Annotated in this window: 46 protein-coding genes; 27 read left to right on the top strand and 19 right to left on the bottom strand. The window is 53.5% G+C overall.

Going from position 1 to position 56,297, the window contains the following annotated elements:
- The 4 genes from CSE01S_RS21375 to CSE01S_RS21360 all read right to left on the bottom strand — a co-directional run.
- The coding region (locus tag CSE01S_RS21375; RefSeq protein WP_042292972.1) for an Ig-like domain-containing protein at positions 1-2,915 on the bottom strand (2,915 nt) is incomplete at its 3' end.
- An 82-nt stretch (positions 2,916-2,997) separates the two neighbouring features.
- A complete protein-coding gene (locus CSE01S_RS21370) occupies positions 2,998-4,302 on the bottom strand; it encodes a TolC family outer membrane protein (protein WP_042292970.1) in 1,305 nt (434 codons plus the stop codon).
- A 655-nt stretch (positions 4,303-4,957) separates the two neighbouring features.
- Entirely contained in the window at positions 4,958-5,449 is a 492-nt protein-coding gene (locus CSE01S_RS21365) for a hypothetical protein (RefSeq protein ID WP_042292967.1), read from the bottom strand.
- A gap of 267 nt (positions 5,450-5,716) precedes the next feature.
- Positions 5,717-6,484 (bottom strand): siderophore-interacting protein, encoded by a 768-nt coding sequence (locus CSE01S_RS21360; protein WP_042292965.1) that lies wholly within the window; start codon positions 6,482-6,484, stop codon positions 5,717-5,719.
- Positions 6,485-6,710: 226 nt separating this feature from the next.
- Between CSE01S_RS21360 and CSE01S_RS21355 the strand changes: the two genes are divergently transcribed.
- Complete coding sequence (locus CSE01S_RS21355) at positions 6,711-7,418, top strand: PadR family transcriptional regulator (RefSeq protein WP_042292963.1); 708 nt, start codon at positions 6,711-6,713, stop codon at positions 7,416-7,418.
- On the opposite strand, the gene CSE01S_RS21350 is transcribed toward CSE01S_RS21355, so the two are convergent.
- Together CSE01S_RS21350 and CSE01S_RS21345 are read right to left on the bottom strand one after the other, a co-directional pair.
- Complete coding sequence (locus CSE01S_RS21350) at positions 7,415-8,980, bottom strand: methyl-accepting chemotaxis protein (RefSeq protein ID WP_042292960.1); 1,566 nt, start codon at positions 8,978-8,980, stop codon at positions 7,415-7,417. The genes CSE01S_RS21355 and CSE01S_RS21350 overlap by 4 nt on opposite strands.
- 332 nt (positions 8,981-9,312) lie before the next feature.
- Positions 9,313-10,833: a methyl-accepting chemotaxis protein gene (locus CSE01S_RS21345; protein ID WP_042292957.1), complete on the bottom strand. Its 1,521-nt coding sequence runs from the start codon at positions 10,831-10,833 to the stop codon at positions 9,313-9,315.
- Positions 10,834-11,263: 430 nt separating this feature from the next.
- Here CSE01S_RS21345 and ygjG point away from each other — a divergent pair, with 430 nt between their 5' ends.
- Positions 11,264-12,643 (top strand): putrescine aminotransferase, encoded by a 1,380-nt coding sequence (ygjG, locus tag CSE01S_RS21340; protein WP_167333872.1) that lies wholly within the window; start codon positions 11,264-11,266, stop codon positions 12,641-12,643.
- Positions 12,644-12,750: 107 nt separating this feature from the next.
- Here ygjG and CSE01S_RS21335 read toward each other — a convergent pair whose 3' ends face one another.
- A complete protein-coding gene (locus tag CSE01S_RS21335) occupies positions 12,751-13,083 on the bottom strand; it encodes a tRNA-binding protein (RefSeq protein ID WP_042292950.1) in 333 nt (110 codons plus the stop codon).
- Positions 13,084-13,303: 220 nt separating this feature from the next.
- Between CSE01S_RS21335 and ebgR the strand changes: the two genes are divergently transcribed.
- The 7 genes from ebgR to CSE01S_RS21300 all read left to right on the top strand — a co-directional run bounded on the left by ebgR (position 13,304) and on the right by CSE01S_RS21300 (position 25,186).
- Entirely contained in the window at positions 13,304-14,287 is a 984-nt protein-coding gene (gene ebgR / locus CSE01S_RS21330; RefSeq protein ID WP_042292945.1) for a transcriptional regulator EbgR, read from the top strand.
- A gap of 196 nt (positions 14,288-14,483) precedes the next feature.
- Positions 14,484-17,573 carry a beta-galactosidase subunit alpha gene (ebgA, locus tag CSE01S_RS21325; protein ID WP_042292943.1) on the top strand — a complete coding sequence of 1,030 codons (3,090 nt, stop codon included), beginning with the start codon at positions 14,484-14,486 and terminating at the stop codon, positions 17,571-17,573.
- Positions 17,573-18,022 carry a beta-galactosidase subunit beta gene (locus CSE01S_RS21320; RefSeq protein ID WP_042292942.1) on the top strand — a complete coding sequence of 150 codons (450 nt, stop codon included), beginning with the start codon at positions 17,573-17,575 and terminating at the stop codon, positions 18,020-18,022. Before ebgA ends, CSE01S_RS21320 begins: the two co-directional genes overlap by 1 nt.
- A gap of 59 nt (positions 18,023-18,081) precedes the next feature.
- The gene (locus CSE01S_RS21315; protein WP_042292938.1) at positions 18,082-19,515 is read left to right on the top strand and encodes an amino acid permease; all 1,434 of its coding nucleotides are present in this window, start codon (positions 18,082-18,084) and stop codon (positions 19,513-19,515) included.
- Between the two features lie 48 nt (positions 19,516-19,563).
- On the top strand, positions 19,564-20,625 hold the full coding sequence (ygjJ, locus tag CSE01S_RS21310; RefSeq protein ID WP_042292937.1) for a protein YgjJ: 1,062 nt from the start codon (positions 19,564-19,566) through the stop codon (positions 20,623-20,625).
- 16 nt (positions 20,626-20,641) lie between these two features.
- The gene (gene ygjK, locus CSE01S_RS21305; RefSeq protein WP_042292934.1) at positions 20,642-22,993 is read left to right on the top strand and encodes an alpha-glucosidase; all 2,352 of its coding nucleotides are present in this window, start codon (positions 20,642-20,644) and stop codon (positions 22,991-22,993) included.
- 174 nt (positions 22,994-23,167) lie between these two features.
- Positions 23,168-25,186: an oxidoreductase gene (locus CSE01S_RS21300; protein WP_042292931.1), complete on the top strand. Its 2,019-nt coding sequence runs from the start codon at positions 23,168-23,170 to the stop codon at positions 25,184-25,186.
- 78 nt (positions 25,187-25,264) lie between these two features.
- Here CSE01S_RS21300 and rlmG read toward each other — a convergent pair whose 3' ends face one another.
- Positions 25,265-26,401 carry a 23S rRNA (guanine(1835)-N(2))-methyltransferase RlmG gene (gene rlmG / locus CSE01S_RS21295; RefSeq protein WP_042292930.1) on the bottom strand — a complete coding sequence of 379 codons (1,137 nt, stop codon included), beginning with the start codon at positions 26,399-26,401 and terminating at the stop codon, positions 25,265-25,267.
- Positions 26,402-26,487: 86 nt separating this feature from the next.
- Here rlmG and CSE01S_RS21290 point away from each other — a divergent pair, with 86 nt between their 5' ends.
- The 4 genes from CSE01S_RS21290 to sstT all read left to right on the top strand — a co-directional run bounded on the left by CSE01S_RS21290 (position 26,488) and on the right by sstT (position 30,782).
- Positions 26,488-26,991 carry a M48 metallopeptidase family protein gene (locus tag CSE01S_RS21290; protein ID WP_042292980.1) on the top strand — a complete coding sequence of 168 codons (504 nt, stop codon included), beginning with the start codon at positions 26,488-26,490 and terminating at the stop codon, positions 26,989-26,991.
- A 69-nt stretch (positions 26,992-27,060) separates the two neighbouring features.
- Entirely contained in the window at positions 27,061-28,059 is a 999-nt protein-coding gene (locus CSE01S_RS21285) for a Gfo/Idh/MocA family protein (RefSeq protein WP_042292927.1), read from the top strand.
- A 273-nt stretch (positions 28,060-28,332) separates the two neighbouring features.
- Positions 28,333-29,298 carry a TerC family protein gene (locus CSE01S_RS21280; RefSeq protein ID WP_042292924.1) on the top strand — a complete coding sequence of 322 codons (966 nt, stop codon included), beginning with the start codon at positions 28,333-28,335 and terminating at the stop codon, positions 29,296-29,298.
- Between the two features lie 239 nt (positions 29,299-29,537).
- A complete protein-coding gene (sstT, locus tag CSE01S_RS21275) occupies positions 29,538-30,782 on the top strand; it encodes a serine/threonine transporter SstT (protein WP_042292921.1) in 1,245 nt (414 codons plus the stop codon).
- Between the two features lie 74 nt (positions 30,783-30,856).
- On the opposite strand, the gene CSE01S_RS21270 is transcribed toward sstT, so the two are convergent.
- Together CSE01S_RS21270 and uxaC are read right to left on the bottom strand one after the other, a co-directional pair.
- Positions 30,857-32,344 carry a UxaA family hydrolase gene (locus tag CSE01S_RS21270; RefSeq protein ID WP_042292919.1) on the bottom strand — a complete coding sequence of 496 codons (1,488 nt, stop codon included), beginning with the start codon at positions 32,342-32,344 and terminating at the stop codon, positions 30,857-30,859.
- A 14-nt stretch (positions 32,345-32,358) separates the two neighbouring features.
- A complete protein-coding gene (gene uxaC / locus CSE01S_RS21265; protein ID WP_042292917.1) occupies positions 32,359-33,771 on the bottom strand; it encodes a glucuronate isomerase in 1,413 nt (470 codons plus the stop codon).
- 476 nt (positions 33,772-34,247) lie between these two features.
- Here uxaC and exuT point away from each other — a divergent pair, with 476 nt between their 5' ends.
- The 12 genes from exuT to CSE01S_RS21205 all read left to right on the top strand — a co-directional run bounded on the left by exuT (position 34,248) and on the right by CSE01S_RS21205 (position 42,300).
- Positions 34,248-35,549 carry a hexuronate transporter ExuT gene (exuT, locus tag CSE01S_RS21260; protein WP_042292977.1) on the top strand — a complete coding sequence of 434 codons (1,302 nt, stop codon included), beginning with the start codon at positions 34,248-34,250 and terminating at the stop codon, positions 35,547-35,549.
- Positions 35,550-35,700: 151 nt separating this feature from the next.
- A complete protein-coding gene (exuR, locus tag CSE01S_RS21255; RefSeq protein WP_042292915.1) occupies positions 35,701-36,477 on the top strand; it encodes a transcriptional regulator ExuR in 777 nt (258 codons plus the stop codon).
- 349 nt (positions 36,478-36,826) lie between these two features.
- Positions 36,827-37,489: a DedA family general envelope maintenance protein YqjA gene (gene yqjA / locus CSE01S_RS21250; RefSeq protein ID WP_042292913.1), complete on the top strand. Its 663-nt coding sequence runs from the start codon at positions 36,827-36,829 to the stop codon at positions 37,487-37,489.
- A 3-nt stretch (positions 37,490-37,492) separates the two neighbouring features.
- The gene (gene mzrA, locus CSE01S_RS21245) at positions 37,493-37,876 is read left to right on the top strand and encodes an EnvZ/OmpR regulon moderator MzrA (RefSeq protein ID WP_042292912.1); all 384 of its coding nucleotides are present in this window, start codon (positions 37,493-37,495) and stop codon (positions 37,874-37,876) included.
- 150 nt (positions 37,877-38,026) lie between these two features.
- Positions 38,027-38,395: a DUF1090 domain-containing protein gene (locus CSE01S_RS21240; protein WP_042292909.1), complete on the top strand. Its 369-nt coding sequence runs from the start codon at positions 38,027-38,029 to the stop codon at positions 38,393-38,395.
- 35 nt (positions 38,396-38,430) lie between these two features.
- Positions 38,431-38,736: an ElaB/YgaM/YqjD family protein gene (locus CSE01S_RS21235; protein ID WP_042292907.1), complete on the top strand. Its 306-nt coding sequence runs from the start codon at positions 38,431-38,433 to the stop codon at positions 38,734-38,736.
- A gap of 2 nt (positions 38,737-38,738) precedes the next feature.
- Entirely contained in the window at positions 38,739-39,143 is a 405-nt protein-coding gene (locus CSE01S_RS21230) for a phage holin family protein (RefSeq protein WP_042292904.1), read from the top strand.
- Positions 39,133-39,417, top strand: a complete 285-nt coding sequence (locus tag CSE01S_RS21225; protein ID WP_042292902.1) for a YqjK-like family protein — start codon at positions 39,133-39,135, stop codon at positions 39,415-39,417. The genes CSE01S_RS21230 and CSE01S_RS21225 overlap by 11 nt, the downstream gene beginning before the upstream one ends.
- Before the next feature lie 280 nt (positions 39,418-39,697).
- Positions 39,698-40,090: a DoxX family protein gene (locus CSE01S_RS21220; RefSeq protein WP_003024847.1), complete on the top strand. Its 393-nt coding sequence runs from the start codon at positions 39,698-39,700 to the stop codon at positions 40,088-40,090.
- Positions 40,091-40,210: 120 nt separating this feature from the next.
- Entirely contained in the window at positions 40,211-41,197 is a 987-nt protein-coding gene (locus tag CSE01S_RS21215) for a glutathione S-transferase family protein (RefSeq protein ID WP_042292899.1), read from the top strand.
- Between the two features lie 152 nt (positions 41,198-41,349).
- On the top strand, positions 41,350-41,715 hold the full coding sequence (locus tag CSE01S_RS21210; RefSeq protein ID WP_042292897.1) for a DUF805 domain-containing protein: 366 nt from the start codon (positions 41,350-41,352) through the stop codon (positions 41,713-41,715).
- 225 nt (positions 41,716-41,940) lie between these two features.
- A complete protein-coding gene (locus tag CSE01S_RS21205; RefSeq protein WP_042292895.1) occupies positions 41,941-42,300 on the top strand; it encodes a DUF805 domain-containing protein in 360 nt (119 codons plus the stop codon).
- A 50-nt stretch (positions 42,301-42,350) separates the two neighbouring features.
- Here the strand turns inward: CSE01S_RS21205 and yhaJ are convergent, their stop codons facing one another.
- A complete protein-coding gene (yhaJ, locus tag CSE01S_RS21200; protein ID WP_042292892.1) occupies positions 42,351-43,247 on the bottom strand; it encodes a DNA-binding transcriptional regulator YhaJ in 897 nt (298 codons plus the stop codon).
- Between the two features lie 104 nt (positions 43,248-43,351).
- On the opposite strand from yhaJ, the gene CSE01S_RS21195 reads away from it, so the two are divergent.
- The gene (locus CSE01S_RS21195) at positions 43,352-44,053 is read left to right on the top strand and encodes a pirin family protein (protein WP_042292890.1); all 702 of its coding nucleotides are present in this window, start codon (positions 43,352-43,354) and stop codon (positions 44,051-44,053) included.
- A 19-nt stretch (positions 44,054-44,072) separates the two neighbouring features.
- Positions 44,073-44,234: a protein YhaL gene (locus CSE01S_RS23285; protein ID WP_167333871.1), complete on the top strand. Its 162-nt coding sequence runs from the start codon at positions 44,073-44,075 to the stop codon at positions 44,232-44,234.
- 22 nt (positions 44,235-44,256) lie between these two features.
- On the opposite strand, the gene CSE01S_RS21190 is transcribed toward CSE01S_RS23285, so the two are convergent.
- The 8 genes from CSE01S_RS21190 to tdcA form a co-directional block, all read right to left on the bottom strand.
- Positions 44,257-45,567 carry an L-cysteine desulfidase family protein gene (locus CSE01S_RS21190; protein ID WP_042292887.1) on the bottom strand — a complete coding sequence of 437 codons (1,311 nt, stop codon included), beginning with the start codon at positions 45,565-45,567 and terminating at the stop codon, positions 44,257-44,259.
- A 21-nt stretch (positions 45,568-45,588) separates the two neighbouring features.
- On the bottom strand, positions 45,589-46,920 hold the full coding sequence (locus tag CSE01S_RS21185) for an SLC5/6 family protein (RefSeq protein ID WP_042292974.1): 1,332 nt from the start codon (positions 46,918-46,920) through the stop codon (positions 45,589-45,591).
- 277 nt (positions 46,921-47,197) lie between these two features.
- Entirely contained in the window at positions 47,198-48,562 is a 1,365-nt protein-coding gene (gene tdcG, locus CSE01S_RS21180; RefSeq protein WP_042292885.1) for an L-serine ammonia-lyase, read from the bottom strand.
- A gap of 86 nt (positions 48,563-48,648) precedes the next feature.
- Positions 48,649-50,943 carry a 2-ketobutyrate formate-lyase/pyruvate formate-lyase gene (tdcE, locus tag CSE01S_RS21175; RefSeq protein WP_042292881.1) on the bottom strand — a complete coding sequence of 765 codons (2,295 nt, stop codon included), beginning with the start codon at positions 50,941-50,943 and terminating at the stop codon, positions 48,649-48,651.
- A 32-nt stretch (positions 50,944-50,975) separates the two neighbouring features.
- The gene (gene tdcD / locus CSE01S_RS21170; RefSeq protein ID WP_042292878.1) at positions 50,976-52,184 is read right to left on the bottom strand and encodes a propionate kinase; all 1,209 of its coding nucleotides are present in this window, start codon (positions 52,182-52,184) and stop codon (positions 50,976-50,978) included.
- Positions 52,185-52,215: 31 nt separating this feature from the next.
- Entirely contained in the window at positions 52,216-53,547 is a 1,332-nt protein-coding gene (tdcC, locus tag CSE01S_RS21165) for a threonine/serine transporter TdcC (protein WP_042292876.1), read from the bottom strand.
- Positions 53,548-53,581: 34 nt separating this feature from the next.
- On the bottom strand, positions 53,582-54,571 hold the full coding sequence (tdcB, locus tag CSE01S_RS21160; protein WP_042292873.1) for a bifunctional threonine ammonia-lyase/L-serine ammonia-lyase TdcB: 990 nt from the start codon (positions 54,569-54,571) through the stop codon (positions 53,582-53,584).
- A gap of 98 nt (positions 54,572-54,669) precedes the next feature.
- Complete coding sequence (tdcA, locus tag CSE01S_RS21155) at positions 54,670-55,608, bottom strand: transcriptional regulator TdcA (RefSeq protein ID WP_042292871.1); 939 nt, start codon at positions 55,606-55,608, stop codon at positions 54,670-54,672.
- Positions 55,609-56,297: the final 689 nt, after the last annotated feature.

The raw sequence follows: 56,297 nt of genomic DNA, 5'->3' as shown, positions 1-56,297 counted from the left end.
TGGGAGTCCAGGGTGACTGTATGGCTCGCACTGGCCGTGTTGCCACTGACGTTAGTCACGCTTACGCCGATCTGTTCACGGCTGTCGGTCAGTAAATCCATCGCCGATGACGGTACAGTCACGCGCCAGGAACCGTCCGCCTGAACCTGTGCCGTAAAAGTCTGGTCAGCGAATTTCACCACCACAGTTTGACCCGCTTCCACGCCCTGAGTCTGCCCTGAAAGCAGCAGGTCTGCGCCTTTCTCCGCGGCGTTAATGAGATCGTCTGCGGCAACGGTATTGATCGTAATTGCCACCGGATCAAGATCCAGCTCAACCGGATGATCAACGGACACGGGATTGCCCCAACCATCCTGTGCGCTGGCCGTTACGGTCAGTTGCCCTGCGTTCCAGTTTTGCAAGTCGCTTGCCGGAACACCAATCTGCCAACCCCCGTTGCTGCTCACCACCGCCTGATAATTCACGTTATTGATAGACACAGTGACCAGCGTACCCGCTGCCAGATGGCTGCTGCTACCGCTCACCACCAGATCCTGATGGTGTTCGATGGCGTTAACAATGTCGTCGCCAGAAAGCGTATTTATACGCAGGCCCGGCAGCGACGCATTAATGCTGATATCGCGATCGCCGGTCCCGGTATTGCCGTGACTGTTGGTTACGGAAGCGGTAAAGGTGAGGTCGCCATCGCCAAAGTGTTGCAGGTCGTTGGCCGGAATGGTCACCTTCCAGCTCAGATCATTTTCCACGATAGCGCTGTAGCTTTTTCCGCCGACCTGAACGGTGACCGTATCGCCCGCCGCGGCATGGATGACACGACCGCTTAAAATCTGGTCGCTTTGCGTTTCCGCGTGGTTCACCAGGTTGTCGGTGGCGAAGTGATTAATGACCACCTGCGGCAGCACCGTGTCGACGAGGAAGGATGCGCTGGTCGTGCCGCTGTTACCGGTGGCGTCCGTGCCGCTTACGGTGACATGATAGAGGGTATTGGCAAGGTTCAGTACATCAGAAACCGGCACCTGAACAGACCAGACGCCACCGTTGACCGTTGCGGTATAGGCGATATTGTTGAGCATCACGGTCAGGGTGCTGCCGTCCGCGAGAGTACTGGCGCCGCTTAAGGTCAGCGGCTGCATCGACTCCTGGGCGTTAAGTACGTTGTCCTGGCTAATAGTATCGACGGTGATCCCGACGGCCAGGCTGTTGAGAGTCACATCGTGGGTGGCTGTGCTGGTATTGCCCGCCGCATCGGTCACCGTCACGGTAATGGTGTGCTGCCCGTTGCTCATGGAATTAAACAACGAGGCCGGAACGCCCACGCTCCAGCTGCCGTCTGCCTGTACCACGCCAGTAAAGGTCTGATCACCAAACTGAACGGTCACGACGTCGCCGGGCGCGGCGCCGTTCGCCATTCCTGAAATCAGTTGAGCGACATCCTGCTCATCATCATTAAGGATATTATCGCCAGCTACGGGATTGACCGTCAGGATCGGCGCGGTGGTGTCGACAGTCAGTTGATCGGAGAAATCCGCCGCGTTCCCGGCTTTATCGCTCACTGAAACCGTCAAAGAATGGTCGCCATTCGCCAGCGCCTGAACGTCTGCGGCGTCCACCGTCAGCGCCCAGGTCCCTTCGTTCGTCACAAGGGCGGTATAGGTTTGGCCGTTCAGCGTCAGTGTGACCGTCTGCCCGGCTTCGGCAGTGGTTTTTCCGCTTAATACCAGGGACGCGTTGTGCTCAACGGCATTGAGGATCTGATCAACGGCGATGCTATCCATCGACAGCAGCGGCGCCTGTGTGTCGACAGCGATCACCTGAGTGCCCGTCACCGTATTGCCCGCCGCATTCTGACCGCTAACGCTCACCGTCCAGCTCCCGTCAGCCAACGCAGCGGCATCCGCCGCCGGGACGTTGATCTGCCACTCCCCGTTCGCGTCGACGCGGGTGAGATAGCTTTTACCGTTTAGCGTGACGGTCAGTTGCGTGCCCTGCGCCAGATGACTGCTACTGCCTGACAGCGTAAACCCGGCAGACTGTTCACTGGCGTTAATCACATTATCGTTAGCCGTTGTCGCCAGCGTGAGGGTTGCCTGCGTGGTATCGACATTGACCGTAATTTTGCCCGCTGAGGTGGACTCGCCACCGTTGATTTGCACGACAGACCAGGTATGTACGCCGTCGGTCTGCGTGGGCAGCAGTACCGTCCAGACCCCATTTGCATCAACCATTGTACTGGCGATGGTGTTGCCGTTGCTGTCTTTGATTTGAATTGTCGCGCCCGGATGGCCGGTCCCGCTGAAGGTCGGCGTGTTATCGTCGGTGGTGGCATTGGCGGTCAGACCGCCCTGTTTGTCGCCCTGATTATCGGTGACCATGTAGGTTGGCGTATTTTTGGTGTTATCAACGGTTTCAGTTTCGGTCACTGTGACTGTTTTCGTTTCACCGCCGTCATCATTAGCCAGCAGCGCGCCAATCGCGCCGCCGCCCAACGCGGCACCAGCCAGCCATGCCCACGGAAAATCATTCTCTTCGCTGGCGGCTTCCGCCATCAACGGTTCGATGCTGTCGATCGGCGTCGCATGCGCCGTCAGCTCAACCGCGTCCAGGCTGGCAACATTGCCCACATCGTCAAAGGTCACGTGGGTCAGTCCCGTTTCATCATTGAAAACCAGTTCAGAGTGCAGTTTCGACTCGGGATCTTCGGTGAAATAGCCGCTGCAACGAATCACGCTGCCGTCTTTCATGTAGATCAGCAGGTCGTTGCCCTGGCGGACGTAGCGGGCCACATCCTGAGCGGAACCGAGGATTTCGATCACGGAAGCGCCGGATACTGCGACGGAAAGGTTGCCTTCGCCCGACAGGACGGTTTTTTTCGCGGTGTGACGATTGATAATGTTTGCGGTTTTTAATGTATTCATAGTCTGGCTCATAAAGGTCAGTTAATCAGTACTACGCTTGCGGGTCGCGTCCCTGAGGTCATGGTGCTGCGAGTAAAATGGATTAGAGATCGGGCAATTTTTTAGATGCCTGTTTTTCAATCCCGATAAGGGGCAACAGGTTGTCGACTGCCGTCGCGTACTGAATGGCGGCGCTCCAGCCGTCGTATTCAGCATTAATGCGTGAAGATTGCGCCTGCCAGACGTCCTGTTCGACGCTCAGCAGGTCGTTGATGCTTTTTTTGCTCAGGGTGTATTCGTTTTTGTAAACGCTGCGGGTTTGCATGGCGTTAACCAGCTGGAATTTGCCGGCATCTTCACGACCGCGTGCGCCTTTCCAGTCCGCCATTGCCGATGAGGCTTTTTGCAGAATGTCGAATCGCGCTTTTTCTTCTTCTGAAGCGGCCATCGCCTTTGCCCCCTGCGCCTGATCAACGCGCGCGGAAACCGCACCCCCCTGATACAGCGGCGCATCCACGCTGAGCTGGATTTGATCGTCCCAGTAGCCGCGATTGTCAGATTCATAACGGGTGCGTCCCGCTTTCAGGCTGAGCGTGGGCAGATGTTGGGCTTTCGCCCGATCAATGCCGTGCTGTGCGGATGTCACCATAGCGCGTGCGGACAGCACGGCAGGGATTCTGGAATAATCGATATCGTCAACGGCGACCTGTTTGGCTTCCAGGTTCTCCGGCAGACGGGCGTAACGATGGGCACTGATACCGGTCTGTACCGCCAGCACCGCTTTCGCTTTTTGCAACGCGGCGTCGTACTGCTCCAGCGTCGCTCGCATCCCGGCAATGCGGGTCTGGGTTTGCAGATCGTCAGAGGTCGAGCTAAGACCTGCGCCAGCGCGCAGTTGCGCCAGATGCTGAATTTTCTCCAGCGCGGCGATGTTCTCTCGTGCCGCATTCACTAAGGCGCTATAGCGTTTCACTTCGACATAACCCTGCGCGGCTTTTTCCGCCACTTCCGAAAGGGTGGCCATCAACTGATAGCGATAACTTTCGTATTGCGCTTCCGACTGGGCAATAGCGCTATTGGTTTTACCAAAGTCATACACTAATTGCGTAACGGTAATTCCCCAGGCTGCAGAATTATTTAACGAGCCACTGGAATCCGTTGTCTGGCTGTGACCGGTACTCGCCGTTAAGCCAATTTGCGGCATCCAGCCGCTTTTCGCCTCTTTTGTCATTGCCTGGCCGATTCCCATTTGCGCGGCCTGACGGCTAATTGCCGGGTCGCGATCTAAAGCAAATAAAATACTTTCTTTCAGATTCGTCTCTTCAACATTCGCTAATGCCGCGAAGCAAGAAACAGAAGCGCCGCAAAGTGCAAGGGTTAACGTCACCAATGAAAAAACAAAACGCATACTCACAACATATATCCTAATTAAAATGGCTTTCTTCAGGCTGACCGATGCCTCCACACTTTTCTTTTTCAGAGCGATATGGAAAATAATGAAGCCTGCTATGAGATATGCCCTTATCAATGTGTCTTCAGCGCATTCCGCTGAATTTAACGGTCAGTCTCCCCTGAGCTTAAATAATGCCCACACTGATAACGACATATACCTGTCCGTGACAAACAAAGTTGAAAAACGTCATCATCACTACGTCTGTATGACATTTTCCAGCGTCCAGAAAAGACACTTTCCCGGGTATTCAGGGTAAGCGTTACCTATCGCTGGCATCACGGGTTGAAGAATATTCTGAGGTGTCGGGGTAAACGAGGAAAGAAAAATAACCTTAATTCATCTTAAATGATTTCTGATTGTAACCATGAAGAACTAAACCCAATAAAAACAAGAACATGATATTTCAACCAAAGATCTTAAACACTCTGAAAGGCCCTTTACTTGCTGAAATTTTGAACTAAAAAGCCATGGAGTGCACAGAGATTCATCAGTATTGTTCATCCCTGACTAAAATTAAACCGGATCAGTTTTCAGGCGGATAACAAATTAGAAACAATATTATTCCAATCAGTTAGCATCCATGCCGAGGTGAGCGTGTTAATGCGGGAAATCAGGAAGGGAGTAAAACGGTGTGGTTTTTCCGCTTACAGGTGAAAAGAAAGCGGTCGTACTTTTCGATCATCATTTGCGACTTGATGCCTATTTTGTCGCGATAGTCGTTGTATTCCGAGCCTTCAGAGAGCAGGAATGCGTATATTGTATAATTAAGTTCGATGATCGAAAAAATGAATTCACGTTTCGCCAGTTCGAGCGTTTCATCATGCAGGCGATAGTCGCTATCGTTAAATTTTTCAGCCTGCTCCATGCGATGTGAGATTTGATGAATAATCGCCGGATGCAAATAGTACTGCGTACAGCCCACTGTTTCTTCATAGGGCCAAACGTGAAGAATCTCCTCAATAATACGCTGGTCACGCATTCGCTGTTCGGACAACAGATTATTCGTACTAAACGGCGACGTCAGCAAATAGCGAATTGAAAGAAAAAGAAAGGTGCCAATGCTTAATGCACACAGCAACATGAAGACTTTTGTGTAGAACATGATATAGCGAGTCAGTAATTTTGGAAAAGCTATCCTAACGGCAGTCGCGATGGATTTATAGTTTTTTGGAACTGAAAAGTCCTAAATTTTCCAGTTAATGTGAAAATAATAAAACGTTACGGTAAACAGTCGGCTAAATTACCCCCATTATTTAGGATAATCTTAATGGCAGAACGAAATATCCTGGCGAATTTTCTGACATCGCCTTTTTGCCGGGTGGTGCGAAAACACCTTACCCGGCCTGCAGCAATGGGGCCACGGACGGCCTTATTTTCGATGCCAGTAGGCCGCCGCGCGCACCAACTGCGGGTCAAACGCATCGCTTTCGAAACGGCGGCTGAGGTTTTTGACCACCTTTCCTTCTCCGGTGACCCAGATAAAGTAATCTGCCGCTGGCACCGACAATTGCGCCAGTCGCGCATCAATCGCCTGCTCGTCGTGCGCCAGCCATTCTATGTTGAACCCGTCAAGATGCGCCAGGTAATCCCGATAAGCAGGATCGTTGACGCTCACCAGCGCGGTCACCGACGGCCTGACCGGCAAGCGGCTAAGCGCTTCCAGACGCCGACGCAGCGCGGGCATGCCTGACTCATCGCAAACATAAACCTGGTATGCATAATCCTCCGGCACCACCAGCGAACCACGCGGCCCGCCGATGGTCACCGTGTCCCCTTCGCGAGCCTGCATCGCCCAGCGGCTCGCCACGCCGCCATCGTGAATGAAGAAATCCAGCGCCAGTTCATGACGCGCTTCATCGTAAAGCGGCGTGTAGTCACGGGACGCCGGGCGTGCGCCCTCTCCCCAGACAATGCCTTCGTCAGTGACCGTTGGAGGGACAAACGGAGCGCCAGCCTGGGGGAAAAAGACTTTCGTGTGATCGTCAAAGCCGTGTGAGCAAAAGCCTTTCAGCGCGTCGCCGCCCAGTACAATGCGTTGAAAGCCTGCGCTGATACGTTCCGCGCGCAAAACGGTAAGTTCGCGAAAACGCAATTCGTTGCGCACGCGTTGAGGATAACGTGAGGTGATGTCGGTCATGTCGCTGCCTTCGTGAAATAATCAGATATATCGAATTTAATTTTCAAATGATAATGATTGCTAATCAAGATGATTGCAAGCGATTTTTCGATACTGTTTTATAAAGCCTCACCCGCTACAAATAAGCATTAAATTCAATACATTATAAAATTTTCATTGCACAGCTTGCCAAAATCAAAGATTTAGATATAAATTAGATATATCTAATAAACATCAGGAGAAACCTATGCGACATCATCACGAGGGTTGCTGCAACGGCGAAGGGGAGCATCATGAGGGCTGCTGTTCCGGCGAAGGGGAGCATCATGAGGGCTGCTGTTCCGGCGAAGGTCGCCACCAGGGCGGCTGTCACAGCGAAGGTCATCATCACGGCGGATGTAATGGCGAAAATCATCATCACGGCGGGTGTAACGGCGAAAGTCATCATCACGGCAGGTGTGGGCAACGTCATGGCAGAGGCGGCGGAAGACGCCAACGCTTCTTCGGACATGGCGAGCTGCGTCTGGTGATTCTGGATATCCTCTCCCGTGAGGCCAGTCATGGCTACGAGCTGATCAAAGCTATCGAAAATTTGACTCAAGGGAACTATACCCCCAGCCCGGGCGTGATCTATCCAACGCTCGATTTTTTACAGGAGCAGGCGCTTATCACCATTAGCGAAGAAGACGGCGGACGGAAGAAAATCACCCTTACCACGTCCGGCGCACAATGGCTGGAGGAGAACCAGGAACACCTCGGACACATTCAGGCGCGGATCACTGCGCGTAATGTTGGCGCTGAACTGCGTAAGAATCCGCAGATGAAGCGGGCGCTGGACAATTTCAAGGCGGTGCTGGACCTGAAAGTGAATCAAGGGAATCTCAGCGACGCGCAGTTAAAACAGATCACTGGCGTGATCGACCGCGCGGCGCTGGAAATCACTCAACTGGATTAAGCTGGCTGCGCGTCGTCTTCCCTGACACGGAACACTTTCACCAGCTCTTTTAAGTGAAGCGCCTGCTCATTCAGTGACGCTGCCGCGGCAACGGACTCCTCCACCAGACAGGAGTTCTGTTGCGTGGTGGCGTCGATCAGGCCAATCGCGCTGTTGATCTGCGAAATTCCGTCGGTCTGTTCGCGACTGGCCTGGCCGATTTCCCGCAGGATCACGTCCATTTCCTCAACATTACTCACCATACCGTTGATTAGCGCATTCGCTTTTTCGACCAGCAGCATTCCCTCCTGAGTCTGACCGGTGGAATCTTCAATCAGATTACGGATCTCGCTGGCGGACGAAGCGCTTTTCTGCGCCAACTGCCGCACTTCACCCGCCACTACCGCGAACCCACGCCCGTGTTCACCCGCACGCGCCGCTTCTACGGCAGCGTTCAGCGCCAGTATGTTGGTCTGGAAGGCAATAGAGTCAATCAGATTAATGATGTCGGACATGCGGTTAGCGGTTTCATTTATGACGCGCATTTTTTGCGTGACCTGATTCATCATTTCACCGTTGTTTTTCACTACGGTCGCCGCCCCCGCAGAGAGCTTCGTCGCTTCTCCGGTATGTTCCGCTGTGTTTTTCACCGTCGCGGTGATCTGTTCCATCGACGCGGCAGTTTGTTCAACCGAGCTGGCCTGCTCTTCGGTACGCGCCGCCAGATCCTGGTTGCCAGCCACAATCTGCGCCGCCGCGCTGGAAATATTCTCCGAGCCGTTTTGTACCTCCTGCACAATCTCTTGCAGGCGGTTTTTCATGGTCATCAGCGCCTGCAGCAATACGCCGGTTTCGTCCCGCTGTTCGCAGGCGATAGTGCGGGTCAGGTCGCCCTGGGCGATCGCTTCGGCAAACTGGACAGCGTCGTCCAGTGGTCGGGTAATGGAACGCACGATGTACAGCCCCATAACGCAGCCAGCGACAATGCCTGCCAGCGCCAGGGCGACAAGCAGGATCCGGTTGGCTTTAAAATCGCTCTCCACTTGCTCGCCTGCTTTTAGCATCTGCGCGTCTTCGATGGCGATAAGCGCCATCACTTTATCTTTATACGCCTGCTGCACGTTTACCGTGGTGGTCATCATCTCCTGCATTGCCGCCTGACGGTTGTGACTTTGCACCGCCGCCTGGATACGGTGTTGCGAGGCAAGATACTGCTCACGCACGTCGCGAATGTCTGCTATCACCGTTTTCGATTTATCGTCGAGCGGCGCCGCGCTTAGCTCGTCCAGCAGAAGGCTAATCTGCTGGCTTATCGCGTCGAGCCGGGCCTGCGAAGCCCCTGTCCAACGCCCTTCTTCATCCATCAGCATCAGTTGTTGCGTGCTGACATACTCCTGAAAATTGTCGATAAGTTTGTTGGCTTTTACCGTGATCGGATAATCGTCGGTCAGGATGTTTTGCATACCACGATTCGCACGATCCAGGCTAAATATCGACAAACCGGAACTCACCATCATCAGCACAATAAACAAACCAAACGCGATAAATAACTTTGAACGAATTTTCACGTTACGCAAAAACATATTTCCCCTCCCGGAGATCGTTTTTCTCAGACAGCATTTCTTATCGGTCGGAATCTCAGTAACTTTATGATATTGATCAGTTTTTATTTTCAACGCTTTCTGATAAATCGCTTTTAACGATGAATAACGGTAGACCGATCGTTATATAAGCGTTTTTTATGCTTTCGTGAAATGCGGAAAACCGCTGGGCGACAATGAGAATAAAAATAACTATCTCACCCTTATGGGTTAATATTTAATATAAATTTAACATTAAATTCACAAAACGCTCACCCATTACGGTAAGCGTTGGCAGAAAAAAGAAGAGGCAGAGATGTGAAGAAATGAGGAAATTAATGCAGTACCGTCACGGCATCTTCCAGACGGCTGGCGCGGTGTTTGACCATAGCGGATACCTGCGCGCTTTCTTCAACCAGCTCGGCATTTTTCTGGGTGATGTGGTTAAGCTCATCCACCGCGCGGGTCAGGCTGCTCAGCCCGTCGGCCTGTTCCGACGTCGCATGACTGATTTGCGCAATCAGTTGGGTGACGTTTTGCACCTGCGAAACAATGTCATCAATGGTGCGGCCTGCGGCGTGAACCTGCTGCGAACCGGACTGAACTTTGTCCGCGCTGGCGTCAATTAACTTACGGATGTCGTTCGCCGCACTGGCGCTGCGGCTGGCCAGATGGCGTACTTCTCCCGCCACGACGGCGAACCCTTTTCCTTGCTCGCCCGCACGCGCCGCCTCCACCGCCGCGTTAAGCGCGAGGATATTGGTCTGGAAAGCGATGTCGTTTATCAGCGTGGTGATGGTGCCTATCCGCTGGGTGCTGTTGGCGATGTCATCCATCGTTTTGATCACCGTATCCATGGCTTCGCCACCCTGAGTCGCTGCGCTGCTGGCGGCGCTCGACAGTTTGTCAGCAGCGGAGGCGGTTTCGGAGTTCTGCTTAACCGAAGCGGCCATCTGGTTCATGGTTGCAACCGTTTGTTGCACGTTATCAACCGTCTGGCGGGTGTGTTTATTCAGATCGTCATTGCCTTTCGCCAGCGTTTCGCTGCCGTTACGTACGCTCGACACCTGACTTGAGACATCGTTGATGAGCCAGCGGCACATCAGCCCAAGTTGCCCAACCGCGCGCAGCGTCAGTCCCAGTTCGTCACTGCGATTAAGATGCATCACGCTGTTACGCTCCCCGGTCGCGACTTTCAGCGCCTGCTTCGCCACGTTTTCGATCGGACGAACTATTTGTCCTTCAAAAATCACGGTGCCGGCTCCCAGCGCCAGCGCACTCATCAGATACGCCAGCGCGGGCGCGTCGGAGGCATACAGGCCCGCCGCGACCATCACGAACAACAGCGTCATCACGCCGCGTACCCGCCAGCGCAGCGGCAGAGAAGGGAGTTTTCCCAACCAGCCTTTGCGTACCACCAGCCCTTTGTGAATGCGTCGGGCGCAGCGGTTTTCGTTCAGCGCCTGGTATAAAGGCTCCACCGCGGCGATCTCTTCTTCCGTTGCGCGGGTACGAATCGACATGTAGCCAGTGACCTGCCCTTCGCGAACCATCGGCACCGCGTTGGCGCGAACCCAATAGTGATCGCCGTTTTTACAACGGTTTTTAACAATGCCGCTCCACGGCTCGCCCTGTTTCAGGGTGTACCACATATCGGCAAACGCAGCTTTTGGCATGTCCGGATGACGTACAAGGTTGTGCGGCTGCGCCAACAGCTCATTGAGCGAGTAGCCGCTAACAGTGACGAAAGTATCGTTAGCGTGCGTGATGTAACTGTGCAGATCGGTCGTGGACATGAGCGTCGTATCGTCATCCAGCGGTGTATTTTGCTGGGTAACGTAGAGATGAGAAGACATAGTAGCGTCCTGTGCAGGTTATCTGGTTGTTAACTTCTTGTCAGATGTTATTTCGGCGCTAACGGATTTATCTTTAGTTGTTAAATTTGATTTAGATCGCAATTTGCGATTAAACCTTATTATTTGTATGAATTCCAATTTGTTGATTTTGAATACTTTCGGGGTGAAACTACCCGCACCTGCGAGCCCACCCGCACCACCATAGCGCAAAATCCGCCTCTTTTTCGTGCAGCGAGCGGGATCTCTCCTCGTTGTGAACTGATTAAATTCTGCTCAATATGCTACTTTTTGTTAACAAATAAGATTAAATATTGCGCATTTTCCTTATTTCATCATGTTTATCCCGATTTTCGTCGGCCTCATTGGGATGGCGCAATCCCTGCAATACTTAAATCGGTATCATGTGATACGCGAGCCGCGGGAGCATATTTTGAACAGGTTACCTTCCAGCGCGTCGGCATTAGCCTGCAGCGCACACGCCCTGAATCTCATCGAAAAGCGAACGCTTGACCATGAGGAAATGAAAGCACTAAACCGAGAGGTGATTGATTACTTCAAAGAGCATGTGAATCCGGGTTTTTTAGAGTATCGCAAATCTGTTACCGCCGGCGGGGATTACGGAGCCGTAGAGTGGCAAGCGGGGAGTCTGAATACGCTTGTCGACACCCAGGGTCAGGAATTTATCGACTGTCTGGGTGGGTTCGGCATCTTTAATGTGGGGCACCGTAATCCAGTCGTGGTTTCCGCCGTACAGAATCAACTCGCGAAACAACCCCTGCACAGTCAGGAACTGCTTGATCCTTTACGGGCGATGCTGGCAAAAACGCTCGCCGCCCTGGCGCCAGGCAAACTGAAATACAGCTTCTTCTCCAACAGCGGTACTGAATCCGTCGAAGCGGCGCTGAAGCTCGCCAAAGCGTACCAGTCGCCGCGCGGTAAGTTCACTTTTATCGCCACCAGCGGCGCGTTCCACGGCAAGTCATTAGGTTCCTTGTCCGCAACGGCGAAATCGACCTTCCGCAAACCGTTTATGCCCCTGCTGCCGGGCTTTCGTCATGTGCCTTTTGGCGATATCAGCGCGATGCGATCGGTCCTTAGCGAGTGCAAAAAGACCGGCGACGACGTGGCGGCGGTGATCCTCGAACCCATTCAGGGAGAAGGCGGCGTGATCCTGCCGCCGCAGGGGTATCTTAGCGCCGTGCGTAAACTGTGCGACGAATTCGGCGCGCTGCTGATTCTGGATGAAGTGCAAACCGGCATGGGGCGCACCGGCAAGATGTTCGCTTGCGAACATGAAAACGTGCAGCCTGACATTCTCTGCCTGGCGAAGGCGCTGGGCGGTGGCGTGATGCCGATTGGCGCAACGATTGCCACCGAAGAGGTCTTTTCGGTACTGTTCGACAACCCGTTCCTGCACACCACCACCTTTGGCGGAAACCCGCTTTCCTGCGCAGCGGCGCTGGCAACCATCAACGTGTTGCTGGAGCAAAACCTGCCCGCTCAGGCAGAGCAGAAAGGCGATATGCTGCTGGACGGTTTCCGCCAGTTGAGCCGTGAATATCCGGATCTGGTGCATGACGCGCGCGGCAAGGGGATGCTGATGGCGATCGAGTTTGTCGACAATGAGATCGGCTACAGCTTCGCCAGCGAGATGTTCCGACAGCGCGTACTGGTTGCCGGCACGCTCAACAACGCGAAAACGATCCGCATTGAACCACCGCTCACCCTGTCCGTCGAGCAGTGCGAGCAAGTACTGAAAGCCGCGCGTAAAGCGCTGGCGGCGCTACGGGTAAGCGTGGAAGAAGTGTAGTCCGGCGTGTGGGTTTGCATTGTCGGATGGCGCTGCGCTTATCTGGCCTACAAGGTATCACCTGCGTAGGCCGGGTAAGGCGCAGCCGTCACCCGACTGTTTAACATCTACACAATTCGCACGCCCGCAGGCATTACACGCTCCGGAGTTAACAATACGCTTTCGCTGCCGTCTTCAGTTTCTGCGCACAACAACATACACTCAGACGTCTCGCCGCGCATTTTTGCTTTTTGCAGATTACATAGCACTACCACCATTTTTCCCAACAGCTCGGCTTCCGCGTAATACGGCACCAGGCTGGTGACGGTTTGCAATGTTCTCTCTCCAACATCCACCTGTACGATGTACAGCTTGTCGGCGTTCTCGTGGCGCTTCACTTCAGTTATCTTCCCAACCCGAATCTCCATCCGGGCAAAATCCGTAAATGTGACTGTCTCCATGCGAGCCTCATTGAGTAAAATTTTACTAAATTATAGCGAAGCATTTTCTTGCCGTTGAACGTAAAATGAGGAAAATGTCGTACTGATCACATTCATAACGCAGAGCTTTGCCCTGAACATATCAAATTTTCGCGCTTTATTTACTGAAAACAGATGCATAGAAAAGCACTTCCTTTACAATGACAAAGCATCTCAGGGCAAAGCCGATATAAAGGTAACCATGGCCACACTTAAAGATATTGCAATAGAAGCGGGTGTCTCCCTGGCGACAGTATCCCGGGTGCTGAACGACGATCCCACGCTTAACGTGAAGGAGGCGACAAAGCATCGCATTCTGGAGATTGCCGAAAAGCTGGAGTACAAAACCAGCAGCGCCCGCAAGAGCCAGAGCGGTTCGGTCAACTTACAGCATATTCTTGCCATCTACAGTTACCAGCAGGATCTGGAAATCAACGATCCTTACTATCTGGCGATCCGTCACGGCATCGAAACCCAATGTGAAAAGCTGGGCATTGAGTTGACCAACTGCTATGAGCACAGCGGCCTTCCGGATATCAAAAACATTACTGGTATTTTGATTGTCGGTAAGCCGTCCCCCGCCCTACGCAGCGCCGCCACTGCATTGACCGATAATATCTGTTTTATCGACTTCCATGATCCGGGTAGTGACTATGACGCCGTTGATATTGATTTAGCGCGGATCAGCAAAGAAATTATCGACTTCTACAGCGCCCAGGGCGTCACTCGCATCGGTTTTATCGGCGGTGAAGACGAACCGGGTAAAGCGGATATTCGTGAAGCGGCGTTTGTCGAATACGGTCGTCTGAAGCAGGTGGTGCACGAAGAGGATATCTGGCGCGGCGGCTTTTCCAGCTCGTCTGGCTATGAACTGGCGAAACAGATGCTGGCGAAGGCAGATTATCCGCGCGCGCTGTTTGTCGCTTCCGATTCCATTGCCATTGGCGTTTTGCGTGCTATCCACGAGCGCGGGCTGGCGATCCCAGCCGATATCTCGCTGATCAGCGTTAACGATATCCCCACGGCACGTTTTACTTTTCCGCCACTCTCTACCGTACGCATCCATTCGGAAATGATGGGCAGCCAGGGCGTGAACCTGCTATTCGAAAAAGCCCGCGATGGCCGTGCGCTGCCGCTATTGGTATTCGTTCCCAGTAAGCTTAAACTGCGCGGCACCACGCACTAATAACTTTTTACGCCCGGCTTTCTGCCGGGTGCGCATTTTCATGCAACGTTCCCCTCAACGAATATTTTCGTGATCCAGTTAAAGTAAATCATTTTGCCTACTATATTTTAGTAAAAATTTTACTAAAATCCTTTTCAGATACGCTTACCCACCATTGTTTTGAATGGTTCTGATTTTTTCTCCACCAGGAAGCCTTATGAATCGCTGGGAAAACATTCAACTCACTCATGAAAATCGACTGCCGCCACGAGCCTCATTTTTCTCTTATGACTCGGTTACACAGGCACGCTCCTTTACCCGCGAAGCCAGTAGCCATTTTCTGCTGTTAAGCGGACAATGGAACTTTAAATACTTCGACCACCCGTTACGTGTGCCAGAAGCCTTCACCTCGGAGTATATGAGCGACTGGGGCAATATTACCGTTCCCGCGATGTGGCAACTCGAAGGCCATGGTAAATTGCAGTACACCGATGAAGGCTTCCCTTTCCCCATCAACGTACCGTTTGTCCCCAGCGATAACCCGACAGGCGCTTATCAGCGAATCTTTACCTTGAGCGAAAGCTGGCAGGACAAACAAACGCTGATTAAATTCGACGGCGTCGAAACCTATTTCGAAGTTTACGTTAACGGCCATTATGTCGGCTTTAGCAAAGGCAGCCGCCTGACGGCAGAATTTGATATCAGCGGCTTCGTCATCACCGGTGACAACCTGCTTTGCGTTCGCGTGATGCAGTGGGCCGACTCCACTTACATTGAAGATCAGGATATGTGGTGGACGGCGGGGATCTTCCGCGACGTCTACCTCATTGGCAAAAAAGCGACTCATATTCAGGACATTACCATCCGCAGTGACTTCGACGACGATTACCGCGATGCCACCCTCTCCTGTACGCTGGAGCTGGAAAACCTGACCACGGCCCCCGCGTTAGCATCGCTTGAATATACCCTGTTCGATGGCGAAACCGTTGTGCACTCGGGTGAGGTAGCAAACCTGACTATTTCACGGCGCAGCCAGACTCACTTCGCTTTCACGGTAAGCAACCCACAGCAATGGTCTGCCGAATCGCCGTACCTTTATCATCTGGTATTAATCCTGAAAGATGCCGACGGAAAAATACTGGAAGTGGTGCCGCAACGCGTGGGCTTTCGCGATATCAAAATGCGCAACGGCCTGTTTTACATTAATAACCGTTACGTGATGCTGCACGGCGTGAACCGTCACGATAACGATCATCTGAAAGGCCGCGCGGTCGGTATGGATCGCGTGGAAAAAGATCTTCAGTTGATGAAGCAGCATAACATCAACTCAGTGCGCACAGCGCACTACCCGAACGACCCGCGCTTTTACGAGTTGTGCGATATCTACGGCCTATTTGTAATGGCGGAAACGGATGTTGAATCTCACGGTTTTGCCAACGTTGGCGATATCAGTCGGATCACCGACGATCCAGCCTGGGAGAAGGTCTACGTTGAGCGCATCGTCCGTCATATTCATGCACAGAAAAACCATCCGTCGATTATCATCTGGTCCCTCGGCAACGAGTCCGGCTACGGGTGTAACATTCGCGCGATGTATCACGCCGCCAAAGCGCTGGACGACACCCGACTGGTTCATTACGAAGAGGATCGTGACGCCGAAGTCGTTGATATCATCTCCACCATGTATACCCGCGTCCCGCTAATGAACGAATTCGGCGAATATCCGCATCCGAAGCCGCGCATTATCTGCGAATACGCTCATGCGATGGGCAACGGACCGGGCGGGCTGACGGAGTATCAGAACGTCTTTTATCAGCATGATTGTATACAGGGTCATTATGTCTGGGAGTGGTGCGATCACGGCATTCAGGCAACAGATGACAAGGGTAACGTTTGGTACAATTACGGCGGCGACTACGGTGATTACCCGAATAACTACAACTTCTGTCTGGACGGTCTGATTTACCCGGACCAGACACCGGGTCCCGGGCTTAAAGAGTACAAACAGGTCATCGCGCCAGTGAAAGTTTACGCTCATGATCTGCCGCGCGGCGAGCTGCGCATTGCGAATAAACTGTGGTTCTCAACGCTGGATGATTACACCCTGCACATTGAAGTGCGCGCGGAGGGAGAAACGCGAGCTACACAGCAAATTAAACTGCACGACATCCCGCCCAACAGCGAAACCATTTTGCGCTGCACGCTGCCGGAACTGGATGCGCGGGAAACTTTCCTCAACGTCACCGTGACCAAAGATTCGCGGACCCTATACAGCGAAGCAGGTCATCCTGTTGCCCGCTATCAATTCCCACTCAAGGACAGCACCGCCGAGCTCGCGCCATTCAACCAACCGCAGGCCTGTCCGCTTGTGCTAGAAAGCGATCGCATGAGCTGCACCGTTCGTGGGGCCAACTTCCAACTGATCTTCTCCAGACTGAGCGGTAAGCCGACAGAGTGGACGGTAAATGGCGAAGCAATGCTCACTCGTGAACCGAAGATCAACTTCTTCAAGCCGACGATCGATAACCACAAGCAAGAGTTTGAGGGGCTGTGGCAGCCGAACCACCTGCAAATCATGCAGGAACATCTACGCGAATTTAGTGTTGAGCAAACCGACGATGTTGTGTTGATCACCAGCCGCACCATCATTGCACCGCCAGTATTCGACTTCGGTATGCGCTGCACCTACCGCTGGCGCATTGCAGCTGATGGTCAGGTTAACGTCGCGCTGTCTGGCGAACGCTACGGCGACTTTCCGCACATTATTCCGTGCATTGGCTTCACGATGGGCATCAACGGTGATTTTAGCGAAGTCGCTTACTATGGACGCGGCCCCGGTGAAAACTATGCCGACAGCCAGCAGGCCAACATCATTGATGTCTGGCAAAGTAGCGTGGACGCAATGTTTGAAAACTATCCGTTCCCGCAAAACAACGGTAACCGCCAGCACGTGCGTTGGGCGGCATTAACCAACCGCCAGGGTAATGGTCTGTTAGTGGTGCCGCAGCACCCCATCAACCTGAGCGCATGGCGCTATACCCCAGAAAACCTGTTTGCCGCGCAGCACTGTAATGAGCTGCAGCGCAGCGATGACATCACTCTGAATCTGGATCATCAACTGTTGGGACTGGGTTCTAACTCCTGGGGTAGCGAAGTACTGGACAGCTGGCGCGTCTGGTTCAACGACTTCAGCTACGGCTTTACGCTGCTGCCGGTCGCTGGCGGAGCCACCACCGCGCAGACTTTCGCTCGTCACGCCTTTGGCGCGGATTTCTTTTCCACGAATTTGCACAGCGAGAAACAATAATGAGAATCCTCGATAACTTACAACAGTTCCGTCAGATTTACGCGTCCGGGCGGAAGTGGCAGCGCTGCGTTGAAGCAATTGAAAACATCGACAATATCCCGGCGGGCGTCGCGCATTCCATTGGCGATTCACTGACCTATCGCGTGGAAATCGACTCAGCAACCGATGCGCTGTTTACCGGACATCGCCGCTATTTCGAAATACATTATTACCTGCAAGGCCGACAAAAAATTGAGTTCGCCGCAAAAGACCAATTGCAGGTCGTGGAATATTACCGCGATGAAACCGATCGCGAATACCTGAAGGGTTGCGGCGAAACCGTAGACGTCCATGAAGGACAAATGGTCATTTGCGACAACCGCGAAGCGTACCGTTTTATTTGCCAGGATGCCGTAAAAAAAGTGGTACTTAAAGTCACCATCGAAGATGGCTACTTTCATAACAAATAAAAATGCTGGCGCGATACATTTCGCGCCGCTTACCACCCTGTCCCTATAGGAAGTGTGATATGTCGAATACTAAACGTAATACAATCGGCAAATTCGGGCTACTTTCGTTGACTTTTGCCGCCGTATACAGTTTTAACAACGTCATCAATAATAATATTGAGCTTGGGCTAGCATCGGCACCCATGTTTTTCCTCGCCACGATATTTTACTTCATCCCCTTTTGCTTAATTATCGCGGAATTCGTTTCGCTGAATAAAAACTCCGAAGCCGGCGTATACGCATGGGTAAAAAGTTCTCTGGGTGGTCGCTGGGCGTTTATTACTGCCTATACCTATTGGTTTGTGAACCTGTTCTTTTTTACCTCGCTACTGCCGCGCGTAATCGCCTACGCCTCATATGCCTTTCTCGGCTATGAGTATATGCTCACACCGGTGGCGACCACGATTCTAAGCATGGTGCTGTTTGCTTTTTCAACCTGGGTGTCCACCAACGGGGCGAAAATGCTCGGCCCGATTACCTCAGTGACCTCCACGCTGATGCTCCTGTTGACCCTCTCTTATATCCTGTTGGCTGGCACCGCGCTGGTCGGCGGCGTTCAACCAGCGGATCCGATCTCCGTTGAAGCTATGATCCCCAATTTTAACTGGGCATTTCTCGGCATCACGACATGGATTTTTATGGCGGCAGGCGGCGCGGAGTCTGTGGCGGTCTACGTTAACGATGTCAGGGGCGGCTCAAAATCGTTCGTAAAGGTAATCATTCTGGCCGGCCTCTTTATCGGCGTACTGTATTCGATCTCCTCCATACTGATTAACGTCTTTGTCAGCAGCAAAGAGCTGAAGTTTACCGGCGGCTCTGTGCAGGTATTCCATGGCCTGGCAGCATATTTTGGCCTGCCGGAAGTGTTAATGAACCGCTTTGTTGGCCTGGTCTCTTTTACCGCGATGTTCGGCTCCCTACTGATGTGGACGGCAACGCCGGTGAAAATCTTCTTCTCCGAAATTCCGGAAGGAATTTTTGGCAAGAAAACCGTGGAGTTGAACGAGAACGGCGTACCGGCTCGCGCGGCGTGGATCCAGTTTTTCATCGTCATTCCGCTGATGATTATCCCAATGCTGGGATCAAATACGGTGCAGGAACTGATGAACACCATTATCAACATGACCGCTGCGGCCTCTATGCTACCACCGCTGTTCATTATGCTGGCCTACCTACATTTACGCGCCAAATTGGACCATTTACCGCGAGATTTCCGCATGGGTTCACAGCGTACCGGGATTATTGTTGTCTCAATGCTAATTGCTATTTTCACTGTCGGTTTTATCGCCTCAACCTTCCCGACCGGTGGCAATATAATGACCATTATTTTTTATAATGTTGGCGGCATTGTTATTTTCCTTGGCTTCGCCTGGTGGAAATACAGTAAATATATAAAAGGGCTCTCCAAACTAGAAAAAGATATTGAAGCCGCTCCTGCTTCCAATATCGAATAATAATAAGACAATAAAGGCTGTCTATTTTTTAATGCATGGAATAACATAATGAAATTGAATATTCAGTCGTGCAGAGCAATGATTGCCCTGCCCTTCTGCTGCGCCTTTAATGTGGCGGCAGAAGATATTCGTCCGGCCGAACATAATGACACCCGAGCACCTGCAATTTCTTCGCCATCATTTCGTTTCTATGGAGAAATGGGCGTTGGTGGCTATATGGATTTAGAAGGCGACGATAAACATAAATACAGCGACGGTACCTATATTGAAGGCGGTCTGGAAATTAAACATGGTGGCTGGTTCGGCCTGATCTACGGTGAAGGCTGGACAGTACAGGCAGATCACGACGGCAACGCCTGGGTGCCCGACCACAGTTGGGGTGGCTTTGAAGGCGGCATCAATCGCTTTTACGGCGGCTATCGCACAGACAACGGTACCGAGGTCATGCTGAGCCTGCGCCAGGACTCTTCACTAGACGACCTGCAGTGGTGGGGTGATTTCACACCGGATCTCGGCTACGTCATCCCCAACACTCGCGACATCATGACCGCGCTGAAGATACAAAACCTCACCGGACCGCTGCGCTATAGCGTAACCGCAACCCCCGCCGGGCATCATGACGAAAGTAAAGCCTGGTTGCACTTCGGTAAATATGACCGTTATGACGACAAGTATACCTATCCAGCGATGATCAACGGCTATGTACAGTATGACCTGGCTGAAAGCGTCACCTGGATGAACGGGCTGGAGTTAACTGATGGCACCGGACAACTCTTTTTAACCGGGTTCCTCTCGCCCAACTTTGCCGCCCGCGCCTGGCACCATACCGGACGCGCCAACGGCCTGGACGAACCCGGTAGCGAAACCGGCACAATGGTTAGCGCCATGTATGAAGCGCTCAAAGGCGTCTATCTCTCCACAGCGTACACCTACGCTAAACATCGCCCGGATCATGCCGCCGAAGAGACCACATCTTTCATGCAGTTCGGCATCTGGTACGAATATGGCGGCGACCGTTTTGCCACCGCCTTTGACAGCCGCTTCTATATGCAGAATGCCTCTGGCGATCCAAGCGATCAGATCTTCCTGATGCAATATTTCTACTGGTAATAAGGACAGCGATACCATGAAAATCAAAACCCTACTTACGCCGCTGGCTTATGCACTGCTGCTGAGCTTTTCCGCCCATGCCACTACCGCAGAAGATTTTAAAAACGTCATCAACCGCAGCGGTGTACCGGGCTATATGCATGATTATGACTATGACGACCATCAGCGCTTTAACCCGTTTTTTGATCTCGGTGCCTGGCACGGTCATTTACTACCGGACGGCACTGCTTCAATGGGCGGCTTTCCCGGTGTCGCTCTTCTGACGGAAGAGTACATCAACTTTATGGCGGCTAACTTCGACCGCCTGACGGTCTGGCAACGCGGTAAAAAAGTGGATTTCACCTTTGAAGCGTACAGCATTCCTGGCGCGCTGGTGCAGAAACTGTCTTCCAGGGATGTGCAGGTAGAAATGACGTTGCGTTTTGCCACTCCGCGCACGTCACTGCTGGAGACGAAAATTACCAGCAATCAGCCGCTGGAGCTGGTGTGGGACGGTGAACTGCTGGAGAAACTGGAAGCCAAAGAGGGCAAGCCTACCTCAGATCAAACTATTGATATGGCTTTTCCCGATTATCAACGCAAAATCATCGCTACCCGTGACGGCCTGAAAGTCACCTTCGGCAAAGTGCGCTCGACGTGGGATCTGTTAACCAGCGGCGAGTCGGAATATCAGGTGCATAAATCGCTGCCCACTCAGACGAAGATTGATGGACATCGTTTTATCAGTAAGGCGCACATTAACGGTTCCACTACGATTTACACCACCTATTCCCATCTGCTGACCGCTGCGGAAATTACGAAAGAGCAGATGCAAATCCGCGATATTCTGGCGCGTCCGGCGCATTACCTGACTGCTTCGCAAAAGCGCTGGGAGGGCTATTTGCAAGAAGGGTTAACCAACCCGCATGCCACTCCGGAACAGACGCGGGTCGCAGTGAAGGCGATAGAAACCCTGAATGGCAACTGGCGTTCGCCTGGTGGTGCGGTGAAACACAATACCGTTACCCCGTCGGTAACTGGTCGCTGGTTCTCCGGGAATCAGACCTGGCCATGGGATACCTGGAAGCAGGCCTTCGCCATGGCGCACTTCAACCCGGAGATCGCCAAAGAAAATATCCGCGCCGTCTTTTCCTGGCAGATCCAGCCTGGCGATAAGGTGCGTCCACAGGATGCGGGCTTTGTTCCCGATCTGATCGCATGGAACCTTAGCCCGGAACGCGGCGGCGATGGCGGCAACTGGAACGAACGTAACACCAAGCCGAGTCTGGCGGCGTGGTCAGTCATGGAGGTTTACAACGTCACCAAAGATAAGACCTGGCTTGAGGAGATGTATCCGAAGCTGGCAGCTTATCATAACTGGTGGCTGCGTAACCGCGATCATAACGGCAACGGAGTGCCGGAGTACGGCGCTACCCGCGATAAAGCGCATAACACCGAAAGTGGCGACATGCTGTTTACGGTGAAAAAAGGCAGTAAGGAAGAGTCGCTGTCTGGCCTGCAAAACTACGCCCAGGTAGTTGAGAAAGGCCAGTATGACAGTCTGGAGATCCCGGCACAGGTCGCCGCATCGTGGGAGTCCGGTCGTGACGACGCGGCGGTGTTTGGCTTCATCGACAAGGCTCAACTGGACAAATACATCGCTAACGGCGGCAAGCGCAGCGACTGGGTAGTGAAGTTCGCGGAAAACCGCAGCCAGGATGGGACATTGCTCGGCTATTCGCTGTTACAGGAGTCGGTCGACCAGGCCAGCTATATGTATAGCGACAACCATTACCTGGCGGAAATGGCCTCGATCCTTGGGAAGAAAGAAGAGGCGCAACGTTACCGTGAGTTGGCGCTAAAGCTGGCGGATTACATCAACACCTGCATGTTTGATCCCACCAGCCGCTACTTCTATGACGTGCGCATTGAAGACAAACCGCTGGCTAACGGCTGCGCCGGGAAACCGATCGTTGAGCGCGGAAAAGGGCCTGAGGGTTGGTCACCGTTGTTTAACGGGGCGGCGACGCAGTCCCATGCCGATGACGTCGTCAAAGTGATGCTGGACCCGAAAGAGTTCAACACCTTTGTCCCGTTGGGTACGGCGGCACTGACTAACCCAGCGTTCGGCGCGGATATTTACTGGCGCGGCCGCGTCTGGGTGGATCAATTCTGGTTCGGTTTAAAAGGTATGGAGCGCTACGGATATCGCGACGAGGCGCTGGCGCTGGCAGATACCTTCTTTAAACATGCAAAAGGGTTAACCGCCGACGGTCCTATTCAGGAGAACTACAACCCACTGACCGGTGCACAGCAGGGAGCACCAAACTTCTCCTGGAGCGCAGCGCATTTATACATGCTGTACCACGGATTTTTTAAGAAACAGTAGTCATTGAACAGTGCCGGGGGCGGCTTCGCCTTACCCGGCCTACTAAAGCTGTCCCGCAGCATTTTTTGAATCCCATCACAATCATCGCATTCCCCTTTTCCCTTTTACGGCGCGACGGCTAAATTAGTAACTCATCCGACCACATAACAATAATTTTACATACTGGATACTGCTATGAGCTACCCGTCGCTGTTTGCCCCGCTGGATCTTGGCTTTACCACGCTGAAAAACCGCGTGCTGATGGGATCGATGCATACCGGGCTGGAAGAGCACCCCGAGGGGGCTGAACGCCTGGCGGCCTTTTACGCCGAACGCGCACGGCACGGCGTTGCGCTGATTGTGACAGGCGGCATTGCGCCCTCCCTGTCCGGGGTGGCGCTGAAGGGCGGCGCGACGCTTAACGATGCCTGTCAGTTGCCGCAGCATCGCGTAGTCACTGACGCAGTGCACAATGAGGGCGGCAAAATTGCCCTGCAAATTTTGCACACCGGGCGCTACAGCTATCAGCCGCAGCTGGTCGCTCCCTCCGCGATTCAGGCGCCGATCAACCGTTTTACGCCCCATGCGCTGTCTCATGATGAGATACTGCAATTGATTAAGGACTTTGCGCACTGCGCGCAGCTGGCGCGCGAAGCGGGTTATGACGGCGTAGAGGTGATGGGGTCGGAAGGCTATCTGATTAACGAATTTCTCGCCCTGCGCACCAATCAGCGCGACGACCAGTGGGGCGGAGAATACGCCAACCGCATGCGTTTTGCGGTGGAGGTGGTGCGCGCGGTACGCCAGCGTGTCGGCAACGATTTTATTATTATCTATCGTCTGTCAATGCTGGATCTGGTGGAAAATGGCAGCACCTTTGAGGAGACCGTCCAGCTGGCAAAGGCCATTGAAGCCGCGGGCGCGACAATCATCAACACCGGCATTGGCTGGCACGAAGCGCGTATTCCCACCATCGCCACGCCGGTACCGCGCGGCGCCTTCAGTTGGGTGACACGCAAGCTGAAGGGGCATGTCTCTGTACCGTTAGTGACCACCAACCGTATTAACGATCCGCAGGTCGCCGATGCGATCCTCGCGCGCGGCGATGCCGACATGGTATCGATGGCGCGTCCATTTCTGGCCGATGCCGGGATCCTGTCAAAAGCGCAGTCGGGACGTGCGGATGAGATCAACACCTGCATCGGCTGCAATCAGGCCTGTCTGGATCAAATCTTCGCCGGAAAAGTCACCTCGTGTCTGGTCAACCCACGCGCGTGTCACGAAACCCAAATGCCGGTTCTGCCTGCGCTGCAGGCAAAAAACCTGGCGGTAGTCGGTGCGGGTCCGGCAGGGCTGGCCTTTGCCATCAACGCGGCGTCGCGCGGTCATCACGTCACGCTGTTCGATGCCCTGGGCGAGATCGGCGGACAGTTTAACATTGCCAAACAGATCCCCGGCAAAGAGGAGTTTTACGAAACGCTACGCTATTACCGGCGGATGATCGACGTTACAGGCGTTACGCTGCAGCTGAACCACGTTGTCAGCGCGGACGACCTTCAGGCCTTTGACGAGGTGATCCTCGCCAGCGGGATCGAACCGCGCAGACCGCCAATTGAAGGCATCGATCATCCTTCAGTATTAACCTATCTCGACGTGCTGCGTGATAAAGCGCCGGTGGGCAACCGGGTTGTGATCGTTGGCTGCGGCGGTATCGGCTTTGATACCGCGATGTATTTAAGCCAGCCAGGCGAACCGACCAGCCAGAACATTGCCGATTTTTGCGTGGAATGGGGCATCGACACCAGCCTGAAACAGGCCGGCGGATTACGTCCGGAAGGGCCGCATCTCCCACGCAGTCCGCGCCAGATCGTGATGCTCCAGCGTAAAGCCAGTAAACCCGGCGACGGGCTGGGGAAAACCACCGGCTGGATCCATCGCGCCACGCTGCTCGCGCGTGGGGTGAAAATGATCCCTGCGGTGAGTTATCAACGGATCGACGATGACGGGCTGCATCTGCTGATCGGCGGCGAACCGCAGATCCTGAAAGTGGATAACGTCATTATCTGTGCCGGGCAGGAGCCGCGGCGTGAACTGGCCGAACCGCTGTACGCGGCCGGTAAAACGGTGCATTTGATTGGCGGCTGCGATGTGGCGATGGAACTGGACGCTCGCCGCGCCATCGCCCAGGGCACCCGTTTAGCGCTGACGATTTAAGGCGCTACGCTTACCGGGCCGACGGGATAGCATTCCGATGCGGCCCGGATAAGGCGTTGGCCGTCATCCGGCAATACGTTAACGCCGACGTCCCAGTTTCACCGCTTTGAGCACCACGAATTTGTTGTTGGTGGCGACAGTGGCGCAGTTGCCGAAAATCTTCTTCAGCTTGTGGAAATAGTCGAGATGGCGGTTGGCGACAATATACAGTTCGCCGTTGATCTTCAGGCAACGGCGGGCGTGATGAAACATCTCCCAGGCGATGTTATCGGTCAGGGCATGCTTTTGGTGGAACGGCGGGTTGCAGAAGATGGCGTTAAAACGAAACGGTTCGACGCCAGAAAGGGCGTTGTTGATCATAAACTCGCTGCGATCGACCGCATCCGGCAGGTTGGTTTCTACGTTCAGGCGGCTGGACGCCACCGCCATCGGCGACTCATCGACAAACACCACGCTCGCCTGTGGATTTTTCGCCAGCAAGGTTAAGCCGATCACCCCATTGCCGCAGCCGAGATCGACAATCTCCCCTTCCAGGTTTTCCGGCAGATGCTGCATAAAAAAGCGCGCGCCGATGTCCAGCCCGGTACGCGAGAAAACGTTGGCATGGTTATGGATGGTCCAGTCGGTACCGTCCAGCTTCCAGCTCAGGGTGTCCGGGGTGTCGGTCAGCGCAGGTTCGCTGAAGGCGCAGTTGATAAGACGGGCTTTTTTCCATGCCAGCGTGGTGGTGGTCGGTCCCAACACCTTTTCAAACAGTTCCAGCGTGGACGTGTGAATATCCCGGGCTTTTGCGCCAGCGATAATTCGCGTTTGTGGGGTAACGACTTTGCGCAACGCGCGTAGCTGCTGCTCCAGCAGCGCCAGCGTTTTCGGTACTTTGATCAGCACCACGCCCGGCGCCTGCGGATACGCCGCGGTGCTGTCGAGAAACGTAACGCTGGCTTCGCTGATATCGTTATGGCGCAGGTTTTCCCGCGTCGCCAGCTCGCTCAGATATGAGTCGCCAATGCTGTACGGCGTGTGCGCCGCCAGCGCACAACTCAGCGCGCCAAAGGCGTCATTCAGGATCAGCACCGGGCCGCGAATTTCCGTATCGTCCAACTGTTGCAGCAGATACTCGTCCGCCGCTTCCCACGCCAGCAGTGGGTTAACGTCATCCGTCTGGGGAAAACGTTTTAATGTCAGTGAACGGAAACCGTTGTCTGTGTGGCTCATCGGCCCTCCTGAATGGTAAAATTTCGGCTTGTCCCTGAAAAGGGTGCGTGAGTATACAACATTTTCATTCAATGGCGTGGACCGTAATGAACCAACTGCCTTATCTCCAGGGTTACCCTGAACATTTGCTTTCTCAGGTGCGCACGCTGATTGCCGAACAACGACTGGGGGCGGTGCTGGAAAAGCGTTATCCCGGCACGCATGACTTCGCCACCGATAAGGCGCTCTGGCAGTACACCCAGGACCTGAAAAGCCAGTTCCTGCGCAGCGCCCCGCCGATCAATAAAGTGATGTATGACAATAAGATCCATGTGCTGAAAAACGCGCTGGGGCTGCATACCGCCGTGTCGCGGGTGCAGGGCGGTAAACTGAAAGCGAAAGCGGAAATCCGGGTCGCCACCGTGTTTCGCCATGCGCCGGAGCCGTTTTTGCGCATGATCGTGGTGCACGAACTGGCGCATCTCAAAGAAAAAGAGCACAGCAAGGCGTTTTACCAGCTCTGCTGTCATATGGAGCCGCATTATCACCAGTTGGAATTCGATACCCGGCTTTGGCTGACGGCGCTTTCAATCAGGGAAACTGCGCGGTAGCGCACTGGCTTTGACACGTGGGCATGCTACATTGTCGGCAGATACCTTTTATGGAGCCAGAACGCGTTTATGATACGTTTCGCAGTGATTGGCACGAACTGGATCACCCGCCAGTTTGTCGATGCCGCCCATGAGACCGGCAAATATAAGCTCACCGCCGTTTATTCCCGCAGCCTCGAGCAGGCGCAAACCTTCGCCAATGATTACCTCGTCGAGCATCTTTTTACCTCGCTGGACGCGATGGCGCAGAGCGATGCCATTGACGCTGTGTATATTGCCAGCCCGAACTCGCTGCACTTCCCACAAACACAGCTTTTTCTGAGTCATAAGAAACATGTGATTTGCGAAAAACCGCTGGCGTCGAACCTGGCGGAAGTGGAAGCCGCAATTGCCTGCGCGCGGGAAAATCAGGTGGTGCTGTACGAGGCGTTCAAAACCGCCAGCCTGCCGAATTTCCTGCTGCTCCAGCAATCGTTGCCGAAAGTGGGCAAAATGCGTAAAGCGTTTCTTAACTACTGCCAGTACTCCTCGCGCTATCAACGTTATCTGGATGGCGAAAACCCAAACACCTTTAATCCCGCCTTTTCTAACGGCTCCATCATGGACATCGGCTTTTATTGCCTGGCGTCAGCGGTAGCGCTGTGGGGCGAACCGCACGGCGTCCAGGCGACAGCCAGCCTGCTGGACAGCGGCGTCGATGCGCACGGCGTGGTGGTGATGGATTACGGCGATTTCAGCGTAACGTTGCAGCATTCGAAAGTCAGTGATTCCGTTATCGACAGTGAAATTCAGGGTGAAGCGGGCGCACTGGTTGTCGAAAAGATCTCCGAATGCCAGAAAGTGTGCTTCGTGCCGCGCGGCGGGAAATCGCAGGACCTCACCCAACCTCAGCACATCAATACTATGCTGTATGAGGCAGAGGTTTTTGCAGTACTGGTAGAAACCAATGAAGTGAACCATCCCGGGCTGTCGGTCAGTCGCGTGACCGCCAAACTGCTTACGGAAATTCGCCGCCAGACCGGCGTGATTTTCCCGGCGGATGATGTCAGCCACGCGACCCCTGCGTAAAACATTGTAAAACAGATGTTACAGGCCATTGACGAAATGCGTGGCCTGTCATATTTTGTAACCTGCAAAGGGGAGTAACTTCATTGTCGGTTGATCGTCATTACGATGTGTGAAAAACCACATCCGGTCACCGGGCAACCAAACAGGAATGCGACAACGTATTCCTGTTTTGTTGTAAGTGAGACCTTGCCGGAAGGCGAGGTCTATGCATATAAAAAGCAGCGGCTGACGTCTTCCGACGTTGGCCGTTTTTTTTATGTGTAAGGAATGTCTATGAATACTGTCGGCACACCGTTGTTATGGGGCGGATTCGCTGTCGTTGTGGTGATTATGCTGGCTATCGACCTCTTGCTTCAGGGGCGTCGTGGCGTACACACGATGACCATGAAGCAAGCGGCAGCCTGGTCCCTCGTCTGGGTTACCCTCTCGTTATTGTTTAATGCCGCATTCTGGTGGTATCTGGTTCAAACTGAAGGACGCGCGGTCGCAGACCCACAGGCGCTCGCCTTCCTCACCGGTTATCTGATTGAAAAATCACTGGCCGTCGATAACGTCTTCGTCTGGCTGATGCTGTTCAGCTACTTCTCGGTCCCCCCTGCGCTGCAGCGTCGGGTGCTGGTCTACGGCGTGCTGGGCGCGATCGTACTGCGTACGATTATGATTTTTGCAGGGACCTGGTTGATAACCCAGTTCGAATGGATGCTGTATGTGTTCGGCGCGTTCCTGCTGTTTACCGGCGTGAAGATGGCGCTGGCGAAAGAGGACGAATCCGGCATTGGCGACAAGCCGCTGGTGCGCTGGCTGCGCGGACATCTGCGGATGACCGATACCATTGAGAACGAGCATTTCTTCGTGCGTAAAAACGGTCTGCTGTACGTGACGCCGCTGATGCTGGTGCTGATCCTCGTGGAGCTGAGCGACGTCATTTTCGCGGTCGACAGTATCCCGGCGATCTTCGCTGTGACGACCGACCCGTTCATCGTACTGACGTCGAACCTGTTTGCGATCCTCGGTCTGCGTGCGATGTACTTCCTGTTGGCGGGGGTGGCTGAGCGCTTCTCAATGCTCAAATACGGACTGGCGGTAATACTGGTGTTTATCGGCATTAAGATGCTGATCGTCGACTTCTACCATATCCCGATCGCCATTTCGCTGGGGGTGGTGTTTGGTATTCTGGTTGTTACGCTACTGATCAATGCCTGGGTGAACCACCAGCGTGATAAGCAGCAGCAGGCTTAAATCTGTTATGCCGGGTGGCGGTTTTCCTCCGCCCGGCGCGATCGCTTTTTGTTTATCATGTCACAATCGTGTTAATGATAAGTTATAAAATATGATCACAGCGAAAATTCCAGCATATTTCGCTTCCCGAAGCTTTATCTTTCCTTATACTCGACCATGCAAACACTTTGTTACATCCAGAAAGATGCGCCATCAGAGCGCACAGCGGATGAGCAACATCACACTGTAAGGATCGAGAAATGACTACGCAACGTACACCGGGGTTGTTCCAGCGCCTGGCGCAAGGGAGTCTGGTAAAACAAATTTTAGTGGGCCTCGTTCTGGGGATTCTACTGGCATGGATTTCTAAGCCCGCAGCAGAAGCTGTAGGGTTACTGGGTACACTTTTCGTCGGCGCGTTAAAGGCCGTCGCACCTGTCCTGGTTCTGATGCTGGTCATGGCGTCTATCGCCAACCATCAACACGGACAAAAAACCAATATCCGTCCGATTCTGTTCCTCTATCTGCTGGGCACCTTTTCTGCAGCGCTGGCTGCGGTCGTGTTCAGCTTCGCCTTTCCGTCCACGCTGCATTTAAGTAGTAGCGCCAATGACGTTGTGCCGCCGTCCGGCATTGTCGAAGTCCTGCGCGGCCTGCTGATGAGCATGGTCTCTAACCCTGTCGATGCGCTACTGAACGCCAACTATATCGGTATTCTGGTGTGGGCTGTCGGTCTGGGCTTTGCCCTGCGTCACGGTAATGAGACCACCAAAAACCTGGTGAACGATATGTCCAATGCCGTCACCTTTATGGTGAAGCTGGTCATCCGTTTTGCGCCGATTGGTATTTTTGGCCTGGTGTCGTCTACGCTGGCCACCACCGGTTTCTCTACGCTGTGGGGCTACGCTCAGCTGTTAGTGGTGTTGATTGGCTGTATGCTGCTGGTGGCGCTGGTGATCAACCCGCTGTTGGTGTTCTGGAAAATTCGGCGCAACCCGTATCCGCTGGTGTTCGCCTGCCTGCGTGAAAGTGGCGTTTACGCCTTCTTCACCCGCAGTTCCGCAGCCAATATTCCGGTAAACATGGCGCTGTGTGAAAAGCTGAATCTGGACCGTGATACCTATTCGGTGTCAATTCCACTGGGCGCGACCATCAATATGGCGGGTGCGGCAATCACCATCACCGTACTGACACTGGCGGCGGTACATACGCTGGGCGTGCCGGTGGATCTGCCGACGGCGCTGCTGCTGAGCGTGGTGGCTTCTCTGTGCGCCTGTGGCGCATCCGGGGTGGCGGGCGGTTCACTGCTGCTTATCCCGCTGGCCTGTAACATGTTCGGCATTCCGAACGATATTGCCATGCAAGTTGTGGCGGTTGGCTTCATCATCGGCGTACTGCAGGACTCCTGCGAAACGGCGCTGAACTCCTCTACCGACGTACTGTTTACCGCGGCGGCTTGCCAGGCGGAAGACGAGCGTCTGGCCAACAACGCACTGCGTAGCTAATGTGACATCCCCAGGCCGGATAGCGCTGCGCGTATCCGGCCTGTTTTTACAACCTGACTCAAAACGAAGGGTAATTAGAGGGTAACGCCGCTTTTAAAAATAGCCAACTCTCTGAAATCATTACGTTCATTGCAGGTCTGCTTGCCGTTGGCGAACTCAACAATGGTGTCGATAAATTCATCAAGCAACTGCGGCATCGCTTTACCGTGAATGAGCTGACCCGCGTCGAAGTCGATCCAGTGCTTTTTCTTCGCTGCAAGTTCGCTGTTGGTGGCGATTTTCACTGTCGGCACAAAACCGCCATAGGGCGTGCCGCGTCCGGTACTGAACAGCACCATATGACACCCCGCCCCGGCCAGTGCGCTGGTAGCCACTGCATCATTACCCGGCGCGCTCAGCAGGTTCAGCCCGTGCGTTTTCAGACGCTCGCCGTAACGCAGCACGTCCACCACCTGACTGGAACCTGCTTTCTGGGTACAGCCCAGCGATTTATCTTCCAGCGTGGTAATGCCCCCGGCTTTGTTGCCCGGCGAGGGGTTTTCGTAGATGGGCTGGTTATGGGCCATAAAATACTGCTTAAAGTCGTTGACCATCGTCACCAGCTTGTGGAAGGTTTCTTCGTCGCGGCAGTGGCTCATCAGCAGTTGCTCCGCGCCGAACATCTCCGGCACTTCGGTCAGCACCGTCGTGCCGCCATTGGCAATCATGTAGTCAGAAAAACGTCCTAACATCGGATTCGCGGTAATGCCGGAAAGCCCGTCAGAACCACCGCACTCCAGACCAAACTTCAGTTCGCTCAGTTTACCCGGTTCGCGCTTATCGTGGCGCATCGCTTCGTAAAGCTGATGCAGATGCGCAATCCCCGCTTCCACTTCATCGTCCTGATGCTGGCAGATCATAAAATGCACGCGTTCAGGATCGAACTCGCCCAGCGTTTCGCGAAACGCATCGACCTGGTTGTTTTCACAGCCGAGGCCAATCACCAGTACCGCCCCGGCATTCGGATGACGCACCATGTTTTGCAGCATAGTGCGGGTGTTGATGTGATCGTCGCCCAGTTGGGAACAGCCGTAGGTATGACTGAACAGGAAAACGCCGTCGGTGCCTTCGGCGTTATTGGTTTCCTTCAGGAAGCGATTCTGGATCTGCCGCGCGATCCCGTTGACGCAGCCGACGGTCGGCAGGATCCACAGCTCGTTACGTACGCCGACGTCCCCGCTGGCGCGACGGTAGATCTGCACATCGCGATCCGCGGGCTGCGGCGGGAGATCCTGAAACTCAGGTTGATAGCGATACGCATCCAGGTCGCTCAGGTTGGTGCGTGTATTATGGGCATGAATGTGTTCACCCGCCGCAATGTCCGCCAGAGCATGGCCGATAGGCTGCCCGTACTTAATGACGTATTCATCACGCGTAATATTGCTCAACGCAAATTTATGACCACGTGCGATAGCCTGACGTAGCGTTACGGTGTGGTTATCAACGTTCACTTCCGTGCCCTGCGCCAAATCGGCCAGCGCTACCGCAACGTTATCCAGCGCATGGATCTTGATGTATTGCATATCAACCCCGAACCTTAGTTGAGCTCAATGGCGAAGTAGTCACGCGCATTGTTAAAGCAAATGTTTCTTACCATCTCGCCCAACAGCTGAATGTCTGCCGGGGCTTCGCCCGCGTCCACCCAGCGGCCGATCATCTGGCACAGAATGCGGCGGAAGTATTCATGACGGGTATACGACAGGAAGCTGCGGCTGTCGGTCAGCATGCCCACGAAGCGGCTTAACAGGCCCAACTGCGCCAGTTGTGTCATCTGACGTTCCATCCCGTCTTTCTGATCGTTAAACCACCAGCCGGAACCGAATTGCATTTTGCCCGGCATCCCTTCGCCCTGGAAGTTACCGATCATCGTTCCCAGCACTTCGTTATCACGCGGGTTGAGGCAGTAGAGAATGGTTTTTGGCAGCAGGTTTTCTTCGTTCTGCTTGCTGAGTAATTTAGACAGTTCTTCTGCCATCGGACGGTCATTGATGGAGTCAAAGCCCACGTCCGGCCCCAGCAGTTTGAACTGGCGAAGGTTGTTATTGCGCAGCGCGCCGATGTGATACTGCTGGACCCAACCGCGACGGGCATATTCCGCGCCGAGGAACACCAGTACCGCCGTTTTGAACTGCGCCACTTCGTGTTCGCTCAGGGCGTCGCCCGCCAGACGGCGTGCCAGGATGCCGTCCAGTTCGGCTTCATTCGCCTCCGCAAACAGCACCACATCAAGCGCGTGGTCAGAGACTTTACAGCCGTGGGCGGCGAAATGATCCAGACGTTTGGTCAGCGCGCTTTGCAGATCGCTAAAGCGGCGGATGTCGGTATCGGACACTTCACCCAGCTTCGCCATGTAATCATTGAAGGTCGCCTGTTCAATGTTGAAAGCTTTGTCCGGACGCCAGCTTGGCAGCACTTTAATGGCGAAGCTGCTGTCCTGCGCCACCTTCGCATGGTGCTCCAGCGAGTCGATCGGATCGTCGGTAGTGCCGACCATTTTCACGTTCATTTGCTGCATGATCCCGCGCGCGGAGAAGCGATCCTGTGCCAGCAGGTCGTTGCACTCATTCCAGATCTCATCAGCGGTAGACGGTGACAGCAGCTTACCGGTGATGCCAAACGGGCGACGCAGTTCGAGGTGAGTCCAGTGATACAGCGGATTGCCGATGGTATGCGGAACGGTTGCCGCCCAGGCGTCGAACTTCTCGCGATCGGACGCGTCGCCGGTACACAGCCGCTCAGGCACGCCGTTGGTTCGCATCGCGCGCCATTTGTAGTGGTCGCCCTTCAGCCAGATGTCATACAGGTTCGTGAAACGGTAGTCTTCGGCGATTTGCTGCGGCGGCAAATGGCAGTGGTAGTCGAAGATCGGCTGTTCTTTAGCGTAATCATGATACAGGCGGCGGGCAAATTCGGTATCCAGCAGAAAATCTTCAGTCATAAACGGGGTCATTATCGTCTTCCTCTCATCGAGTGCGTCAGATTGCTTATGTTGCGATGCTGACAAAGTTATCACACCAATTTCCACTATCCGAAGATATTTTCGTGAGCCAGATCAATAAACCCTGACAAAAACGTTACCCTTCTGGAGGTAAAAACCGTCCCAGCCCGCGCCACGACTGGCCTTCCTGTAAAGAAATAATGACCCTGCTAAGAATAGCACTTTTGTGATGGCTCTCACCTTTTAAAGTTGTATGACAAGTTATCTTTCTGCCGTCGCGATACATAAGCTGACGGAATGCATTATTACCGATGAATTCATCATCGGATTGACCGGTACGGAAACCGAATGAGCACAACGACTTAATGGCAACGTTCGGGGAGTACCGGCTTTTTTTCGGTTACGCCCTTCGTGAGAAGAACATCCTCCGCCCTACGCTGGATGATGGCCGCGTTCCTGGCGGAAATAACAAAACGATGAGGTTTTACATGCGTAAAATTAAAGGGTTACGTTGGTACATGATCGCACTGGTGACGCTTGGCACCGTGCTCGGGTATCTGACGCGTAACACTGTGGCGGCAGCTGCGCCGACTCTGATGGAAGAGTTACACATCTCCACCCAACAGTATTCCTATATCATCGCAGCCTACTCTGCTGCTTACACGGTTATGCAACCCGTTGCCGGTTACGTGCTTGACGTTCTCGGCACCAAAGTGGGTTACGCGATGTTTGCCGTATTGTGGGCCGTTTTCTGTGGCGCAACGGCACTGGCGGGTAGCTGGGGCGGGCTGGCGCTGGCGCGTGGCGCGGTCGGCGCAGCCGAAGCCGCGATGATCCCGGCTGGCCTGAAAGCCAGTTCTGAGTGGTTTCCGGCGAAAGAGCGCTCCATTGCGGTGGGTTATTTTAACGTTGGCTCCTCTATCGGTGCGATGATTGCCCCGCCGCTGGTCGTCTGGGCGATTGTGATGCACAGCTGGCAGATGGCGTTCATCATCTCCGGCGCCCTGAGCTTTATCTGGGCGATGGCATGGCTGATTTTCTACAAACACCCGCGCGACCAGAAAAAACTGACGGACGAAGAGCGTGACTACATTATTAACGGTCAGGAAGCACAGCATCAGACCAACAGCGCAAAGAAAATGTCGCTGCTGCAGATCCTGCGCAACCGCCAGTTCTGGGGGATCGCCCTGCCACGCTTCCTGGCGGAACCGGCATGGGGTACGTTCAACGCGTGGATCCCGCTGTTCATGTTTAAGGTGTATGGCTTTAACCTGAAAGAAATCGCCATGTTCGCCTGGATGCCTATGCTGTTTGCCGACCTGGGCTGTATCGTCGGGGGCTATCTGCCGCCGCTGTTCCAGCGCTGGTTCGGCGTAAACCTGATCGTGTCGCGTAAAATGGTGGTCACCCTCGGCGCGGTACTGATGATTGGTCCGGGGATGATCGGCCTGTTCACCAGCCCGTACATTGCCATCATGCTGCTGTGCGTAGGGGGTTTTGCTCACCAGGCGTTGTCCGGCGCGTTGATTACCCTCTCCTCTGACGTCTTTGGCCGCAACGAAGTGGCCACCGCGAATGGCCTGACCGGGATGTCCGCCTGGCTGGCGAGCACCCTGTTCGCCCTGGTGGTAGGCGCGCTGGCGGATACCATCGGCTTTAGCCCGCTGTTTGCTGTGTTGGCGGTGTTTGACCTGCTGGGCGCGTTGGTCATCTGGACCGTTCTGCAAAACAAACCGGCCAGCGATGTCGATGCCGGTCCGCAGGTGAATAAACCGGCTACGCAAAGCTAACCTGCAATCCAGAGCCTGTGCCGGAGCGCTTTACCTGCCCGGCTGACCTAAGCCGCCTGCTCCAGGGCGGCTTTTTCGTCTCTGTGAGTGGAGCGAAACTCGCGAAAGTGGTATAACAAATAGAGTCTGCCGTATCATGCCTGGAGCGCATATGGAAATCACTGAACCCCGTCGTTTGTATCAACAACTTGCCGCTGACCTGAAAGAGCGTATTGAGCAGGGCGTCTACCTGGTGGGCGATAAACTGCCCGCAGAGCGTTTTATTGCCGATGAAAAGAACGTCAGCCGCACCGTGGTTCGTGAAGCCATTATCATGCTGGAAGTGGAAGGTTTTGTGGAAGTGCGTAAAGGTTCGGGTATTCACGTCATTTCTAATCAGCCTCGCTATCATCAGGCGGCCGACGAGTCGCTGGAGTTCGCCAATTACGGACCGTTCGAACTGCTACAGGCGCGTCAGCTGATTGAAAGCAATATTGCTGAATTTGCCGCGACCCAGGTGACCAAGCAGGACATCATGAAGTTGATGGAGATCCAGGAGAAAGCGCGCAACGAAAAGTGCTTTCGCGATTCCGAATGGGATCTGCAGTTTCACATTCAGGTGGCATTAGCGACGCAAAACTCCGCGTTGGCGGCGATTGTCGAAAAAATGTGGACCCAGCGTAGCCATAACCCCTACTGGAAAAAACTGCACGAACACATTGATGCGCGCACCGTGGACAACTGGTGCGACGATCACGATCAAATCCTTAAGGCGCTGATTCGTAAAGATCCGAACGCCGCCAAACTGGCAATGTGGCAGCATCTCGAAAACACCAAAATCATGCTGTTTAACGAAACCAGCGACGATTTTGAATTTAACGCTGACCGTTATCTTTTTGCTGAAAATCCGGTGGTTCATCTTGATACCGCCGTCAACGCGGCAAAATAAACGTTCTTTCTCCGACAGGCGCGCCGCTGCGCCTGTCTGCACGCCTGACAGTAAGCGAAAGGTATAAAGTGTCAGCCTGTGTAAATCCTCTCGCCTCACTCCACTACGATAAGCAAAATCAGACCTCAGGGACGCGTAATTTCTATAACGGACTCCGTTGACCTTTGTTACAATTAGATGCAAATCGAATTTATGTTTGTTAGTGCTTGCTTACTTCACCACTTTACAGGGATTAGTTCAGGCCGTGACTTTGCGCCGTTCGCACACCATACAAAAAAGTTGATAAATGATGCGGCATAGCAAACTCCTGAAACCGGCGTGACGTTAACCGATTCACCAGGAATACTGAATGGAACTTTTGACCCAATTACTGCACGCTCTGTGGGCGCAGGATTTTGAAACTCTGGCCAATCCTTCCATGATTGGCATGCTGTATTTTGTTTTATTTATGATTCTGTTCCTGGAAAACGGGTTGCTGCCTGCCGCCTTTTTACCCGGCGACAGTCTGCTGGTTCTGGTCGGCGTGCTGATTGCGAAAGGCGCAATGGGCTATCCGCAAACCATTTTGCTGCTCACCACCGCCGCCAGCCTGGGCTGCTGGCTGAGCTATATTCAGGGACGATGGCTGGGGAATACCCGCACCGTGCAAAACTGGCTCTCGCATCTGCCCGCGCACTATCATCAGCGCGCGCACCATTTGTTCCATAAGCATGGGCTTTCAGCACTGCTTATTGGCCGTTTTATTGCATTTGTGCGTACCCTGTTGCCCACCATCGCAGGGTTGTCCGGCCTTAATAATGCGCGCTTTCAGTTTTTCAACTGGATGAGCGGCCTGCTGTGGGTGCTTATCCTGACCACGTTGGGCTATCTGCTGGGCAAAACACCGGTCTTTCTGAAATATGAAGACCAACTGATGTCCTGCCTGATGCTGCTGCCGGTCGTCCTGCTGGTCTTTGGCCTTGCCGGTTCGCTGGTGGTCTTGTGGAAAAAGAAATACGGGAACCGAGGGTAAGGGATGCTGAAACCGCGCATAACGCTGAAGCAACTGGCCTTGAGTACCGCGTTCCTGCTGGTGCTGGGCAGTCTGCTACTGGTCTGGTCGGCCATTCGCCAGCAGGATTCAACTCTCGCGATCCGCGCCGTTCATCAGGGGGCAAGCGTGCCCGACGGTTTCTCTATCTGGCATCATCTTGACGCCAACGGTATTCGCTTTAAAAGCATCACGCCACAGAAAGATACGCTGCTGATCACGTTCGATTCCAGCGCCCAAAGCGCCGCGGCAAAAGCGGTGCTCGATAAAACCCTGCCGCAGGGCTATATCATTGCTCAGCAGGATAATGACAGCCAGGCCGTACAGTGGCTGTCGCGTTTGCGCGATACCCCACATCGGGTAGGATAATATCGCCAGGAATCCGAATCCCGTCACCCACTTTGGTGATTTCCCCATTTAATGTCTATGATTAATAAAGCGGTGGGTCACTCCATCGCGTTGTCATCTGGATTCTCGTTCCTGACTTCACGGGAACGAATCACAATGGAAGGTTCAAGAATGAAACACCGCATCGCTTTAGCTATTACCCTTTTTGCTCTTAGTGCTGGCAGTTACGCCAATACGCTCTGCCAACAGAAGGAGCAGGATATTCAACGGGAAATCAGCTATGCCGAGAAACACAATAATCAACACCGTATCGATGGGCTGAAGAAAGCGCTCAGTGAAGTTAAAGCCAACTGCACTGACAGTAAACTGCGCGCGGAACATCAGGAAAAGATTGCTGAGCAAAAAGAAGAGATTACTGAGCGTAAACAGGATCTCGTGGAAGCGAAGCAAAAAGGCGATGCGGACAAAATTGCCAAACGTGAGCGCAAGCTGGCTGAAGCAGAGGCCGAGCTGAAAGAGCTGGAAGCTCGCGACTACTAAGCAACCCTAACCCCTTACTCATCTGGAGAAAAACTATGTCGAAAGATACTACTTCGGAACATCTGCGCGCTGAGTTGAAATCCCTGACCGATACGCTGGAAGAAGTGCTGAACTCCTCTGGCGAAAAATCGAAAGAAGAGTTGAGTAAGATCCGTAGCAAAGCCGAACGTGCGCTGAAAGAGAGCCGCTATCGTCTTGGTGAAACCGGTGATGCTATCGCGAAGCAGACCCGTGAAGCCGCTGCCCGTGCAGACGACTATGTTCGCGAAAATCCATGGACTGGCGTAGGTATTGGTGCTGCGGTTGGCGTAGTGCTGGGCGTACTGCTGTCGCGTCGCTAATTATGGCGGACACTCATCACGCGCAAGGGCCCGGTAAAAGCGTTCTGGGCATCGGGCAGCGAATCGTCTCTATTCTGGTAGAGATGGTGGAAACCCGGCTGCGTCTGGCGGTGGTTGAGCTTGAAGAAGAAAAGGCTAACCTCTTTCAGCTGCTGCTGATGCTGGGACTCACCATGCTTTTCGCTGCATTTGGTTTGATGAGCCTGATGGTGCTGGTGATCTGGGCCGTTGATCCGCAGTACCGGCTCAACGCGATGATTGCCACCACGGTCGTACTGCTGGTTCTGGCGCTGATTGGCGGCATATGGACGTTACGCAAAGCGCGTCAGTCCACGCTGCTTCGCCATACGCGGCATGAACTGGCGAACGACAGGCAAATTCTCGAGGAGGAGAGCCGTGAGCGGTAAAGTCGAACGTGCACAGCGTAAGGCCCGACTGCTTAGCGAGATCCAGCAGCAAAGGCTGGATCTTTCAGCCAGTCGCCGTGACTGGCTGGAAGCCACGGGCGCCTACGATCGCGGCTGGAACACGCTCCTGAGTCTGCGTTCATGGGCGCTGGTGGGCAGCAGCGTGATGGCGATCTGGACCGTGCGTCATCCAAATATGCTGGTACGCTGGGCAAGACGTGGATTCGGTGCCTGGACGGCCTGGCGGTTATTCAAAAAGACGTTGAATGCGTAGGCCGAACGCCTTCTGCCCGATGGCGCTTCGCTTATCGGGCCTCTCCTTTTTTCCCCACTTATTGAGCGCATAACCCCCACTGGCACAATACGCCATCGTCGCTGTTCAGCCCCCTATCTTATATTCATCAAAATTATTGAAGAAATTTGACAGTTTTCCTTGCTAACAATTCTCATTACTCACGTTTATGATTCTCTCCATCGACAGCAATGACGCGGAGTACCGCGCCATTGCGCTAAAAAACATAATCAGCAGCCTGAGTGGTTTCCTGGAGAGTAAAATGAAAAAATTAGAAGATGTTGGTGTACTGGTCGCGCGTATTCTGATGCCAATCCTGTTTATTACCGCAGGATGGGGAAAGATTACCGGTTACGCGGGTACACAACAGTATATGGAAGCCATGGGCGTGCCTGGCTTTATGTTACCGTTGGTAATCCTGCTTGAGTTTGGCGGCGGCCTGGCGATTCTGTTTGGTTTCCTGACCCGCACCACCGCCCTGTTTACTGCCGGTTTTACGCTTCTGACCGCGTTTCTGTTCCACAGTAATTTCGCGGAAGGGGTGAACTCACTGATGTTCATGAAAAACCTGACCATCGCTGGCGGCTTCCTGCTGTTGGCCATCACCGGTCCGGGCGCGTTTAGTATCGACCGCGTGCTGAATAAAAAGTGGTAAACGCACTATACTTGATGAACGTAAAACGAGGAGACCTTCTCCTCGTTTTTGCTATCCATACCTAATGGATTTCGCGTTGCTTCGAGTCGGCCTACAACGAAGCGTGTAAAGGAGAGAAACATGGGACAACTGATTGACGGCGTCTGGCATGACACCTGGTACGACACCCAATCCACCGGCGGCAAATTTCAGCGTTCGGTATCGGCATTCCGTAACTGGCTCACTGCCGATGGCGCACCCGGTCTTTCCGGTGAAGGCGGCTTTGCGGCGGAAAAAGATCGTTATCATCTGTACGTTTCGCTCGCCTGCCCGTGGGCGCACCGTACGCTGATCCTGCGCAAGTTAAAAGGGCTGGAGCCGTTTATTTCCGTTTCCGTCGTCAATCCCTTAATGCTGGAAAATGGCTGGACCTTTGACGATAACTTCCCGGCTGCGACAGGTGATACTCTGTATCAACACGAATTTCTGTATCAACTGTATCTACACGCCGACCCGCATTACAGCGGTCGGGTGACCGTACCGGTACTGTGGGATAAAAAGAACCACACTATCGTCAGCAATGAATCCGCAGAAATCATCCGCATGTTTAATACGGCGTTTGATGCGCTGGGCGCCAAAGCAGGCGACTACTACCCTGCCGATCTCCGCGGTAAGATCGACGAACTGAACGGCTGGATTTATGACAACGTCAATAACGGCGTTTATAAAGCTGGTTTCGCCACCAGCCAGCAGGCCTATGACGACGCGGTTAACAATGTCTTTACCCATCTGGCGCGCCTGGAGCAGATCCTCGGTCAGCATCGTTTTCTTACCGGCGATCGCTTAACTGAGGCGGATATTCGTCTGTGGACCACGCTGATCCGTTTTGATCCGGTGTACGTGACGCATTTTAAATGCGACAAGCATCGCATCAGCGACTATCTCAACCTTTACGGCTTCCTGCGCGATATTTACCAGATGCCGGGGATTGCGGAAACGGTGAATTTTGACCATATTCGCACGCACTACTTCCGAAGCCATAAGACCATCAACCCGACGGGGATCATTTCCATCGGTCCGTGGCAGGATCTCAGCGAGCCTCACGGGCGCGACACCCGCTTCGCGTAACACCCTGCCGCCATCCGCGGATGGCGGCGCTTCTTTCTTTTTCTGCCTACCTGGCCTCATTCCGTTCACAAATATTTACCCCCCGATCATTCGCAGCTATTCTTAATTTGATTGCTTTAAAAACAAGTGATTGACCCAAGGTTGAGGCGAAAATGGATTGGTATTTAAAAGTTCTACGAAACTACATCGGGTTCGGTGGTCGCGCCCGGCGCAAAGAGTACTGGATGTTTATTCTGGTCAACGTCATCTTAACGTTCGTTCTGGGCGTGCTGGATAAAATCCTGGGCTGGCAACGCGCAGGCGGAGAAGGCGTACTCACAACCCTGTATGGGATCCTCGTGTTTCTGCCGTGGTGGGCGGTTCAGTTCCGACGCCTGCACGACACCGATCGATCTGCATGGTGGCTGTTACTGTTACTCATTCCCGTCATCGGCTGGCTGGTTATTATTATCTTTAACTGTCAGGATGGTACGTCTGGCGAAAACCGCTTCGGCCCGGATCCGAAAACCCTGCCATAAGAACCCAAAAAGGCAGAAAAAAACGCTGCCTTTTTAATTTTTATACGGTAAATATTCTTTTTGTTGTCTGTGCGTTTATCCATTCACATCTTATTTATATCTAATCATATTATTATTAATACGAATATTAACATGAAATATTCCTAAGTTTGCATAATAAAAATGACCTCAGCGATATAGCGTGATATATTTCTGCGACTTTTTTAGCACTAATAAGGATATTTAATGGATTGGTATATAGGTGTATTAAAAAATTATGCCCTTTTTACGGGACGTGCGCGCAGGAAAGAGTACTGGATGTTTGTGTTGATCAACATGATCATCAGCGCAATTCTGAACGTTATTCAAGCCGTTATCGGCATGGAAACGCCGTACATCACGATAATTTATAGCCTCGCCGTTCTGCTGCCGAGTATTGCCGTGGCGGTTCGCCGTCTGCACGATACCGAGCGCTCTGGCTGGTGGTTGCTGATTAGCCTGATTCCGATTGTCGGGGCGATTGTGCTTATCGTCTTTATGTGCCAGAACGGCACCGCCGGAAATAACCGTTTCGGCGCAGACCCTAAGCAGGGTGAGATTAATTAAGATTTTTCGGGGCAATATATTTGCCCCGAATTTCATTGTTCCAGCAAATATTACTTTCCAATAAACAGTTTCGGAATCTCACGCAGACACCAGGCTTTCGCCTCGCCCATACTGTCTCGCCGCCAGGCCATAATAATGTCGATCTCACTGGTCGATTCAGGACTGACAACCCGCAGTCGCCCTTCAGCGATATCGTGTTCCACCAACGGATAAGGCATCGTCGCCACCCCAAGCCCCGCCAGCAGCGCCTGACGCTTATCCTCAATCGTACTGACGGTAAGACGCGGCTGCTTATCCAGCAGTTGTACGGTCAACACCGGACGCTCGCGGGCGGTATCCGCCACCGCCACGCCGCGATATTTCACGCGCGTCACTTCAGAAAGCGGTTCTGGCTCCTGATGGATAGGGTGATCCGGCGCAGCCACATAAACATTCATCAGAGTGTATAATTTGCGCGAATTGATTTCTGACGACGAGCGAAAGTGCATGTCCGGGGCGATAACGATATCTGCCCGCCCCTGCTCCAGACGTTCCCAGGCGCCTGCCAGCACTTCGGTAATGACCGATAGCTGCGTGTTGGCTTTGGCCGCCAGCTTGTCGATAAGCGGGAAAAAGGACGGCGTCGGCACCAGCGCTTCCGTTACAATGGTCAAATGCGTTTCCCATCCCCGGGCCAACGCTTCGGCATCGGTAGTCAGTTTATCCGCCGCTTCGAGAAGAACGCGGCCTCTTTCCAGCAACATGCGTCCGACATTGGTGAATTTTGTGCGGTGACCGGAGCGGTCAAACAGCACCACATCCAGTTCCTCTTCCAGCTTCTGCATAGTGTAACTGAGCGCAGACGGCACGCGCCCCAGTTCATCCGCCGCCGCCGCAAAGCTGCCGCGACGGTCTATCGCATCCATCACGCGCAACGCTTCGAGCGTTAATGCCCTTTCTTTGGCCATATCGTTCTCATTCAGGAAATTTGAACATACCGGGCAGAATATCTGGCTAACAATGTAGCGTCCAGCCCCTTAACATAAAAGGGAGTAAAGAGAGGTCAAGAATTATGATTACTACCCGAACAGCCAAACAATGCGGACAAGCGGACTACGGATGGCTGCAGGCCCGTTACACTTTTTCCTTTGGACACTACTTCGACCCGAAACTGCTGGGCTACGCCTCACTGCGCGTACTCAATCAGGAAGTGCTGGCGCCCGGCGCCGCTTTTCAGCCGCGCACCTACCCGAAGGTGGATATTTTAAACCTGATTCTGGAAGGGGTTGCCGAATATCGCGACAGCGACGGCAACCATGTCCAGGCCAAAGCGGGCGAAGCGCTGTTGCTCGCCACGCAGCCGGGTATTAGCTACAGCGAACATAACATCAGTAAGGACAAGCCGTTAACACGCATGCAGCTGTGGCTTGACGCCTGTCCTGAACGCGAAAACGCGTCTGTGCAGAAAACCACGCTTGAAAAAGCGAAGCAACAGCTGATCGCCTCTCCTGACGGCGAGAATGGCAGTCTGCAACTGCGTCAACAGGTGTGGGTGCATCATGTTGAACTGGAAGCGGGAGAATCCCTGCGCTTTCAACTGCATGGTCCCCGTGCCTATCTGCAGTCGATTCACGGTACGTTTCACGCGGTCACGCACGATGAAGCCCGCGAGGCGCTGACCTGCGGCGACGGCGCGTTTATTCGTGATGAAGCTAACATAACGCTCGTCGCCGATTCGCCGCTGCGCGCTTTGCTGATAGATTTGCCGGTGTAGCCGGTAAATGGAGTTGCTTATGAGTAAGAAAATCAAAAAACAGGCTGCCGCGAAACCTACCGCGGCAGCAGAAACCCCGGTCGCTTCCCGTCGTTTTGGCTACGAGGAGATGTTGACCGAGCTGGAGGCGATTGTCGCCGACGCCGAAGTGCGGCTCGCCGAGGAAGAGGCCACCGCCTGACCCCTTCCGCCTGTTGCCTCCCTTACTGCGCTTTACGGGCCATGATCTCGATGATCTGCTTGTCCGTTTGCTGCATAGAATGACACGCCAGCGCGCACAGGTTGGAAATGGACTGTTCCACGTTGTGCGCCACGATGCCTTCGTTGCCGGTTACCGCCGTGTCGTCCAGCGCCATCAACACGGCTTTCCACGCTGCCGACGCGCTGGTCGACACCTTCATCGCACAACTGTTTGACGCACCGTCGCAAATCATCCCACTAACGTCGCCGATCATGCTGCCGATCGCCATGGAGATGGTGCTGTAGCGCCCATCCACCAGCCACGCCATCCCCGCCGCCGCCCCCATTGCCGCCGTAGTCGCCGCACACAAAGCCGACAAACGCGGAAGCTGATGATGGATGTAGATCGCGCTCAGGTGAGAAAGCATCAGCGCGCGCGCCAGTTTTTCCTCGTCGGCGCCGAAGTGCTCCGCCACCACCATCACCGGTACCGTGGCGGTAATCCCCTGATTGCCGGAGCCGGAGTTGCTCATGGCCGGCAGCGTCGCCCCTCCCATGCGCGCATCGGACGCCGCGCTGGTGCGGATAATAATCGCCGTAGAGAGATCGTTCGCCAGCAGCCCCCGTGCGCACTGTTTTTCCAGCGTCGCGCCGATGTGCAGTCCCCAACTGCCGCGCAGCCCTTCCTGCGACAGCGCGCCGTTGAGCCGGGCAGCGTCGAGAATGAAACGAATGTCGTCAAACGGGACGTTATTCACAAACGCCAGAATCTCCTCGAGCGAGGTCGTGGACAACACCGCCAGCGGAGAGTCCTGCTCATCGCCGTCCGTCCGCGTGTCCTGAGCAAACTTCACGCCAGCGTGCGTTTCGATGCGCACGATGTTGGTATGCCCGCCGACGATGGTCACGCAGGCCCAACCGTCGCGGCTGTAGACCTTCGCACGGGAAAAAAGGATTTCGTCGCAGGGCTGTTGCAGCATCACCGATACCTTTCCGGCGCTCAGCATCGCTTTCGCGTCATGGATAGCTTGTGCGGAGGCGTCTTTCAGCACCTCCAGCCCGGCCTGACTGTTTCCGCCCAGCGCGCCGAGCGCGGCGGCGATAGGCAGTCCTACCATTCCGGTTCCGGGAACCGTTACGCCCAGCCCGTTTTTCATCAGGTTTGGCGAGACCCAGGCGTCGATACGTTCAACCGCGCCATCCAGTTCGGCTGCGGCAACCGCCGCCGCCAGCGCCAGTGAAATAGGTTCCGTACAGCCCAGCGCCGGTTTGACTTCCTCCTGTACGGCGAGGATAAAACGCTGCCACAACGGATTTTCTGTAGTCTCAAACATAACAACAACCTTCAAAGTCAATCAGGAGAATGCCAGGAACGGAGATACGCACAGCAGCAAACCGGTGACGATAATCAGATACAACGACGCCCCTTTGTATTTGTGCAGTGCAGGAACTTTGTAAACCAGCCAGGCCGGGATCAGACAGCCCACCATGCCGAAAATGGGGCTACAGATTGAGGTAAAGCTGAGCACCGGCGCATTGAGCACAATGGCGCTCCAGGCCAGTAAAATGGCGAACAGCATAATGCCGCGCTGCACCAGCGTTTCGTTGATCTTCTCGGCGGGCATTTTGCGGCGCAGGATGTTCATCACAATCCCCTGGGTAGCCTCACGAAAGCCCAGGTAAACGCCAAAGAACGCGGTCATTACGGCAAAAATATTGAGGATCACGCTGACCACTTTTACCCAGCCTGCGCCCGCGCCACTAATAAACTGTGCGGCGATCGCCAGCGCGGAAATGTTTTGCTCATAAGCTTTCACCGCTTCATCGTGACCCATCGCCAGCGTAAAGGAGACGGCGTAGAAGAAAACGGTCACAAACAAAATGCCGAAGGCGATGTTCATCGCGCGCAGCGCTTTGTGGCGCGCGACCTCAATGGATTTTTCGCGGGAGCGATAGGAAATCACCATCGGGCTTAAGGTCTGAATAAACAGGATTGAGGTCAGGGTAAACGGCAGCGTGATGATCGCGTTTTTCACCAGCAGCGCCATCGGCGGCAGCGCGCCAATATTGTACAAATGCCACATCCCCACCATCGACACGCCCAGCGCCGCGACCACCAAAAGTTTGGTCAGCACCATACCGGTGGAGATTTTGAACAGCAGTTTCTCACCGCGCGAGGAGATGGCGACCAGGATGCAGATGAGCACCAGACCATAGAACGGGCTGTCGGAGAGTAATCCTTCCGTGACGCCAAAGGTATGCAGATAAGAGGCGCTGTCATTGGTGATTGCGGTGGAATAAACAAACATCCAGATCACCAGCATCACAAAATACAGCGCGCCCAACAAAATACCCCAGTTTTTGCCGAGGTAGCCGCTGATAACGCTCGGATAATCTTTACATTCCGGCGATTCCGCCAGGGTGTTAATAAACAGTCGTTGGAACAGATACATTGCCGGGTAGCCAATGACCGAAGAGAGCAGGAAGACCCATAACCCCATCAGCCCCACCTGGACCGGGAGAAAAACAATCCCCGCGCCAATTGCCATCCCGATACTCATAATGACCCAGCCGGTGTCGGTGCTGTCGAATTTGATCGCTTCACGCCATTCGCTTTCGGTCATACCGGCCCGGCGCGCCGGGCTGGAGGCACCAGGTATCACACTGCTGTTCGTTGCCGTTTCCATAAAATTCTCGCTCAATATGTAGGGTAAGTTTTTATATTTTTGTCGTGCCGCATCAGGGCGATACGCGGTACAGGTGTGCAGGCGAGTTGTTAGTATGAAAAAAATCATACGCCCGGGCGCAGAGAAAAACTTCACAAACAAACCCCTGTATTTTCCCTGTGTTAAGAAAAATTTTCCCCTTAACCGCACCTTAAAGGCATTAATTTCTTAATTTGATAGCGATCACAATAAAAAAAGCACACCGAAGTGTGCTTTTTTTACCGGACCGGGGCGTAGGCTAACTGCAGACCACCTTGATCGCCAGCCCGCCGCGTGACGTTTCGCGGTATTTGTCGTTCATGTCTTTGCCGGTTTCGTACATAGTTTCAATGACTTTATCGAGCGACACGCGCGGCTGCGAAGTGCGACGCAGAGCCATGCGCGCGGCGTTAACCGCTTTTACCGCATTGATCGCGTTGCGTTCAATACAGGGGATTTGCACCTGTCCGGCCACCGGATCGCAGGTTAAGCCGAGGTTATGTTCCATGGCGATTTCTGCCGCTATGCACACCTGCGCCGGACTCCCGCCAAGCAGCTCCGTCAGCCCTGCCGCCGCCATTGACGCCGCTACGCCGATCTCTCCCTGACAGCCCACCTCCGCGCCGGAGATCGACGCATTCATCTTATATAGCGCGCCAATAGCGCCTGCCGCCAGCAGGTAGCGAGCGATAGAATTGGCGTTCACCGGACGGCGAAACTTATCGTAGTAGGCCAGCACCGCCGGGATAATCCCGCACGCCCCGTTAGTGGGCGCTGTCACCACACGTCCGCCCGCGGCGTTCTCCTCACTGACCGCGAGGGCGAACATGTTGATCCAGTCAATAACGTTCATCGGATCGCTGGAAAGATTATCGCTGGACACCAGCAAGCGCCGCAGCGCCACCGCCCGCCGCGGTACGTTGAGCGGACCGGGCAGTACGCCTTCGGTATTCATGCCTCGCTCGATTCCGGCGTGCATAACGTCCCATATACGGGCAAATCCGTCGTCGATTTCCGCCTTACTGCGCAGCGCCAGTTCGTTTTGCATCATCAGTCCGGAGACCGACAGCCCGTTGCGCTCACACAGCCTGAGCAGTTCGCTCGCCGAATGGAAATCGTAAGGCACAGGGGCTTCGACATCGTGGGCCTGACCAAAATGCTCTTCATCGACGATAAACCCACCGCCAATCGAATAGTAGGTTTTACTCAACAACCGGCGCTGGTGTTCCCAGGCGCTGATGCGCATACCGTTTTCGTGACGGGGAAGCGTTTCGCCGTGAAACAGAATGCTGTCCGTCACCGGAAAATCAACGACATGCGCGCCTTCCGCCAGCGGCAGACGCCCGCTGCGAGTGACCGCCTCTATAAACCCGGGAATGGCGTCAATATTGACGTTTTGCGGACTGTTACCCGCCAGCCCCATGATGATGGCGGTATCGGTAGCATGGCCTTTTCCGGTCAGCGACAGCGACCCATACAGATCCACCGTGATGCGCGTTGTACGCAGCAAGTCACCGCTGTTGACCAGTTGATCGATAAAACGCTTACCTGCATTCATTGGCCCTACGGTGTGGGAACTGGAAGGACCAATACCTATTTTAAAAATATCGAATGCGCTAATCATATCTACACCCTCGGAATGCCGTTCAGTGGAGACCAGGTTTGATACGCATTATGACCAGGGGCGATCGGCTGACCGCCCCGATAATGTTACATCGCCTGGGTGAAAGTCCGCGAGATGACATCCTGCTGCTGCTCGCGGGTGAGCGCGTTAAAGCGCACCGCATAACCGGAAACGCGAATCGTCAGGTTCGGGTAGCTTTCCGGATGTTCGATGGCATCCAGCAGCATTTCCCGGTTCATGACGTTGACGTTCAGATGCTGACCGCCTTCCACATGCGCTTCATGATGGAAGTAGCCATCAAGTAGCCCGACCAGGTTGGTTTTCCGCACCGGATCTTCTTTGCCCAGCGCCGCTGGCACAATGGAGAATGTGTACGAAATACCGTCTTTGGCATAGGTGAATGGCAGCTTCGCCACGGAGGTCAGCGAGGCGACCGCGCCTTTGCGGTCGCGTCCGTGCATCGGGTTGGCTCCCGGCGCGAACGGCGTACCGGCACGGCGTCCGTCCGGCGTATTCCCGGTTTTCTGCCCGTACACCACGTTTGAGGTAATGGTCAGAATGGACTGGGTCGGCACCGCATTGCGGTAGGTCGGCAACACCTTAATTTTCTTCATAAAACGTTCGACCAGATCGCAGGCGATACTGTCGACGCGCTCGTCGTTATTACCGTATTGCGGGTAGTCGCCTTCGATAACAAAATCGACCGCCAGACCGTTATGGTCGCGCACCGGTTTTACCTTCGCGTATTTGATGGCGGAAAGGGAGTCCGCCGCCACTGACAGCCCGGCAATACCGCAGGCCATAGTGCGATACACGTCGCGGTCATGAAGCGCCATTAACGAGGCTTCATAGCTATACTTGTCGTGCATGTAGTGAATGATGTTCAGCGCGCTGATGTACTGCACCGCCAGCCAGTCCATAAAGTGGTCGAGGCTTTCCATCACGGTGTCGTAATCCAGCACATCGTCCATCAGCGGCGCGGTTTTTGGCCCAACCTGGATTTTCAGCTTCTCATCCACGCCGCCATTGATCGCGTACAGCAGCGTTTTGGCGAGGTTGGCGCGCGCGCCGAAGAACTGCATCTGCTTACCGATTACCATCGGGCTAACACAACAGGCGATCGCGTAGTCGTCGCTGTTAAAGTCGGTACGCATGAGATCGTCATTTTCGTATTGCAGCGACGACGTGACGATAGACACTTGCGCAGCGTACTTTTTAAAGGCCACCGGCAGCGCTTCCGACCACAGCACGGTAAGGTTTGGTTCCGGCGCGGGTCCCATAGTGTGCAGCGTATGCAGGTAACGGAAAGCGTTCTTCGTCACCAGCGTGCGACCATCCAGCCCCATCCCGCCGATCACTTCCGTCGCCCAGATCGGATCGCCGGAGAACAGGGTGTCGAATTCCGGCGTACGCAGGAAGCGCACCATGCGGATCTTCATAATGAAATGATCGATCAACTCCTGCGCCTGTTGCTCCGTCAGGATCCCCGCCTTGAAGTCACGTTCAATGTAGATATCGAGGAATGACGCGGTACGCCCCAGCGACATCGCGCCGCCGTTTTGCGACTTCACTGCCGCCAGGTAGGCAAAGTAGAGCCACTGCACTGCTTCCTGAGCGTTGCGCGCCGGACGCGAGATATCGAAACCATATTTTGCCGCCATCTCCTGCATTTGCAGCAGCGCGCGGCGATGTTCCGCCAGCTCCTCGCGCAGACGGATGGTGGCTTCGAGATTTTGCCCCCACTCCAGGTTTGACTGGAGATCGGCGAACTGCAGTTCACGCTCGCGCACCAGATAGCGGATGCCGTACAGCGCCACGCGGCGGTAGTCGCCAATGATTCGCCCGCGGCCATAGCCGTCCGGCAGACCGGTCAGGACGCCGGATTTACGGCAGCGCAGCATGTCCGGCGAATAGGCGTCGAAAACCCCCTGGTTGTGGGTTTTTCGTAGCTCGGTGAACAGGTATTCGAAGTGTGGGTCCATCTCGCGACCATAAGCCTCAAACGAGCTTTTGATCATATTGATGCCGCCAAACGGATGCAGGGCACGCTTGAGCGGTTTGTCCGTTTGCAGACCGACGATTTTTTCCAGCGACTGCTCGATATAGCCCGCGTCATGCGCGGTAATTGTCGTGGCGATGTTAGTGTCGAAATCAACCGGCGCATGGGTCGCGTTTTCGATGCGAATCCCCGCCATCACCTTTTCCCACAGCGCCGTTGTGGCTGGCGTCGCTTCCGCGAGGAAAGATTCATCCCCTTCATAAGGCGTATAGTTGTGCTGAATAAAATCACGGACATTAATTTCTTCTTTCCAGTCCGTACCTTTAAAACCCTGCCATGCGTCGGCGTACAGCATATCGCTGGTATCGATATTTACCTTCATGAAAAATAATCTCTCTACAGAACAACAATGAATTAAGCGAGTTCCACTGGCGCGTGAATACGGCCTAACTGGATCGCATCAAGCGCAATCATTTTTTCTTCATTGGTCGGAATAACGGCGCACATGACCCGGGCATCGCTGGCGGAAATAATGCGTTCGCCGTGGGAATTCGGCAGGCTATTTCTGTCACTGTCGAGCGTAACGCCCAGCACCGCCAGACGCTCTGCTACCAGGCGACGAATTAAGACCGAGTTCTCGCCGATACCGCCGGTGAAAACAATGCCGTCCAGGCGATGTAACGACGCTGCATGCCCGGCGATATGGCGGGCGATACGGTGGACGAACGTTTTGATCGCCAGTTGCGCCCGCGCGTGTCCTTCATGCCAGGCTTTTTCCAGCACTCTTAAGTCGGACGATAAACCCGAAATTCCCAGCAGACCGGACTCTTTGTTGACCACCCGCTCCAGATCGCTCAGGGTCTGACCGGTTTCGCTGGCGACCCACGCCATCGCCCCGAAGTCGACATCGCCGCTGCGGGTGCCCATCATCAGCCCTTCCAGCGGCGTCATGCCCATTGAGGTGTCCACGCTCTGCCCGTTACGAACCGCGCAGACAGACGCGCCATTGCCAAGATGCGCCACCACCAGACCTGAATCGTCATCAGCAAGATCCAGCAGCGCATGCGCCCGCAGAGACACATAGCGATGTGACGTGCCATGAAAGCCGTAACGCCGCACGCCGAGTTGTTCGTAATATTTCCACGGCAGGCCGTACAGGTAGGCCTCAGGCGCCATCGTCTGATGAAAACTGGTATCAAAAACAGCGACCTGCGTGACGCCGGGAAATAACTGCTGTGCGGATTCTATTCCGCTCAGATTCGCATAGTTATGTAACGGCGCTAACGGTGAAACCCGGCGGATATTGTCGATGACCTCATCGGTAATAATGGCCGACGCGGTAAAGATATTTCCACCGTGGGCGATGCGGTGGCCAATTAAGGCCACGCTGTCGTTTAAATTACGTTTTTCCAGTTCGAAGGCGATCGCCTTTAATGCCCCTTCGTAGCTGTGGTGAGCCAGCGTTGCTGGCTCTCCTCCGTTTACCGACAAGAAGGCGCTTTCAGTGTTAATGCCGTCAGCAATACCTGCCATTAAAACGTCGCAGTTTGTTGCATCCAGCACTGAAAACTTAATTGAAGACGAACCGCAGTTAATCACCAGAACTACAGGAAATTCAGTCATTTCACTACTCCGCTCATCCTGAGCCTAAGGCTTAAAACAGTTTGTACACGATGTTCAGGATGGTCAGCAGACCAATGACGGTGACAAACACGTTATCCAGACGGCCACGGTATTTCGCCAGCGAAGGCGCTTTACGAATGGCGTACATCGGCAGCAGGCAGAGCAGCGAGGCGATAATCGGCGCGCCCATCGCTTCAATCAGGTCAAGAATATTCGGGTTGGCATAGGCCACAACCCAGGTGGACCCCATGATAAAGATCATGCTGAGGGTATTGAGTTTACCCATCGAGACTTTAGTTTTATCGCCCTTATAGCCAAACTTAAGGATCAGACCGTTCAGCCCTTCCAGCGTGCCCAGATAGTGCCCGAAGAACGATTTGAAAATGGCGACCAGCGCGATAATCGACGCGCCGTATTCCAGCGTGGTCGCGAACGTTGACTTAGTACCGGACATTGAGGCGAAGTGGTTCGCCAGGTAAGAGAGCACAGGGATGTTCTGCGCTTTCGCATCCGCCATGTTTTGCGGCGAGAGCGTAAACAGGCAGCTGAAGGCGAAGAACATTACTACGGCGACCATCAGCATGCTGGCGCGGGAGATGATCTGTGAACATTTCTGCTCGGTAAAGTCGCGGCCAAAATCTTTCTCATACTCTTCGCGCTTCGACACCACGAACGAGGAGACGATCGGCGAGAAGTTAAACGAGAACACCATAATGGAGATACCGAGCCATACGGTGACCAGAATGCCATCGTGACCGGTCAGCGCGATGTTGCTCAGATCGACCTGATCGATCACCGCCGAATTCCAGTACGGGATCAGCGACAGTGAAATCAGCACCAGGCTGGCGATAAACGGCCAGACCAGATAGCTCATCACTTTTACCATCAGATCTTTACCAAACCAGATGACAAACGCCATCAGCAAGAGCAGGAACAGCGCCACAAAGCCGCGGTTCAGGGCTGGCAACTGCAACTGGTTTTCCCAGAAGGTCATGAAGGTGTTGGTAATGGTCACGCCGTAAATCCACAACAGCGGACAAATGGCGAAGAAGTAGAGGAACGTGATCACCACGCCGCCCGTCTTGCCAAAGTGCTCTTCTACCGTTTCCGTAATGTTACCGGACGGGTTCGAGCCGGACAGGCACAGGCGCGCCAGCGCCCGGTGGCAGTAAAAGGCGATGGGGTACGCCAGCACCAGCATCAGTAGAATGGGGATCAGGCCGCCAAATCCGGCGCGAATGGGGAAGAACAGCACTCCGGCGCCGATGGCGGTACCAAATAATCCCAGTGTCCAGGTGGTGTCCGATTTACGCCAGGACGACTGTTTTGTCTGGCTGGATACAATGCTATCAGTAGTACTCATATCCTATCCTCAACGAAAAGATGAATAGCCGGTGTTAAGCGTCTGCTAAACCCGTTATTTGCGATACACGAGAAAGATCGATATTGCCGCCAGAAATAATGCTGACCGTTTTTCTGTTCTGGATATAGCTATCTAATTTCCCGCTTAATAAAGCGGCACAAGCCAGTGCGCCAGCGCCTTCTGTCACCACTTTATTGCGCTGAATTAAGGCAATCATGCTGTTGCGTATTTCGTCTTCGCTCACGAGGACTATGTCATCCACTAATTCACGCACAATTTCGTAAGTTAAATTACCCGGGCGGGAAACGTCACAACCATCCGCCAGGGTGCCGGTCGTTCGGTGCGTGGTTATTTCTCCGGCCTGATAAGATGCCGCCATACCGTGTACGTTTTCAGCCTGAACGCCGATGACTTTAATTGTCGGGTTAATGGATTTAATCGCGATGGCAATCCCGGCAATTAAACCGCCGCCGCCAATAGGTACAATAACGTTATCGACGTCATAAAGATCCTCCATGATTTCCAGACCAATTGTGCCTTGCCCGGCAATGACTTTCGGATCGTCATACGGTGGAATAAAAATACGGCCTTCGGTTTCTACAATTTCGCTGACCTTGGCGATGGTGTCGTTAAAGTTATCCCCGTGCAGCACCACCTCCGCGGAGTAGTCGCAGGTCGCGGCAACTTTTGATTTCGGCGCGCCTTTTGGCATCACCACTTTGCCGTCAATACCGAGCATCGCGCAGGAGAGCGATACGCCCTGCGCGTGGTTGCCCGCGGAACAGGCCACCACGCCCTTGCGTTTTTCCGCATCCGTCAGCGAACTTAACTTGTTAAACGCGCCGCGGATTTTAAAAGAACCGGTACGCTGCATATTTTCGAACTTGAGAAATATTTCACCTTTACAGCGCTCACTAAAATAGTTCGAACGCGGCATGCCTGTTTTATATATTTTTCCTGCCAGGCGTTTTTTGGCTTCGAGGATATCGTCAATGGCAACCGGTAGATCGTAAGTAATGTGCATTGTAACCTCTTACTTATTGTAAAGTAATAAATGACCGTGACCAACGGCTGAAATACAGCGCGATGGCGTTAATATTGGATTAACTAAATTTAATTGGGTTAATCGATTTCAATTAATTGCTTTCGTCTGCGACCTTTATAAGATGAATACTCTTTCGCTAATTCCACCAACACCGAGGCGGCTTTTTTAATACGATAATTTTTAGACCATATTGCAGCATATCGCGCAATGGGTAATGATTCTTCTACAGGGAGCGTAATAAACTGGTTTGAACCAAAAGGCGCGGTCATGTCACATGGAATAACAGTTAAAAAATCGGCATTAAGAACAAGATTATAAATGGTGACGACAGAGTCGGTTTTAACGATGTTTTCAATACTGATGCCATTTCTTTGCAGGGTGGTGAGGAGTTCGCTGTAGTAGCCCATATTCGTTTGTGGCAGCACCCACTGTTCGTTTTGCAACGATTCCAGCGTGGTGGTGCCGGTGCATGTTCGGGACTTATTCGCCACCAGCACGAACTCTGACTCGAACAACGGCTCGACATGGAGATCCTGTAACTTCATTTCATCGCTGAGCGTGCCAATAGCAAAGTCCAGTCGTCCGTCGCGAATCGCTGGCAGAAACGAGGAGAGCTGCGCCTCATACATAGAGACCTGCGATTTCGGGTAGACCTCTTTGAACTTCTGGATCATATCGGACATAAAGGTAAATCCAATCAGCGACGGGAATCCGAAGGAGACGTCCACCACCGCGCTGTCGGTCATGCTGTTCATCTCATTCACCATGTTTTTCATCTCGCGAGTGATGGACTCTGACCACGAGAGTAAAACCTGCCCTGCGTGGGTTAAGGTGACGCCGGTGTTTTTCCGTACCACCAACTCAACGCCGAAATACGCTTCAATATCGTTAATGATTTTACTGACCGCTGGTTGAGTTAACCCTAATTCTTTCGCCGCAGATCCGATCGAACCACTTCTGATTACTTCCTGAAAGACCACCAACTGCTGAGTTTTTGGGAGAGCAAACGTATTCATATCGACCTGCGCAAATAACTTTGTTGACGGCGTGGAGTGTAACAAATTACGTAATGGGGGATATGTGCGACCACTCACAAATTGCCTTGCCATTATTTTATGAAGCTGGCAAATAAATTATTAAATTTATATTTTTCAGACAGTTATATAATTACAATGTCGCTTTAGTCTGATTTTAGTCAAAAAAATAGGGGGGGATAACAATATTTTATGGCGATAACATCGATAAACTTGTGGTTATTTTCAAAATCGGCGAATGATGATATTTCAATCAATTATCGTGCAATTAACGTTCAAATATGTCATTAAATTTAATGTGCAATTTATCAAATATAATTATATATAAAACATAAATGACGTTAAATATTGTGGCATATCACATTTTTTTGCCGTATTTGTTTGTAAATAAACATTACTTTTATCAATAATTAAATATAAGCATACAATTCATTATCATTACAAACAAACCATTAACACTAGTTTTTATAGATTTTATAGCAAGTAATTTTGTGAAGGCGATCGTTTGCTTTTTGTTTCTGTCGCCAAAAGAATCAAATCCAGCGTTTTGTGTTTCCTGTCACATATCAGGAAATCTCTTGCGTTCAATACGCTCCTCTGCCGAATGGTTATCCTTGTGGACAGGCATTCATCTGCTTCACAAAAGCAAAAACCCCGCCTGATGGGGGGGT

The organism is Citrobacter sedlakii NBRC 105722, from assembly GCF_000759835.1.
Classification (GTDB): Bacteria; Pseudomonadota; Gammaproteobacteria; order Enterobacterales; family Enterobacteriaceae; genus Citrobacter_A; species Citrobacter_A sedlakii.
The sequence above is the reverse complement of the archived record's forward strand: the minus strand, read 5'-3'. Positions and strand labels throughout refer to the sequence as shown.

Coding starts and splice junctions, on each gene's coding strand:
- tdcG (WP_042292885.1), bottom strand. CDS start 48,562: ATGATTAGCGCATTCGATATTTTTAAAATAGGTATTGGTCCTTCCAGT.
- CSE01S_RS21205 (WP_042292895.1), top strand. CDS start 41,941: ATGGATTGGTATATAGGTGTATTAAAAAATTATGCCCTTTTTACGGGA.
- CSE01S_RS21370 (WP_042292970.1), bottom strand. CDS start 4,302: ATGCGTTTTGTTTTTTCATTGGTGACGTTAACCCTTGCACTTTGCGGC.
- CSE01S_RS21345 (WP_042292957.1), bottom strand. CDS start 10,833: ATGTCTTCTCATCTCTACGTTACCCAGCAAAATACACCGCTGGATGAC.
- CSE01S_RS21220 (WP_003024847.1), top strand. CDS start 39,698: ATGAAAAAATTAGAAGATGTTGGTGTACTGGTCGCGCGTATTCTGATG.
- tdcA (WP_042292871.1), bottom strand. CDS start 55,608: ATGAATACGTTTGCTCTCCCAAAAACTCAGCAGTTGGTGGTCTTTCAG.
- CSE01S_RS21300 (WP_042292931.1), top strand. CDS start 23,168: ATGAGCTACCCGTCGCTGTTTGCCCCGCTGGATCTTGGCTTTACCACG.
- CSE01S_RS21235 (WP_042292907.1), top strand. CDS start 38,431: ATGTCGAAAGATACTACTTCGGAACATCTGCGCGCTGAGTTGAAATCC.
- CSE01S_RS21355 (WP_042292963.1), top strand. CDS start 6,711: ATGCGACATCATCACGAGGGTTGCTGCAACGGCGAAGGGGAGCATCAT.
- exuT (WP_042292977.1), top strand. CDS start 34,248: ATGCGTAAAATTAAAGGGTTACGTTGGTACATGATCGCACTGGTGACG.
- CSE01S_RS21190 (WP_042292887.1), bottom strand. CDS start 45,567: ATGTTTGAGACTACAGAAAATCCGTTGTGGCAGCGTTTTATCCTCGCC.
- ebgR (WP_042292945.1), top strand. CDS start 13,304: ATGGCCACACTTAAAGATATTGCAATAGAAGCGGGTGTCTCCCTGGCG.
- uxaC (WP_042292917.1), bottom strand. CDS start 33,771: ATGACCCCGTTTATGACTGAAGATTTTCTGCTGGATACCGAATTTGCC.
- tdcE (WP_042292881.1), bottom strand. CDS start 50,943: ATGAAGGTAAATATCGATACCAGCGATATGCTGTACGCCGACGCATGG.
- CSE01S_RS21285 (WP_042292927.1), top strand. CDS start 27,061: ATGATACGTTTCGCAGTGATTGGCACGAACTGGATCACCCGCCAGTTT.
- CSE01S_RS21360 (WP_042292965.1), bottom strand. CDS start 6,484: ATGACCGACATCACCTCACGTTATCCTCAACGCGTGCGCAACGAATTG.
- CSE01S_RS21315 (WP_042292938.1), top strand. CDS start 18,082: ATGTCGAATACTAAACGTAATACAATCGGCAAATTCGGGCTACTTTCG.
- rlmG (WP_042292930.1), bottom strand. CDS start 26,401: ATGAGCCACACAGACAACGGTTTCCGTTCACTGACATTAAAACGTTTT.
- CSE01S_RS23285 (WP_167333871.1), top strand. CDS start 44,073: ATGAGTAAGAAAATCAAAAAACAGGCTGCCGCGAAACCTACCGCGGCA.
- CSE01S_RS21290 (WP_042292980.1), top strand. CDS start 26,488: ATGAACCAACTGCCTTATCTCCAGGGTTACCCTGAACATTTGCTTTCT.
- ebgA (WP_042292943.1), top strand. CDS start 14,484: ATGAATCGCTGGGAAAACATTCAACTCACTCATGAAAATCGACTGCCG.
- CSE01S_RS21185 (WP_042292974.1), bottom strand. CDS start 46,920: ATGGAAACGGCAACGAACAGCAGTGTGATACCTGGTGCCTCCAGCCCG.
- tdcB (WP_042292873.1), bottom strand. CDS start 54,571: ATGCACATTACTTACGATCTACCGGTTGCCATTGACGATATCCTCGAA.
- CSE01S_RS21270 (WP_042292919.1), bottom strand. CDS start 32,344: ATGCAATACATCAAGATCCATGCGCTGGATAACGTTGCGGTAGCGCTG.
- CSE01S_RS21280 (WP_042292924.1), top strand. CDS start 28,333: ATGAATACTGTCGGCACACCGTTGTTATGGGGCGGATTCGCTGTCGTT.
- CSE01S_RS21365 (WP_042292967.1), bottom strand. CDS start 5,449: ATGTTCTACACAAAAGTCTTCATGTTGCTGTGTGCATTAAGCATTGGC.
- ygjJ (WP_042292937.1), top strand. CDS start 19,564: ATGAAATTGAATATTCAGTCGTGCAGAGCAATGATTGCCCTGCCCTTC.
- tdcC (WP_042292876.1), bottom strand. CDS start 53,547: ATGAGTACTACTGATAGCATTGTATCCAGCCAGACAAAACAGTCGTCC.
- yhaJ (WP_042292892.1), bottom strand. CDS start 43,247: ATGGCCAAAGAAAGGGCATTAACGCTCGAAGCGTTGCGCGTGATGGAT.
- CSE01S_RS21240 (WP_042292909.1), top strand. CDS start 38,027: ATGAAACACCGCATCGCTTTAGCTATTACCCTTTTTGCTCTTAGTGCT.
- ygjK (WP_042292934.1), top strand. CDS start 20,642: ATGAAAATCAAAACCCTACTTACGCCGCTGGCTTATGCACTGCTGCTG.
- CSE01S_RS21210 (WP_042292897.1), top strand. CDS start 41,350: ATGGATTGGTATTTAAAAGTTCTACGAAACTACATCGGGTTCGGTGGT.
- yqjA (WP_042292913.1), top strand. CDS start 36,827: ATGGAACTTTTGACCCAATTACTGCACGCTCTGTGGGCGCAGGATTTT.
- CSE01S_RS21320 (WP_042292942.1), top strand. CDS start 17,573: ATGAGAATCCTCGATAACTTACAACAGTTCCGTCAGATTTACGCGTCC.
- CSE01S_RS21350 (WP_042292960.1), bottom strand. CDS start 8,980: ATGTTTTTGCGTAACGTGAAAATTCGTTCAAAGTTATTTATCGCGTTT.
- CSE01S_RS21230 (WP_042292904.1), top strand. CDS start 38,739: ATGGCGGACACTCATCACGCGCAAGGGCCCGGTAAAAGCGTTCTGGGC.
- tdcD (WP_042292878.1), bottom strand. CDS start 52,184: ATGACTGAATTTCCTGTAGTTCTGGTGATTAACTGCGGTTCGTCTTCA.
- CSE01S_RS21195 (WP_042292890.1), top strand. CDS start 43,352: ATGATTACTACCCGAACAGCCAAACAATGCGGACAAGCGGACTACGGA.
- mzrA (WP_042292912.1), top strand. CDS start 37,493: ATGCTGAAACCGCGCATAACGCTGAAGCAACTGGCCTTGAGTACCGCG.
- exuR (WP_042292915.1), top strand. CDS start 35,701: ATGGAAATCACTGAACCCCGTCGTTTGTATCAACAACTTGCCGCTGAC.
- CSE01S_RS21335 (WP_042292950.1), bottom strand. CDS start 13,083: ATGGAGACAGTCACATTTACGGATTTTGCCCGGATGGAGATTCGGGTT.
- sstT (WP_042292921.1), top strand. CDS start 29,538: ATGACTACGCAACGTACACCGGGGTTGTTCCAGCGCCTGGCGCAAGGG.
- CSE01S_RS21215 (WP_042292899.1), top strand. CDS start 40,211: ATGGGACAACTGATTGACGGCGTCTGGCATGACACCTGGTACGACACC.